Origin of the sequence: Marinitenerispora sediminis (assembly GCF_003336425.1) — a bacterium.
GTDB lineage: Bacteria > Actinomycetota > Actinomycetes > Streptosporangiales > Streptosporangiaceae > Marinitenerispora > Marinitenerispora sediminis.
This window is the reverse complement of the sequence record NZ_QEIO01000009.1, coordinates 1-57,671: the sequence shown is the minus strand read 5'-3', so window position 1 is coordinate 57,671 and position 57,671 is coordinate 1. Positions and strand designations below refer to the sequence as shown.

The following is a 57,671-nucleotide window of genomic DNA, read 5'->3' as shown; positions in this document are numbered from 1 at the left end:
GGTCGATCCACGGCCCGCGGGCGTTGGGCCGCCGCGTCTGGTGGCCGAGGATCCGGTTCTCCCAGAGCGGCGACTCCAGCAGCACCCCGTGCCGGTGCCGGTCCTCCGGGACGTAGCCGATACCGGCCTCCCGGACCGCCCGGGTCCGCCATCCGGTGATCGGCGTGCCGTCGAGCGTGATCCGCCCGGCGGCGACCGGCCGCATCCCCATGATCGCCTCGATCAGCTCCGCCTGGCCGTTGCCCTCGACCCCGGCGATGCCGACGATCTCGCCGCGGTGGATGTCCAGCGAGACGCCGTCCACCACCGCGCGGCCGTCGGCTGCCTCGACCCGCAGGCCCTCCAGGCGCAGCGCCGTGTCGGAGGTGACGGTGGACTCCCGCAGCTCCGGCACCGGCAGCTGCCCGCCCACCATGAGCGTGGCCAGCTCGCGGGCGGTGGTCCCCGCCGGGTCCACCGTCGCCACGGTGGTGCCGCGCCGGATCACGGTGATGGTGTCGGCGACCGACAGCACCTCGTCCAGCTTGTGCGAGATGAAGATGACGGTGAGCCCCTCGCGCTTGAGCTCCCGCAGGTTGCCGAAGAGCTCGTCCACCTCCTGCGGCACGAGCACCGCGGTCGGTTCGTCCAGGATGATGGTGCGCGCGCCCCGGTAGAGCACCTTGAGGATCTCCACGCGCTGGCGGTCGCCGACGCCCAGGTCCTCCATCAGCCGGTCCGGCCGGACGCCGAGGCCGTACTGGTCCGAAAGCTCGGTGACCCGCCGCCGGGCCCGCGCCCCGATCCCGTGCAGCCGCTCGGCACCGAGGACCACGTTCTCCAGCACGGTGAGGTTGTCGGCCAGCATGAAGTGCTGGTGCACCATGCCGATCCCGTGCCGGATGGCGTCGGACGGCGTGTGCAGCTGCACCGGCTGCCCGCCGATCAGGATCTCGCCCTCGTCCGGCCGGTGCATGCCGTACAGCGTCTTCATCAGCGTCGACTTGCCGGCGCCGTTCTCGCCCACGATGGCGTGCACGGTGCCCGGTGCGACGGTGATGTTGATGTCGTGGTTGGCCACGACTCCGGGAAACCGCTTGGTGATCCCGCGCAGCTCGACGGCGGGAGGTGCCGCCCCGCCGTCGGATCGCGTGCTGCTCATTCCACTCCTCGGTCAATAGTGGGCCGCCCCGCGCCTGTCTGGCGCGCGGCGGTCGCGACGTCGGCAGCGGGGGCGCACCCGGGAGCGGGCTCCCGGGTGGTGGGCCTGGGGCGCGAGCCCGGTCGGCCCTCCCCCGTCGGCCCCGGCGCCAACGCGCTGAACCGGGCCGTCCAGGGCACACTCCCTGGACGGCCCGGCTCGTCATGCCGGGGGCCGACCCGCGGCGCGGGCGGTACCGCCCGCGCCGCCCGGATCGGCCCCCAGCCGTGAACCCCTGGGGATCACGGCTCGGTCGGGACCTCGATCTCGCCGTCGATGATCCGCTGCTTCAGCTCGTCGAGGCGCTCCTGGATGTCGCCGATCTGCTCCTCGTTGCTGGTCGTGTAGTCCACGCCGCCGGTGGCGAGGTCGAAGCGCTGCACACCGGACTGCGCCTCACCGTCGGCGACCGACTGCACGAAGTCGAACACCGCGGTGTCCACGCCCTTGACGGCGGAGGTCACCACGTACGGCTTCTGCTCGTCCGACGCGTTCTGGTACTGGTCGCTGTCGACGCCGATGAACATCGCCTCGCGGTCCACGACGGCCTCCAGCACGCCGTTGCCGGAGGCTCCGGCCGCGTGGTAGATCACGTCGGCCCCGGCGTCGAGCTGGCCCTCGGCGGCGCTCTGGCCGCGTGCCGGGTCCTGGAAACCGCCCATGTCCGGCGGCTGGGTCAGGTACTGGACCTCGACCTCGATGTCGGGGTTGATCTCCGCGACGCCCGCCACGTAGCCGGCCTCGAACTTGTGGATCAGCGGGGTCTCCACGCCGCCGATGAAGCCGACGTGGTCCTCCTCGGTCTTCAGCGCCGCGGCCGCGCCCGCCAGGAACGACGCCTGCTCCTCCGAGAACACCAGGCTGGTGATGTTGTCGACGTCGTCGATCTCGTCGTCCACGATCGCGAAGTGGACGTCGGGGAACTCCGGCGCCACGTTGCGCATCGGCTCGGCGTAGGCGTACCCCACGCCGATGATGACGTTGTAGCCCTCCTCCGCCATCAGGGTGAGGCGGTTCTCCTTGTCGCTGTCGGACTCGCCCTCGGAGGGCTCGATGTCCTGGATGTCGGAGATTCCGAGCTCGTCCTCCACGCGCTGGAGGCCGCGGTAGGCGGAGTCGTTGAAGGACCGGTCCCCCCTGCCGCCGATGTCGTAGGCGAGACCGACACGGATGTCCGAGGTACCGGCAGAGCCGCCGTCGTCCTCCCCCGTGTCGCCCCCGCCGCTGCTGTCACAGGCCGTCATGGCCAGGCTCAGTGCGCCGGCCGCCGCGATGGCGGCGAACTTGGCGACGAACTTGCGCTTCACGCTTCCTCCCGTTGGGCCCTCGGCGGTTCGCACACGCGCGTAACCGCCGGGTCATGCAGCGGGACCCTATCCGTTCCGTGAAATGCCACCAATCGCCACCCAAAGGTTGTTATGAAGGCGAGAGCGGAGTGAAACGGACGTTACCAACCGGCGACCGCCTGACGGCATTATCCGCGTCCTCGCTGGTCGCGGGCGGCGGACACAACGGCGATTCCTGCCGAGCGCGAACCGGGGGCCGGTGGCGCGCGGTGACCGGGCGGCCACCGCTCCGGGTCACCGGCCGGCCGGCCGCGCGGCCCGTGTGCGGTCACCGTGCGTGACGTCGCCGGGCGGCGCCAGGAACTCCAGGACGGCGGACCGCAGCTCCCGCGACGTCACCGCCGTGCGGTGGTCGCGGCCCGGCGCCCGCACCACCCGGGCACCGGGGACCCGCGCGGCCAGCGTCTCGACCCCGGCGGCGAGGCTGTCGCGCTCACCGGCCGCGAACAGCAGCGGCACCCCCTCCGGGACCGGGTCGGCGGTGAACGGGTGCGCCGCCTGGCCCCGCGCGCACGCGGCGAGCGCCGCCGGGTCGTTGTGCGGCAGCGCCGCGGCCGTGCGGAAGACCTCGGCGAACGGACCCTCGAAGGGGTCGTCGGCGGGAGCGGTGGGCCCGGCCTGCCGCGCTGGACCGGAACCGGGTCCGCCGAGGACGTCGGCCGGTCCGAAACCCGCGAGCACGGCCCGCCGCACCCGGTCCGGGTGCCCGGCCGCCAGCTCCCACGCCAGCCGAGCGCCCATCGAGTAGCCGAGGACGTCCACCCGAGGCTCGCCGAGTGCGTCCAGCAGCCGCAGCACCTCCTCGACCAGCCGCGCCGGCGTGTACCGGTCCGCCGCGTGCGGCCGCGGACTGCGCCCGTGGCCGGGCAGGTCCGGCGCGATGGTCCGCGCCCCCGCCAGGTGCAGCGCCCGGAGCCAGCCGGTCCGGCCCCAGTTCAGCTCGGCGGTGGACCCGAAGCCGTGCAGGAGCAGGACGGGCGGGCGGTCGCGGCCGGGGCCCTCTGCGGCGGCCGCGCCGGCCGGCTCGTGCCAGAGCACCGGGGCACCGGCGTCCGCCGGGTGCGAGGTTTCGGACATGGAGCGCCTCCCGTGTTCGAGCCGCCTCACTCGGGCGGCGGTCGCAGCCGTACCCGCCGCGCGGGCGGCTCCTCGTCGGGGACCGTCCCCACGATCCCGGGGCCGGCCGCGGCGTCCGGGCCGGCCGCGGCGTCGATCGTCACCAGCGGCGCGCCGACCGCCAGGGTCGCGCCCTCGGCCGCGTGCAGCCGGGCCACGGTCCCGGCGTGCGGGGAGGGGATCTCCACCGCGGACTTGGCGGTCTCCACCTCGACCAGCGGCTGGTTGCGCTCCACCGTATCCCCGGGGGCCACCAGCCACGCGAGCACGGACGCCTCGACGAGCCCCTCGCCGAGGTCGGGCAGCAGGAAGGTGTGTTCGGCCATGGCGCCTCAGAACTCCAGAACGCGCTGCACGGCGAGCAGCACCCGGTCGACGGTGGGCAGGTACTTCGGCTCCAGCGGCCCCGCCGGATAGGGCACGTCGAAGCCGGTGACGCGCTGGACCGGGGCGGCCAGGGAGCGGAACGCACGCTCCTGGACCAGCGCCGCCACCTCCGCACCCAGCCCCGCGGTGAGCGGCGCCTCGTGCACCACGACCGCCCGGCGGGTGCGGGCGACGGAGGCGGCGAGCCCGTCGGCGTCGATCGGCTTGAGCCAGCGCAGGTCCACCACCTCCAGCTCGACGCCGTCCTCGGCGGCCAGCCGGGCGACCTGCAGGCAGCGGTGCACCATGGCCCCCCACGCCACCAGCGTCGCGTGCCGCCCCGGGCGCACCACTCGGCTGGTCCCCACCGGAGGGGCGGGACCGTCGTCCGGGACCGGACCGCGCTCCCAGTAGCGGGCCTTGGGCTCCAGGTAGACGACCGGGTCATCGGCGCGCACGGACTGCAGCAGCAGCTGGTGCGCCTCGGCCGGGCTGGACGGCGCGCACACCTTGAGCCCCGGTACGTGCGCGAACAGCGCCTCCAGGCTCTCCCCGTGGTGTTCGGGGGCGCGGATCCCGCCGAAGCTCGGCACCCGCAGGGTCACGGGCATCGGCGCGGCGCCCCGGGTGCGGTAGTGCATGCGCGCCACCTGGTTCACGATCTGGTCGACCGCCGGATAGGCGAACCCGTCGAACTGGAGCTCGGGGACGGGCCGCCAGCCGTTCATGGCGAGTCCGACGGCCAGCCCGACGATCCCGGACTCCGCCAGCGGGGTGTCGAAGACGCGGTCCTCGCCGAAGCGCCGCTGCAGGCCGTCGGTGACACGGAAGACGCCGCCGAGCCTGCCGACGTCCTCGCCGAACACCAGCGTCCGCGGGTCCTCGGCGAGCGCCTCGGCGAGGGCGCGGTTGATCGCCTGCTGCATGGTCAGCACGGCGGGCCGCGCCGGAGCGGCGCCGTCGGCGCGCCCGTCCCGCTCGCCGCGTGCCGCGGGGGCCGAGGTGGTCATGGCCGCTCCTCCTCGCACCAGGCGGCGCGCTGCCGCAGCAGTTCCGGCGTGGGCTCGCGGAACACGTGGTCGAACATGTCGGTGCCGGGCGGCTCCGGCGCGGAGGCGACGCCCTCGCGGATGCGGGTGACGCGCCCGCGGGCGTCGCGCTCCGCGGCCTCGAAGAAGTCCGGCCCGACCAGCCCGGCACTCCGCAGCGCGTGCGCGAGCCGGGGCAGCGGGTCGCGGCCGCGCCAGTACCGCTCCTCCTCCGCGTCCCGGTAGCGGCCCGCGTCGTCGGAGGTCGAGTGCGGGGCGAGCCGGTAGGTGCGCGCCTCGACCAGCGTCGGGCCGCCGCCCGAGCGGGCGCGGTCCAGCGCCTCCCGGGTGGCGCGGTAGACGGCGGCGACGTCGTTGCCGTCCACGACGACGCCCGGCATGCCGTAGCCCGCGGCGCGGGCGGCGACCGACCCGCCGGCGATCTGCCGGTGGTTGGGCACCGAAAGCGCCCACTGGTTGTTCTGGCAGAAGAACACCACCGGGGTCCGGAACACGCCCGCCATGTTCATCGCCTCGTGCACGTCGCCCTCGGAGCTCGCGCCGTCGCCGAAGTAGGCGATCGCGCAGCCCGGACCGCCGCGCAGCCGCTCGCCCAGGGCCCATCCGACCGCGTGCGGCACCGGGCCGCCCACGACCGCGTTGACGGCGCCGAACCGGGAGCGCACCGGGTCGTAGTACCCGCCGTGCCAGAGTGCCCGGTGGCTCGCCAGGTAGCCCACCATGTCCACGCCGAACGCCAGCGCCACGGCCATCTCGCGGTAGGTGGGGAAGACGAAGTCGGTCCCGCGGTCCAGCGCGGCGGCGCTGCCGACCTGGGCGGCCTCCTGGCCGAGCAGCGAGACGTAGGCCGGGAACACCCCCTGGCGCTGCAGCGCGACGGCCTCGGCGTCCAGCAGCCGGGCGGTCAGCATGTGGCGGTAGCAGTCCACGAGCAGGTCGGTGGGCAGGCCACCGAGGTCGATCGGGTCGGGGACGGCGGGGTCCAGGACCTCCGCGACCGTCCGGTCCGGCACCGGCATGGCGTGCTCCCTCCGACGGATCCGCGCCACTGGCCTTATGTAGACGATTGTCGGCAAATACTCGACAGACATGCCAGTGTCTGAAGGAAATATGAGACGATCGTTCAGTGAAACGGTCCACAGCTCCGCGATCGTCTAATCCGTGGGGTCATGGCGCGGGAGGAATCCGACACGGTGCCGAACCGGCGCCGGAGAGTGGTGGACCGGGGGTGCGCTCAGCGGTGGTTCCGACGTGCGCTCAGCGGTGGACCGGGCGTGCGCCCCCGGCCGCGGTCAGAGGTCGGCGAACGGGTCGCGCGGGAGGCGGCCGCCGCCGAGTTCGGCGTCCGCCGCGTTGATGACCGGGATGTACTCCTCGTCCACCTCGAAGTGGTGGCCGCCCAGCTCGAACGTCGGGATGAGGTGCGTGTCCACGGGGCCGATCCGCACGTCGCGCGGGAAGACCCGCCAGATCCGCTTCGGCCGGGAGCGGCGGAACAGCGCGGTGCTGAGCACCACCACGCTGGAGTCGGTGACCGCGATCAGGAAGTGGCTGGTCTCGTGCCAGGAGGCGGGGAAGAGGTAGCGGATCGTGGCGTCGACGGGCAGGAATCCGCGTACCCGATCGCGGACGACGGAACGGACCGGCACGGTGACCGCCTCCTCACGCACGGCGACCCTGTGATTCCACGATGGTACGCGGCCGATCGCGGAGCGTGGGGTGGCGTGCCGGGAAATCGCCGGCGAACTGTGCGATTCGTCTCGCGATTCGAGAAAAATTCGGACGTGCGGCGGTCTCTTCTGGTAGTCCGTTCTCGGGCGTCCGGTTCTGGCGCCGCACGGACACGGACGACGGGGGCAGATGTGGCGGAGGGCGCGTTATGACGAGTGGCGGACGCCGACCGGGCGGACGGCTGCTGGACTCCACGGACCAGGCGATCATCGACGCCCTCGCCGTGGACGCCCGCACCGGTATCTCCGAGATCGCGGCCATGGCCAGCGTCTCCCGGGCCACCGCCTACAACCGCATCAACCGGCTCACCGACGACGGTGTGATCCGCGGCTACTCGGTCGTCGCCGACCACGCCAAGATGGGCCTCGGTGTCACGGCCCTGGTGCTGATCTCGGGCAGCCAGCCCGACTGGCGCGCCAACCGGGAGGTCATCTCGGCCTACCCCGAGGTGGAGTACGCGTGGTACGTGGTGGGGTCCGCCGACATCGTCCTGCTGGTGCGGGTGGCCGACACCCACCAGTTGCGCGACCTCATCCTCACCCGGCTGCAGGCGCTGCCCGGCGTGACCGCGACCCAGACGCTGACCGTCATCGACGAGGTGGTGCACCGCCCCGTGGTCCGCCCGGGGGAGTGAGGGCGGCCGAGCGATCCGCCCCGGGCGGTCACCGGACCGCGGCCGTGCGCATGCGAGGGGGCGCGCGATCTGAGAGTATCGCTGTACCGGAACCTCAACGCTTTCACGGCTTTCGAGCGTTTTCGACCATGCAGGGCGCATCCGTGCGAAGCGTGCGGCGGTGGCTCCCCAGGCCGGTGCGACCAGGACGGTCGGCAGGTGGCGCGGAGCCTGGGGCCGGACGGGCCGCTCCAGGGCGCGAGCCCCGGGCGGGCCGGGGAAATCCCCGCGCGATGCGCCGTGCTCATGGCCAATCTCATGGGAGAGAGAACGAGAATGTCCCCCAAGGTGCTGATCGTCGGTGCGGGCCAGTCGGGTCTGTATTTCGGCCACCAGCTGCTCAACCAGGGCGTCGATGTCACGCTGATCACCGGCCAGACGTCCACCGAGATCCGCAACGGGCGCACGTCCATCACGCAGTTCTCCATGCCGTTCACGCGGGCGCTGGAGGAGCAGGCCAAGCTCGATCTGTGGCAGGACTCGGCGCCGCGCTTCGACCGGGTGAACATGTCGCTGCGGCCCGACGAGGGACCGGCCGTCCAGTTCTACGGCTCCCTCGGCAGCTCGCAGTTCGCCAGCCGGGTCGGCGGACACGCGGTCAGCGTCGACCGCCGGGTGAAGATGGCGGACTGGCTGGAACACTTCGAGGACAACGGCGGCCGGGTGGTCATCCACGGCATCACCGAGTCCGACCTCGCCTTCTTCGTGGGCCGCGGGATGTACGACCTCGTCGTCATCGCGGTGGGCGCCGGTGAGCTCGGCGCCCTCTTCGACCCCGACCCGACCCGCTTCTCGGGCGCGCACGACCGCGTGGCGACGCAGGTCATGCTGCACGACGTGGCGTGGGAGGACTCCACCTCCGCCGATGTGTACTCCATCAACGGCGGTGAGGTCTTCTTCATCCCGGTGCTGACCGACGAGGGGCCCGCGACCAGCATCACGATGCTGGCCAACCCGGGCGCCCTGCTGGACGCGAGCGGCATCCGCGGGCGCTCCGCCGGCGCCGTGCTGGAGCGGATGCAGGAGGTGCTGCGCCAGCACCTCCCCGACGTCTACGAGCGCTTCAGCGGCGCGACGGTGGACGATCTGGTGGGTGGTGCGAAGAATGGTGTGAATTCGGCCATCCAGACCCAATTCAGGCCTGGTGTCCGAAACCCGGTGGGGTGGATGGCAGGCAAGCCCGTCCTGGGCATGGCCGACGTGGTCGTCACCTCCGACCCCGTGTCGGGGCAGGGGTGGAACAACTCCACCTACTGCGCGCAGGTCTACGCCGACGCCTTCGCCGCGCACCGCGGTGCCTACGACGAGGCCTTCATGGCCGCGGCCTTCGAGCGGTTCTGGATAGAGCGCGGCCAGCACTCCGCGGTCTTCTCGGAGATGGTGGACGGCTTCTGGGGCGGCGCGCTGCCGGAGCACTTCGGTGAGCTGATCGGTGCCGTCATGACCAATCAGACGGTCGCCGACCGCTGGATCGGTGGATTCGACGACCCCGCCGACTACGCCCGCTGGATGTTCGACCCCGCGGCCGCGCGGGCCTACCTGGCCGAGGCGGGCGCGATCCCGCCCCGGTAGCCTCGCCGGCCGGCCCCCGGTCGCAGGTTCCGGACCGTGCTCGCGGTCCGTCGCCAACCGTCACCCCCTTCCTCCAACGGCGAATCCACCGCCGGGAAGGGGGTTTTTCGTATTGCGCCCCTGTCGTTTTCCTGTGAGATCAGTAAAATGATCATCCGTGACATGTGGGACAAGACGGGCAGTTGTGCGGTCTTCTTCGCTATCTCGCTCGTCTTTTTCCATGTCATGCCCACTGCGAAGTGACGTTCTCCCCGTCGACTCCTGGACCTGCCCCCTCTACGACGAAAGAGAACCCTTCCCATGCCGTTGCCGCTGGTCACCGTGCCAGCCCGCGCTGGTGTCCGGAACCGGACACGCTCAAGGGCGGCCCCGCGCCGGCCCGGTGCCCGTCGCGCCGGGACCGCCGCGACGGGTCCGCCCTCGCCCGCCGCCGGGCGCTCTCCGCCCTGCCTGTTGGCTGCCGACCTGAGCGAACATCCCTTCCGTCCGAGTTTTTCCAGCTCAAAAAACGAGGTTCTGCCGTGCCCGAAAATTGGTCTTCCGCCGAATTGACGGTCAACGAGAAGAACGAAGGCATGTACAGCCGCGCCGGTCTCACGCGCGTCTACACCCCGTTCGTCATCCGGTTCTCCCACCGCTTCGCCTGGCGCGTCTCCAACGAGGTGCTGCACCGCAACCACCGCGAGCACATCGGCCAGACGCACGTCACGGTGGGCCCCGGCAACGGCTACTTCCTGAGCAAGCTGCCCGCCGACACCCGGCTGCGGACCCTGCACCTGCTCGACATCAACCGCACCTGCCTCGACGTGGCGGCGGAGCAGCTGCGCAGCCGGTTCGACGTCCACACCCACGAGCAGGACGCGCTCAAGCCGTGGCCGCTCGCGGACGCGAGCGTGGACAGTGTCGATTCCCACATGGTCCTGCACACGTTCCGGGGCGACGGCATCCAGGCGAAGGCCGGCCTGGTGGCGGAGGCCGCCCGGGTGCTCAAGCCCGGCGGCCGGTTCTTCGGCTGCACCATCCTGTCCAAGGGAGAGGGCGTGCGGAAGAACTGGCTGGCACGCCGGCTGCTGGCGCTGTACAACGGCCAGAAGAACACCTTCTCCAACGCGGGCGACTCCGCGGACGACCTCCGCGCCGTCCTGGAGAAGCACTTCGAACCCGGCAACGTCGACTTCCGAGTCGACGGGTGCGTGGGCATCTGGGTGGTGACCCGGTGACGCGTCCCACCAAGGATCCGGACACCCGCGCGGCGATCATCGGGATCGGCTGCCGGCTGCCCGGCGGCGTGCACACGCCCGGCCGGCTGTGGGAGGCGCTGCTCAAGGGCGAGACGCTGACCGGTCCCGTCCCCCAGGACCGGTGGGCGGCGATGAGCGAGCGGCTGCACCCGTCGCAGTCCCCCGACCGGCCGTGGACGGCCGGGCTCATCGACGACATCGAGGCGTTCGACCACCAGGTGTTCGGCATCAACGCGCACGAGGCCGCGGAGATGGACCCGCAGCAGCGCATGATCCTGGAAGTCGTCGTGGAGGCGCTGGCCGACGCCGGGATCGCCCCCTCCTCGCTGGACGGCACCCGTACCGGCGTGTGGGTGGGGTCGGCGAACGTCGACCACGCCGGCACGGTGCTGGAGCCCGCCAAGCGCGTGACCATGGTCACGGCCTCCGGTGTGTCACCCGCCATCCTGGCCAACCGGGTCTCCTACCAGCTGAACCTGCGCGGGCCCTCCATGACGGTCGACACCGCGTGCTCGGCCTCCGCCACCGCGCTGCACCTGGCGCGGCAGTCGCTGGAGCTCGGCGAGGTCGACACCGCCATCGTGGCCGGCGCGCAGATCACCATGATCCCCGGCTTCACGGCGGCCTTCTCCGAGGCCGGCGTGCTGGCCTCGGACGGGGTGTGCCGCCCGTTCGACGCCGACGGCGACGGCTACGTGCGCTCCGAGGCCGTGGCGGTGACCGTGCTGCGCCGCCTCGGCGACGCGCGCGAGAACGCCGACCGGGTCTACTCCGTCGTCCGCGGCTCGGCCGCCAACTCCGACGGCCGCTCGCCGGCCGGGCTCTACGCGCCCAATCCGCCCGCGCACGACGACCTGCTGCGCGACGCCTACGCCGACGCCGGCCTGGACCCGGCCGAGGTCGACTACGTCCAGTGCCACGGCACCGGGACCAAGGCGGGCGACTCCGCTGAGGGCCGCAGCCTCGCCCGGGTGCTGGGCCAGAACCGCGACGCGGCGCTGCCCATCGGCTCGGTCAAGGCCCTCCTCGGTCACGGAGAGGGCGCGGCCGGCCTGGTGGGGGTGGCCTGCACCGCGCTCGGCCTGTACCACTCGGTCCTGCCCCCGACCATGCACCACACCCGGATGCGGCCGGCGCTGGCCCGGCTGCCGCTGCGGGTGGTGACGGAGCCGGAGCCCTGGCCGCGGACCGGCCGGCCGCGCGTGGCCGGGGTCAGCACCTTCGGATTCGGCGGCTCCAACGTGCACGTCGTCCTGGAGCAGGCGCCGGAGGCGGCACCCGCTCCGGAGGGCGGCCGCAGGGAGGCCGAAGAGCACGTCATCCCGGTCAGCGCCGCCTCGGAGAGCCGGCTGGCCGCGACCGCCGGCGCGTGGGCGCCCGCGGTGGCCGCCGAACCCGACCTCGCGAGGGTGGCGGCGACCGCCCAGCACCGCCGCGACCATGACACCGTGCGCGCCGCCGTGGTCGCCGCCACGCCCACCGAGGCCGCGGCCGCCCTGCGCGCGCTCGCGGAGCGGCACCCGCACCCCGCTGTCGTCGCGCCGCGCACGGCGGCCCGCCGTCCGGGACCGCTGGTGTTCATGTTCGCCGGCCACGGCTCGCAGTACGCCGGCATGGCCGAGCGCGCCTACGAGCGGTTCGCGCCGTTCCGCGCGGCGTTGGACGAGGCGCGCGCGGCGCTGGCCGCGGCGCTGGGCCGCGAGCCGTGGCGGCCGGGCGATCCGGTCGGCGACTTCGAGACCGCCCAGCACGCCATCTGGCTGACCCAGGTCGCCCAGAGCGCCCAGTGGCGGTCCTGGGGCCACCGGCCCGCGGCGGTGCTCGGCCACTCGCTCGGCGAGGTCGCGGCGGCGTACGCCGCCGGCGCGCTGAGCCTGGGCGACGCCGCGCGCGTGGTGGCGGCCCGCTCCGCGCTGCTGGCCGAGACCGCGCCCCACGGCGGACTGCTCGTCACCGACCTCTCCCCCGAGGAGGCCGGGGCGGCCATCGCCGAGGAAGGCCTGGCCGGCGCCCTCGTGGTCGCGGCCGTGAACGGCCCGGAGACCGCGGTGGTCAGCGGAGCGGAGGAGCCGCTGGAGGCGCTGCGCGCCGCGCTGGAGGGGCGCGGGCGCTACGTCCGGCGGGTCGCGCACGACGTGCCGGCGCACTCGCCCGCGGTCGAGGAGCTGCTGCCGCGGCTGCGCGCCGCGCTGGAAGGGCTCGCGCCCTCCGACACCCGCGACGGCACGGTGTTCCACTCCACCGTGACCGGCGGGCCGGTGGAGGGCGCCCGTCTGGACGCCGAGTACTGGGTGCGCCAGCTCCGCGCTCCCGTGCGCTTCACCGACGCCCTGGCCGCCGCGGCGCCGGCCGACGCGGTGGTGGTCGAGGTCGGGGCCCGCTCCACCCTCTCCCGCGGAGCCGTGCGGACGCTGTCCGCCGTCGGCCGGTCCGAGGCGGTCGTCATCGGCGCCGCCACGTCGGAGCAGTCCGACCAGGTGGCGCTGCTGCACCAGTTCGCCGCGCTGCACACCACCGGGCACCGGCCCGAGCGCTGGCCCGCGCCGGCGCACGTGCCGCCGGTGGTCCTGCCTGTCGTCTGGCAGCGGACGGAGGAGGGCGCCCTTGAGGAGGAGGCGGACCTTCCCGCCGTTCTCGCCGAGGACCGGCCGGACCCCGACGCGGTGCGGCTGGCCCTGGTCCGCCTCGTGGCCGACACGGTGGGAACCTCCGCCGACACCGTGGACAGCACCGAGCCGCTGCACCTGCTCGGCGTGACCTCGGTCGCGGTCATCGGCCTGCGCGACGCGATCCGCTCCGCGCACCCCTCCCTGGCCTCGTTCCCGGTGCGGCTGCTCATGGACAGCGACACCGACCTGGCCACGGTGACCGACACCGTGACCGGTCTGCGCGTCGGCCACGCCACCTGACACCCCCGTCCGGCCGCCCCAGCGGACACGGACACCGCGGAAGCGGGCGGCGCACCCCGTGCGCCGCCCGCCCCGCGCGGGCGGAACCGCGCCGGCACCCCGTGCCGGGTGCCGCTGGTCGTCCGCGGGACCAGCCGCCCGAGACCGGCCGGCACAGCCCCGGCCACCAGGGACGCCCGCGGCGTCGAGGCCGGGGAACCGCCGGTAGCAGTTCCGCCAGGGGCCGCACCGCTGGGTGCCAGGGCGCGCCGGCCCGCACCCGCCAGCCGATCCCGGCGCGCCGAACACAGCGATCCGGCAGCAACCGGCCGACCAGCGCCTCGCCCCAGCCAGCCGGTGGCCCCCGGCAGCCACTGACCAGCACACCGACCCCCATCAACGGTCTAGCTAGGTCGCGGCCGGGCCGCGATCCCGTTCAGATGCGGCTGGGCTGGTCTGCCGGCAGGCCAACGTCCGAATCCACGATCGTGCGCGCCGACCAGCGGGCGGCCGGCGCGGCGGATCGGGAAAGGGGCGAGACCGCGAAGCGGTCCAGCCAGACGGCCGCGCACGGGGCCGCTCCCGTGGCGGGTGGGCCCCAGACATCCGCTGGGCCGGCGAGGGGGCCGGACATCCCGCGTGGCTCCCTTCGCGGCAGGGAAGCGCGAGGGGGCCCTGGTCCGCAGCGGTCATGGAACGCGTCGACGTGGCGCCGCAGCGGCTGGGGTCAGGCGGGCGTCTGCCCGGTAGGGGCGGCGCGCCGCCACCGCGTACAGCTCCGCAGGATCTGTTCCGACCTGGGCGGGCGCGAGATCGAGGCGGCCGTCCCGGGGCCCGGTGGTTCGGGGCCGCCGACCGCGAGCACGGAGGCCGCCTGAGTGGTCGGCCGCCCCTGTCCGACGGGGTCGGCTACGGCGACCGTCACGTGGTGGAGTGCGGGATCGGCCAGCTCGAACCGCATGCGGCGGCGTTCGCCCGTGCCAGGCCGGGGGACGGCGTCGCGTCGTCCAGACGGCATGGCCGGCCGCGACGGCGTGGTGCCTGGCGGTGGCCGGGCGGCTCCGCTACCGGACTGCCCCCGGCCGCGGGGCGCGGCGGGGCGGCGACGGACCGCGCGCCGGCGGCCGCGCGAGGCGCTCGCAAACCGGGGACAGGCACCCGCGCCGTCCGCCGTGGGACGCCCCGGTCGCGTCCTTCCCGGCCCGGTGCGTGCGGCGGCCGGCATCGGTCCCGGATCCGGCGGTAGAGCGCTTTCGTTTCTCCAGTACTATGCGCGTGCCCGGGGCTATTCGGGGGTTTTCGGGGATCAGGAGGCAACGTGGCCGAGCTTGTGGTGGTCGACGCCGGAACGGCGGCCGTCAAAGCGGCCGTCATCGACGACACGGGCCGGACGCTCGCGCGGACGCTCGTCGACCACCCCACCCGCCGGCCGCGCCCCGGGTGGGTGGAGCAGGACCCGGCGGACTGGTGGGCCGCGCTCGTCCGGGCGGTGCGGCAGGTGGCGCCCGCCGCGCCGCGGCCGACCGCGCTCGTCGTCACCGGCCAGATGCAGGACGTCGTGCTGGTCGACGACGACGGGCCGCTGCGTCCGGCGATCCTGTACAGCGACCACCGCGCCACCGGCGAGTACGACCGGCTGCGCGCCGCCCTCGGCGACACCTGGGAGCGGGTGACCCGCAACCCGCAGGACGCCTCCACCATCGCGGCCAAGCTGCGCTGGGTCCACGACCACGACCGCGCCGCCCTCGACCGGGCGCGGCACCTGCTGCTCGGCGCGCACTCCTACCTCGTCTGGCGCGCCACCGGCCACGCCGGATGCGACCTGACGACGGCGTCGACCACCGGCCTGCTCGCCGCCGGGGACCGCCGCTGGTGGCCGGAGCCGCTGCGCGCGGCCGGCGTGCGCGGCGACCTGCTACCCGAGCTGCCGGCCCCCGACGAGCCCGACGACTGGCCGCTCACCCCGGAGGCCGCGGCCGAACTCGGCCTGCCCGCCGGCCTGCCGGTGCTGCACGCCCCCGGCGACGCCCTCACCACCACCCTGGGCATCACCGGCGGCCGCCGGGACGCCGACTACGCCTACCTCGGCTCCAGCGGATGGCTGGCCGCCGTCGTCGACCGGGCGGCCCCCGACCTCGCCGGCGCCTTCCGGCTGGCCACCGGCGACCCCGGCACCGAACTCCTCGTCGCTCCCACGCTCAACGCCGGCTCCGCCGCCGACTGGGCCCGCCGCCACCTCCTCGACGGGGTGAGCCACGCGTCGTTCGAACGAACCCTGCACGGGGTGCACGCCGCCCCGCGCGGCCTGCTCGCGCTGCCCTACCTCGACGGCGAGCGGGCCCCGCACATGGACCCGTGGGCCCGGGGCGTGTTCGTCGGCGTCTCCGGCCGCACCACCAAGGCCCAGCTCGCCGTGGCCATCCTCGAAGGCGTCGCCTTCGTGCTGCGCTCGCTGCGGGACCGCGTCGTGGGTGCCGGCACCGGCGCCGAGCTCCCGCTGTGCGGGGGCGGCAGCCGGTCCGACGTGTGGTGCGCGCTGCTGGCCAACGCGCTGGGCACGCCGGTCCGGCGGATCAGCGAGACCGATGCCGGGCTGCGCGGTGCGGCCCGGTACGCGCGCGCGGTCCTGGGCCGCCCGGAGCCCGCGGAGGAACCCGGCACGGCCGGCGGCCGGGTCTTCGCCCCGGACCCGGTCCTCACCGAGCGCTACGCGCGCGCCTACGAGCAGCACCGCCACCTCTACCCGGACCTGCGCGGTGTCATGGCCGACCTGGCCGACCTGGCCGCGCTCGGAGCGGACCCCGCGGAGGGCCAGGACGCGCGCCGCTCCTGAACGCCGGACGCCACCGGGTGCCGCAGGACCCGTCCCCGGCCCCCGGCCCGCCCCAGGACTGACCCGCCGGTCCGCGGGTAGCGGAACCTCCCGTTCACCCGAGGACGAGGAGGAGAGCCACGGTGCGCACCACGGCGGCGCGGACGCCCACGACCCCGCTCGACGAGCACGAGCTGCACGGGATCGACCTGTACTGGCGGGCGGCGAACTACCTCTCGGTCGGCCAGATCTACCTGCTCGACAACCCCCTGCTGCGCGAACCACTGCGCCCGGGGCACATCAAGCCCCGGCTGCTCGGCCACTGGGGCACCACCCCGGGCCTGAACTTCGTCTACGCCCACCTCTCGGCGCAGGTCCGGCGGCGCGGCACCGACATGATGTGGGTGATCGGACCCGGCCACGGCGGCCCGGCCGCGCTGGCCACGGCCTGGCTGGACGGCACCTACTCCGAGGTCTACCCCGACGTCGGCCGGGACGCGGAGGGCATGCGCCGGCTGTTCCGCCAGTTCTCCTTCCCCGGCGGCGTGCCCAGCCACGCCGCGCCCGAGACCCCGGGCTCGATCCACGAGGGCGGCGAACTCGGCTACTCCCTCGCCCACGCCTACGGCGCGGCCTTCGACAACCCCGGCCTCGTCGTGGCCGCGGTGGTGGGCGACGGCGAGGCCGAGACCGGCCCGCTCGCCGCCGGCTGGCAGTCCGCCCGCTTCACCGACCCCGCCCGGGACGGCGCGGTGCTGCCCATCCTGCACCTCAACGGCTACAAGATCGCCGGCCCCACCGTGCTCGCGCGCATCCCCGAGTCCGACCTCCTCTCGCTGCTGGAGGGGCACGGCTTCCGGCCCCGCGTCGTCGCGGGGGAGGAGCCCGCCCCGATGCACCGCCAGATGGCCGACGCGCTCGGCGCGGCCCTGGACGAGATCGGGGAGATCCAGCGCGCCGCCCGCGAGGACGGTGCGGCCGGTCCGGTGCGCTGGCCGATGATCGTGCTGCGCTCGCCCAAGGGCTGGACCGGCCCCGGCACGGTGGACGGGCGGCGGGTGGCCGGCACCTGGCGCTCCCACCAGGTTCCGCTGGGCGGTGTCCGCGAGAACCCCGAGCACCTGCGCCAGCTGGAGGAGTGGCTGCGCGGCTACCGGCCCGACGAGCTCTTCGACGCCGGCGGCGCACCGCGCCCGGAGGTGCTGGCGCCGGTGCCGGAAGGCCCGCGCCGGATCAGCGCCAGCCCGCACGCCAACGGCGGAACGCTGCTGCGCGCGCTGGACCTCCCGGACTTCCGCGACTACGCCGTGGACGTGCCGGAGCCCGGAGCCGGAACCGCGGAGGCCACCCGGGTCTGCGGGCGCTACCTGCGCGACGTCATGCGCCGCAACCCGGACCGCTTCCGGCTCATGGGCCCGGACGAGACGGCGTCCAACCGGCTGGACGCCGTGTTCGACGCCTCCGACCGCACCTGGGAGGCCGAGCGGCTGCCCGGCGACGAGCACCTCGCCCCCGACGGCCGGGTGATGGAGGTGCTCAGCGAGCATCTGTGCCAGGGCTGGCTGGAGGGCTACCTGCTCACCGGCCGGCACGGGCTGTTCAACTGCTACGAGGCGTTCATCCACATCGTGGACTCGATGTTCAACCAGCACGCCAAGTGGCTGAAGGTCAGCCGCGGCCTGCCGTGGCGGCGGCCGATCGCGTCGCTGAACTACCTGCTCAGCTCGCACGTGTGGCGCCAGGACCACAACGGCTTCAGCCACCAGGACCCCGGCTTCATCGACCACGTCGTCAACAAGAAGGCCGAGGTGATCCGGGTCTACCTGCCGCCGGACGCCAACACCCTGCTCTCGACCGCCGACCACTGCCTGCGCTCCCGGGACTACGTCAACGTGATCGTGGCCGGCAAGCAGCCGGGGCCCAACCTCCTGCCGATGGACGAGGCCGTCGCACACTGCGCCCGCGGGGTGGGCGTGTGGGACTGGGCCGGCACCGAGGACGGCACCGAGCCTGACGTGGTGCTGGCCTGCGCCGGCGACATCCCCACCCTGGAGACGCTGGCCGCCGCCGACCTGCTGCGCCGGCACCTGCCGGAACTGCGGGTGCGCGTCGTCAACGTCGTCGACCTCATGCGGCTGCAGCCCGTCGACGAGCACCCGCACGGCCTGCCCGCCCGCGAGTACGACTCCGTCTTCACCGCCGACCGGCCGGTGGTCTTCGCCTTCCACGGCTACCCCTGGCTGATCCACCGGCTCACCTACCGCCGCAACGGCCACCAGAACCTGCACGTGCGCGGCTACAAGGAGGAGGGCACCACCACGACGCCCTTCGACATGGTGATGCTCAACGACCTCGACCGGTTCCACCTCGTCATGGACGTGATCGACCGGGTGCCGAGCCTGGGCGTGCGGGCCGCCGGCCTGCGCCAGCGCATGGTGGACGAGCGGCTGCGCTGCCGCGCCCACACCCGGGAGCACGGCGAGGACCCGCCCGACATCCGCGACTGGAGCTGGCCCGGCCGGCGTGCCGGGCGGTGAGGGCGGCGTGCGCGTCCTCGTGGTCAACACCGGCTCGACCAGTGTCAAACTGCGGCTGCTGGACGAGCGCGACGACGTCCTGGAGCGGCGCGACCTCGCGGCCCAGGCCGGCCGGGTGCGCGAGGAGGAGCTGGCGGACGCCCTCGCCGGCCTCCCGCGCGCCGACGCCGTGGGGCACCGCGTGGTGCACGGCGGCGACGACTTCCGCGCGCCGGTGGTGGTCGACGGCCGCGTGCTGGAGCGGCTGCGCGCCCTGACCGAGCTCGCCCCGCTGCACCAGCCCGCGGCCCTGGCCGGGATCACCGCCCTGGAGCGAGCGCTGCCCGGGGTAGCGCAGGTGGCGTGCTTCGACACCGCGTTCCACGCCGACCTGCCGCCCGAGGCCGCCACCTACGCCGTGCCGAGGCGCTGGCGGGAGGAGTTCGGGCTGCGCCGCTACGGCTTCCACGGCCTCTCCCACGCCTACGCGGCACGGCAGGCCGGACGGCTGCTCGGCGCGGACCCCGGACGGCTGGTCACCGCCCACCTCGGGGCCGGCGCCTCCCTGGCGGCGGTGCGCGACGGCCGGAGCGTGGACACCACGATGGGGTTCACCCCGCTGGAGGGGCTGGTGATGGCCACCCGTGCCGGCGACGTCGATCCGGGGCTGCTGATGTGGCTGCTGCGCAACGGCCACCTGGAGCCGTCGGAGGTCGACACCGTCCTGGAACGGCGGAGCGGTCTGGCCGGCCTGGCCGGGACCGCCGACATGCGGGAGGTGACGGCCCGGGCCGACGGCGGCGACCCCGCCGCCGGACTGGCGCTGGCCGTCTACCTGCACCGGCTGCGGGCCAAGATCGCCGCCATGGCGGCGGCGCTCGGCGGACTGGACACCCTCGTGTTCACCGGCGGAGTCGGCGAGGGCTCGCCGCGGGTGCGCGCCGGCGCGGCCGCGGGAATGGGCTTCCTCGGCCTCGCGCTCGACCCCGACGCCAACGCGGCCGCCGCCGGCGACGCTGAGATCACGGCCGGCGGCGCGGCAGTGCGGACACTGGTGCTCACCGCGCGCGAGGACCTCCAGATCGCCGCCGACGTGCGGCACGCGCTCGGTGCCCGGGACCGGGGCGGGTGAGCAGCCCCACACGGCCGCCGGCCGGAGGGGGCGCGGATCCACCCCGGCTCAGGCGGCGACGAGTTCGCCCTCGGGGGCGGCGGAGACGACGGCGCTCGGCAGCGCGGGCAGTGCGAAGCCTTCGCCGTCGAGCGCGTCGAGCGCGTCGAGCTCGGCCTGCGCGAGCCGGCGCTTCCGCGCGACCAGTGTCCCGGGCGGCCGTCCGTCGCTCGCCGGACCGGTGATCACGCCGCCGGCGTAGCCGGACACGGCCCTCATGCCGAAGACCCGGCGCACGAGGTAGATCCCAGCGCTGAGGAACTGGAAGGCGGCGCGCCGCTCCAGCCAGCCGACGTAGCGCTCCGGGACGGTCGTCTCGAAGGTGTCCGACACCGAGTGCGCCGCCTCCCAGTCCAGCCTGAGCGTCGTGGAGGCCGTGGTCTTCAGCACCGGCAGGAAGGACGCCTCCAGCCACGCGGCCGGGGCCACGCCTGTCCGGGGGGTCGTGGTGTCGGCCCAGGTGACGCCCTCCTTCGCCTCCCCCGGACCGGGTTGGCGTAGGCGTCTGCGACCGCGTGGGCCGGACCGGAGCCGAAGACGAGCGCCCGGGGCCGGATGGCGATCTCGCCGTGCGGCCGGTTCGCCAGGAAGCCCTGCGGGGTCCTGGTCCCCTCGTCGGCCGGGAGGTCCACCCGCACGAGGGGGACGTCGCGGTGGGGCTTCCGATCGACGTCCACCCCGTAGTCGCGGAGTCTCCGGCCGATGTGGGCGTTGTCCGGCGTCCGGGTGTCCGGGTCCGGGTAGGCGGTCATCGCTGCTCCTGACGAGGTGCGTCATGACGCGTCGCGCGTCCGCCATCCGCGGGCACCGCGACGGAGAACCCGGGACTGGTCGAAGCGGGCCGAGCACGGATCCCGGTCAGCCGAACACCGCGCGGTACCACGTGTCGACGAGCACGACGGGCACCCCGGCCAGTGCGACGAGCAGCGCGAGGGCTCCCAGGGCGATCGCCCACCGGGAGCCGGCGCGGTCGGTGGAGAACCCGACCGCCAGCGACACCGCGCCGCCGACTCCGAGGAGGACCAGGACCATCGGCAGCATCGGCGCCCCCGTCTCCGGTGCGGACCGCCGGCGGGCGGCGGTCACCGTTGGTGACGGTCATACCTGCGCCGGGATGCGGCCAACCGCGGGGCGTGGCCGCATCCGGCCGCCGCGCCGCCCGGCCCCGGCCCGCGCGCCGGTCGGGGCCGGGCGGAGGTGTCAGGCCGGCCCCGACCGCGCCGCCGCGCGCCGTCGGTCACCCTCCGCGCCGCCGGTCAACCTCCGCGCCGAGCGCGATGGGTGCCGCCAGCCACGCGTCGGGCAGCCCGAACGCGTCGATGAGGGCGGCGGCGTGCGGGCGGAGCCGGCGGCACAGCGAGTTGACCGCGGCGGTCACCGCCTTGGCGCGGGCCGGGGTGAGCCGTCCGTGCTCCAGGAACCAGGCGCGGTCGGCCTCCACCAGCGAGAGCACGTACAGGTCGCACAGCCGGTCCAGGACCCAGCGGGCGTCGGGGTTGACGCACCGGTCGATCGCCGCGATGAACGCCTCCAGCACCACCCGGTCGACGTGCGCCCGCCCGGCCTTGAGCACGTGGTCCTGGGCGTCGTTGAACGCGGCGAAGGCCGTCGCCGGGTCGGATCCGGCGCCGCGCAGCCGGCGGGCCAACCCCTCGACCACGTGCCGCTCCCGGTCCTCCAGCAGCCGGTACTGCCACGCCCGGTCGTAGAGGTCGGCCTCCTCGCCGCGTCCGGGCGCGGCGCCGACCAGCCGGTCGATGAGGGCCCGGGCGGCGGTGCGCTCGATGACGGCGCCCACGAACTGCCCGGCGGCGAACCGCGCCATGCCGAACGCGTCGAGGCTGCCGAACTCCTCCCGGTAGTTGGTGAGCAGGCCCTTGGCGACGAGCTGCAGCAGCACCGTGTTGTCGCCCTCGAACGTGGTGTAGACGTCGGAGTCCGCCTTGAGCTGCGGCAGCCGGTTCTCGGCGAGGTAGCCGGCGCCGCCGCACGCCTCCCGGCACTCCTGGACGGTGCGGGTGGTGTGCCAGGTGGCCACGGCCTTCAGGCCGGCCGCGCGCGCCTCCAGCTCCCGCTGGCGGTGCTCGTCCAGCGGCGTGCCGGTCCAGCCGTCGTGCAGCGTGGACACCAGCTCCTCCTGCGCGAAGTGCAGGGCGTAGCTGGTCGCCAGGGCCGGCAGCAGCCGGCGCTGGTGCGCGAGGTAGTCCAGCAGCGGCACCTCGCTGGCGGGACCCTCGCCCCCCGGCCGCTCGAACTGCCGGCGGGCGTCGGCGTAGCGCACCGCGATCGCCAGCGCGGCCTTGGCGGCGCTGTTCGCGCCGCCGGCGACGCTGATACGGCCGCGCACCAGTGTGCCGAGCATCGTGAAGAACCGCCGGTTGGGGTTGGCGATGGGGCTGCGGTACGTGCCGTCGGCGTCGACGTCGCCGTAGCGGTTCAGCAGCGCGGCGCGGGGGACCCGGACCCGGTCGAACCACAGCCGGCCGTTGTCGACCCCGTTGAGCCCGGCCTTGGGGCCGCAGTCCTCGATGCGGACCCCGGGCAGCGGCCGGCCGGCCTCGTCGCGGATCGGCACCAGCAGCGCGTGGACGCCGTGCCGCTCGCCGCGGGTGACGAGCTGGGCGAACACCACGGCCATCCGCCCATCGCGGGCCGCGTTGCCGATGTAGTCCTTGCGGGCCGCCTCGTCGGGGGTGGTGACGACGAACTCCTCCGCCGCCCGGTCGTACTCGGCCGTGGTGCGCAACCGCTGCACGTCGGAGCCGTGCCCGGTCTCCGTCATGGCGAAGCAGCCGGGCAGCTCCACCGACATGATCTTGGCCAGGTACGCCCGGTGGTGCGGCTCGGTGCCGAGCGACTGGACGGCGCCGCCGAAGAGCCCCCACTGCACGCCGACCTTCACCATGAGCGACAGGTCGCAGACCAGCATCTCGAACGCCACCATGGACGCTCCGACGTCGTCGCGGCCGCCCACCGAGGCGGGGAAGCCGTAGGACGGGATCTCGGTCTCCGCCAGCGCCGCGAGCTGGCGGGCCACGCGTTCGCGGTGCGCCGCCATGTCGAGTCCGTACACCGGGGCGAACAGCTCTCCGCGGAGGGTGTCGCGCGCCAGCCGCCGCACGTGCGCCCAGCGGCCGTCGAGCAGCGTGCGCAGCGCCTCGACGTCGATGCGGTCCGGTTCCGTGGTGATCGCCATGAGCCCCTCCGTCGCAGTGCCTACGCCACTGGTTCTGCTCGCTCCGGGGGCCGCTGACACGGCGGAAGACCAGGTGGACTGACCGGGACTTAGCCGGCCGCTGAACATCACTTAGCCGGATTTGTCCTGCCAAATCGCCGTAGTTCGGTGCGGCTCGGGGAAGAACTTCGAGCACTGCTGACACCGGTCGAGGAGAGGACAGCCATGCGGACCTCGGTGCGGACCACCACCACGCGGACCCCGCTCGGACTGAGCGTGCGGGACGCCTACGACAGCGATCTGGACGCCGTCGCCGACCACGTCCACCGCGAGTGGCGGGAGCGCCACCAGCGGGCCCCCGGGCTCGCCCGGGTGGCCACCGACTCCCGGGAGTTCCACCGCGCCCGGCTCGCGCACGCCCTCGCCACCGGTGGCGCGGTGTGCCTCGTCGCCGAACGCGGCGCCGAGCTCAGCGGCTACCTGTTCGGCTCCCTGGCGCGGACGGTGCCCGACCACCTGCCCGCCCGCGGCACCGCGGTGGTGGCCCGCGTCCGCGACTTCTCGGTCTTCCGGCCCGACGACTGGTGGGGGGCCGGTGCGGCCCTGCTGGCCCAGGCGCGCCGCCGGCTGCGCCTGATGGGAGCGTCGGCCGTCGTCGTGGACTCCGCCGGGGAGGACGCCGGCAAGAAGGCGCTGCTGTGGCGGTCCGGGCTCACCCTCACCGGTGAGACCTACCTGGCCGATCTCGGCCGCAGTTGAGCCGCGGCGCCGCCGTCCTCGCCCGTCACCGCACCGGCCGGCGGGATGTCGGCTTGGTCACCCCCGGCAACCGGGTTCAACCCGAGGTGAACCCGGGCACAGCATTCTGTACGTCCGAATTGGGGGTGCCCCATGGCTCGTCTCTCCGACGCCGACGTCCACGAGTTCGTCCACGGAATCTGCTTCAAGACCGGACCGCCCGGACGCGTCGGCGTCGAGTCCGAATGGCTGGTCCTCGACCCGCGGCGGCCGCGCGAGGCGGTGCCGCTCGACCGGCTGGCCGCGGTCGTCGCCGAGGCGGGCCCGCTGCCCGCCGGCAGCGCGATCACCTACGAACCCGGGGGGCAGCTGGAGCTGAGCTCGCTGCCCCAGGACGGCCCGGCCGCCGCGCACGCGGCCATGACCGCCGACCTCGACCACGTCGAGTCCCGGCTGCGCACCGCCGGACTCCGGCTGCGCGGGGCCGGCCTCGATCCGCACCGCTCGCCGAAGCGGCAGCTCACGCTGCCGCGCTACCTCGCCATGGAGCGCTACTTCGACGGCGGCTGGCCCAGCGGCCGCACCATGATGTGCTGTACGGCCTCCCTCCAGGTCTGCCTGGACATCGGGGCCACTCCGGCGGACGCCGAACGCCGGTGGCGCCTGGTGCACCGGCTCGGCCCGCTGCTCGTCGCCGCGTTCGCCAACTCGCCGACCTGGCGGGACCGGCCCACCGGCTGGCGGTCCACCCGGTGGGCGATCTGGGCCGCCATGGACTCGTCGCGCACCCGGCCCGTCCCCGCCGGCGACCCGGTCGAGGCGTGGACCCGGTACGTGCTGGACGCCCGGCTCATGACGATCCGCCGCGACGACCTGCCGTGGCTCAGCGACCCCGGCCTGCGGTTCGGGGAGTGGCTGCGCGCGGGCGACCCGCGGCGCCCGACGCTCGACGACCTCGAGTACCACCTGACCACGCTGTTCCCGCCGGTGCGCCCGCGGGGCTGGCTGGAGCTGCGGATGATCGACGCCCTGCCGCAGCGCTGGTGGCCCGTCCCGGTCGCGGTGGCCGCGGCACTGGTCGACCACCCCAAGGCGTCGGAGGCCGCGTTCGCCGCCACCGACGAACTCTGGCACGGCGCCGAGCCCGGCCCCGAGGCGTGGCTGGCCGCCGCCCGCGACGCGCTGACCGATCCCGGCATCGCCACCGCGGTGCGCGACTGCTTCGCCGCGGCCGCCGCGGCGCTGCCGGACCAGGGCGCCGCCGAACTCGTGCCGCTGGTGGACGCCTACCGCGAGCGGTACGTCGAGCGGGGCCGCTGTCCCGCCGACGACGGACCAGGGGACCAGCCGAGCGGAGGAGCGACATGACCGGCCGGCCGACCGACGACCAGCTCAGGCGGCGCATCGCCGCCGGACTCGGCGAGGTGCGCGTACGCAGCCACGGGCTGACCGTGGACGCCCTCGACGACGCCGAACTCCTCCGCCAGCACTCCCCGCTGATGTCCCCCCTCGTGTGGGACCTGGCCCATGCCGGCAACTACGAGGAGCAGTGGCTGATCCGCGCCGCGCAGGGCCAGGAGGCGATCCGTCCGGACATCGACGTGCTGTACGACGCGTTCGAGAACCCGCGCGCCCGACGGGTGGAACTGCCGCTGCTGTCGCCCGGCGAGGCACAGGAGTACAACGCGCGGGTGCGGCGGCGGGTCCTCGACCACCTCGACCGGGCCGTCTTCGACTCCGGCGCCGCGCTGCTCGACGGCGGCTTCGTCTACGGCATGGTCATCCAGCACGAGCACCAGCACGACGAGACCATGCTCGCCACCCACCAGCTGCGCCGCGGCGACCCGGTGCTCCGCGAGCCGGCACCCCCGGCACCGCCGCCGACGGGCGGCCAGCCGGCGGGCACCGAGGCGGAGGAGGTCCGCATCCCCGCCGGCCCCTTCACCATGGGGGTCAGCGACGAGCCGTGGGCCTACGACAACGAGCGGCCGGCGCACGTCGTCCGGCTCCCCGCCTACCACATCGACACCGCCGCGGTGACCAACGCCCGCTACCTGGAGTTCATGGCCGACGGCGGCTACGACCAGGCCCGCTGGTGGAGCCCGGCCGGCTGGGAGTGGCGCAACCGCTCCGGGAAGCGGTCCCCCGCCTTCTGGCGCCGCGACGCCGGGCAGTGGCTTCGCCGCCGGCTCGGCCGCGTCGAGCCCGTCCCGCCGGACGAGCCGGTGCAGCACGTGTGCTTCTACGAGGCCGAGGCCTACGCCAGGTGGGCGGGCAAGCGGCTGCCCACCGAGGCCGAGTGGGAGAAGGCCGCCCGGCACGATCCCGCCACCGGCCGGTCCCGGCTGTACCCGTGGGGCGACGCCGAGCCCGGCGAGCACCACGCCAACCTGGGCCAGCGGCTGCTCCGTCCCACCCCCGCGGCCGCGTTCCCCGCCGGCGCGTCACCGTACGGCGTGCGCCAGCTCGTCGGCGACGTCTGGGAGTGGACCGCCACCGACTTCGCCGGCTACCCCGGGTTCCGGGCGTTCCCGTACCGGGAGTACTCCGAGGTGTTCTTCGGCGGCGGCTACAAGGTGCTGCGCGGCGGCTCCTGGGCCAGCCACCCGGTGTCGGCGCGGGCGAGTTTCCGCAACTGGGACCTCCCGATCCGGCGGCAGATCTTCGCCGGCTTCCGGTGCGCCCGCGACGCGGAGGCCGCCTGATGTGCCGCCACATGGCCTACCTCGGGCCCCCCGTCGACCTGCACACGCTGCTCTACGCGCCGAAGCGCTCGCTGCACAGCCAGTCCTACGCGCCGCGGGAGCAGCGGCACGGCACGGTGAACGCCGACGGGTTCGGCGTCGGATGGTACGCCGGGGGCGCGGATCCCGCGGCCGCGGAGCCCCCCGTGCGGTACCGGAGGTCGATGCCCATCTGGGCCGACACCTCCTTCGCCGACGTTGCGCGCGTGGTCCGGGCCGGCTGCGTGGTGGCGGCGGTCCGCGACGCCACCGTGGGGTTCCCGGTGGACGAGTCGTGCGCCCAGCCGTTCCGCGGTGACGGGCGGCTGTTCAGCCACAACGGAGCGGCCAGCGACTACGAGGCCCTGGCCGACCGGCTCGGCACACCCGTCCCCACGGGCGTGCCGGACGTCCGCGCCCCCGTCGACTCCGCACCGCTGTTCGGCCTGGCTGTGCGGCTGTGGCGCAAGGGCGAGCCGCTCGGCGGGGCACTGGCGGGCGTGGCCGAGGCGGCGCGCTCCTGCTCCCCGGGGCGCTACAACCTCCTGGCGGCCGACGGCACCCGGCTGGCCGCCACGGCGTGCGGGGACACCCTGTACGTGCGCCAGGGGCCGGGCACGGTCGTCGTCGCCTCCGAGCCCTGCGACGACGAGCCCGGCTGGCGGCGGGTGCCGGACGAATCCCTGCTCACCGCCACCGCCCACAGCGTCCGGATCACGCCCATCGGGTGAGGCGTGACCGGACGAGCGGCCGGCCCGCCGGCCCGGCACGGCTCCCGCCGTGCCGGGCCGCGCGCCGCCGCGCACATCACGCAGACCGAGGCAGCAGACCAAGGGGGGCACCATGCTGCGCGTCGACCGCCATCTCACCGCCGACGACCTCGCGAAGGCACTGCGCCGGGACGTCTACGACGGGCTGATAGCCAGTCCGAAGTCGCTCCCGCCCAAGTGGTTCTACGACGAGCGCGGCAGCGCGCTGTTCGAGCAGATCACCGAGCTGCCCGAGTACTACCCGACCCGGGCCGAACGCGCCATCCTGCGGGCCCGCGCAGTGGAGATCGCCGCCACCACCCGGGCCGACACCCTGGTGGAGCTCGGCTCCGGCTCCGGGGAGAAGACCCGGCTGCTGCTGGACGCGCTGCGCGCCGCCGGAACGCTGCGCCGGTTCGTCCCGGTCGACGTCAGCGGCGGCTTCCTGGAGGCCGCCGCCGGGCAGATCGCCGCCGACCATCCCGGCCTGGCCGTCCAGGCGGTGGTGGCCGACTTCGAGCGCCACCTGCACCTGCTGCCGACCGGGGGACGGCGCATGGTGGCGATGCTCGGTTCCACCATCGGCAACCAGACGCCGGGGCAGCGCCGGTCGTTCCTGACCGACCTGCGCAGCACCATGGCGCCCGGGGACACCCTGCTGCTCGGCCTGGACCTGGTCAAGGAGACCGACCGCCTGCTGGCCGCCTACGACGACGCCCAGGGGGTCACCGCCGAGTTCGACCGCAACGTGCTGCACGTCATCAACCGCGAGCTGGACGGGGACTTCGTGCCCGAGGCGTACCAGCACGTCGCCCACTGGAACGCCGAGGCGGAGTGGATCGAGATGCGGCTGCGCGCCGAACGCCCGCAGCGGGTGCGGGTGGCGGGCCTGGACCTCGCCGTGGAGTTCGCCGCCGGCGAGGAGATGCGCACGGAGGTGTCGGCGAAGTTCCGGCCGGACGGAGCCCGGGCGGAGCTCGCGGAGGCGGGGTTCGCGGTCCTGCGGTGGTGGACGGATCCGGCCGCCGACTTCGCGCTCGTCGTCGCCGGCCCGGTCTCGGCACCGCCCGGACGGCAGGATCGCCCTGGGTAACCGATATTACGCGCACCGTCGACCACGGCGGTACGGGGTGCGGGCGCGCCGGTAGGCGCAGGTCGCGGTGGCCGGCCGCCGCCGGTCACCGCGGGGGAGGGAACGGCGCCCGTCGCGACCCTGTCCGGGGTGATCACCACCTGGGCTACTGTGGGGTCTCCGGAGGGCACATATGGATTCTCACGACGATTTCGCCGTTCTCACCGATCCGGTATGCCAAAAAATCCTCGCGGTCCTGGACAGGAACGGCGAGACGTCGTTCGACGGAATCGCCGCGGAAATCGGCGCTCATGGCACCGGTGCCCTCTACACCCGTCTCCACCTGCTGCGGGAGCACGGGCTGGTGTCCTGCCGCGATGACGACGGGACAGCGCGGTTCGCGATTTCCTACGAGGGACCCGCACGGCAGGTCGTATCCTTCCTGACGGAGCTTCTGCACACCTCGCTTGGTGATCTTGATCACGTCACGCGGCGTGTCGCGGACGGCGAGGTCCGCCAGCTCGGCCGCGGTGGCAGGGAGGGCCGCACGGCCTAGGGCGCCCGGCCGCGACGGCCGCGGCGGGCGGTGTCCGCGGGGCCGCCCGCCCGGGTGGCGGCGCTTCCCGTGACGGCCGCCGGCCGGCCGCGGCGGTCGCCGCCGGGGCGGTGCCGGGGCCGGCGGTACCCGCGCGCCGAGCCGGGAGCGAGTACCGAGGAGAGCGACCCCAGGGAGCGACATGGGACAGTTGACCCTCACCGCGGAACGCGTCGTCGAGCTTCCCCCCCACCAGGTGTACGGCATGTTCGGCAGCGGCTCGGGGGCCGGCTGGCTCTTCGACGCGCACTGCGCCGAGGTCGCGGTGGGGGCCATGGTCACGCTGCGGGTGCCGCTGGAGTCCGGCGGCGGCCGGCCCGCCGACATCGTCGGCCGCATCAGCGGGCTCGCCGCGGGGCGGCGCATCGACATCACCCACCACCTGCCCTGGCGCGGACGGCTGCGGATGCGGTTCGACCCCCGGGAGTCGGGCGGCACGCGGGTGCGGGTGACCGCGGAGATCGGCTCCGAGGCGCTGCCGTGGCTCATGCGGCGGCGCGGTATACCGGCCACCGGGTCGGTGCCCGAGGGGGCGCACCCTGTCGGGCTGCTGTGCAGCAAGTCCGGGCCCGCGAGCGTGTTCGCCGCCGCCACCGAGAACCTGGCGCTGCTCGGCGCGGAGCAGGTCAACGCCGACGGCGGCGTCAACGGCCGCGAGATGCGCGTTCTGGTGGGCGACGACGCCACCGACCCCCGCACGGCCGCCGCCGAGACCCGCCGGCTGATCCGGGCCGGCTGCCGGGCCATCATCACCAACGTCACCTCGCAGAGCTTCAACGCCATCAGCGCCGTGGCGCGGCGGGCCGGCGTGCTGGTCATCTACACGCCGGTCAACGAGGGCGGCCCCGCCCACGACCTGGTGTTCCGCCTGGGGGAGCGCCCGGAGGGCCAGCTCGACGCCGCGGTCCGCAGACTGATGGGCGCGACCGGCGGGCGGCACTGGTACCTGGCCGGCAACGACTACTCCTGGCCGCGGGACAGCAACGTCTGGGCCCGCCGGGTGATCGCCCGGCACGGCGGCGCCGTGGTGGGGGAGACCTACCGCGCGCTGGGCACCGACGACTTCTCGTCGCTGATCGACGACATCGCGGCCTCGGGCGCGGACCTGGTGCTGTCCACCTTCGTCGGCGCCGACGAGGTGGCGTTCGAGCAGCAGTGCCACGCCATGGGGCTGCGCGCGCAGTGCCGCACCCTGGCCCTCGCGCTGGACGAGTTCACCCGGTCGGCGATCGGCGACGCCGCGAGCAGCGGGCTGTGGAGCGTCTTCGGCTACTTCGAGAACCTGGACAACGCCGCCAACCGCGCGCTGGTCGACTCCTACTACCGGGAGTTCGGCCGCTGGGCGCCGCCGCCGTCCAGCATCACGGAGTCGGTCTACGAGGCCCTGCACCTCTACACCGGCGCGGCGCGCGCGGCCGGCGACGACGAGCCCCTGACCATCGCCCGGGAGCTGCGCGGGCGGTCCTTCGACGGTCCGCGGGGGACGGTGGCGATCAGCGGCCCCAACGCCTACCGCCAGCCGCTCATGGTCGCCGAGGCGGGGAACGGCGGCTTCTCCCTGGTGGCGGAGGTCGAGCCCTCGCGGGAGCGCGACTCGGCGCGGCTCCGGTGGTCGTGACGCAGCACTGTGGGAGCGCTCCACCGGGCCCGATGGGGTGGTTCCGGGCTGCGTGCCGACACGTTCCGAATGCGGCTTCGATTTTCCTTTGCGCCGAAATTCGGTGGAAAAGCGGCAAAACGCGCAATTGTCGGTCGAGGGAGGGGGAGTGTGATGCGCCCCGAATCACCGCTTTCCCGATGATTCACTAAAGTCGCTGCGAACGGCAAAGGGAGCAACGAATTCCCGCCTCTCCCCCCACGACGCGCTAGGAGTCATCAGTGACGGTCGTCCCTCCGACCTCCGAACAGCTCTCCGCAATCGCCCGCCGCTACGGACTGGACCTCTCCGAGGCCGACCTCGACTCGTTCGCCGAGATCTGCGGTGCCGCCATCGGCTCCTACGACCGAGTGGCCGAACTGTACGCGCGCTCCCGGCCCACCGCCCCCGTGCGCGACTTCGCCCACGTCAAACCGGACGACAACCCCCTCGGCGCCTGGTACGTCACCACCGACATCACCGAGGCCGACTCCGGACCGCTCGCCGGGCGGCGGGTCGTGGTCAAGGACAACGTCTCGGTCGCCGGCGTCCCCATGATGAACGGCTCCGTGACCGTCGAGGGCCACGTGCCGCTCCGCGACGCCACCGTGGTCTCCCGGCTGCTCGCGGCCGGCGCGACCATCGCCGGCAAGACCGTCTGCGAGGACCTGTGCTTCTCCGGCGGGAGCCACACCGCCGCCACCGGGCCGGTCCGCAACCCGTGGGACACCACCCGCACCACCGGGGGGTCCTCCAGCGGCAACGCCGCGCTGCTGGCCGCCGGGGAGGTCGACCTGGCCATCGGCGGGGACCAGGGCGGATCGGTCCGGATGCCGGCCTCCTTCTCCGGGGTGGTGGGCCACAAGCCGACCCACGGGCTGGTGCCCTACACCGGCGCGTTCCCGATCGAGGCCACGGTCGACCACCTCGGCCCCATGACGCGCACCGTGCGCGACGCCGCGCTGCTGCTCGGCATCATCGCGGGCCCCGACGGCCAGGACCCCCGGCAGAGCGGGCACACCGCGCAGGACTACCTCGCCGCCGTCGACGAGGGGGTCGACGGGCTGCGGATCGGCCTGCTCACGGAGGGGTTCGGCATCCCCGGCCTCAGCGACCCCGAGGTGGACGCCTCCGTCCGGCGGACCGCCGCCCGGCTCACCGGCATGGGGGCCGAGGTCGTGGAGGCCAGCGTCCCGTGGCACGCCGACGCCCTGCACCTGTGGAACGTGATCGCCACCGAGGGCGCCACCGCCCAGATGATCGACGGCAACGGCTACGGCCTCAACTGGTCCGGCCTCTACGACCCGGAGCTGATCGCCCACTACGGCGCCCGCCGGACCGTCCACGGCGGCGACCTCTCCGAAACGGTCAAGTACGTCGCGCTGACCGGCCGCTACACGCTCGACACCTACCACGGCGGGCACTACGCGATGGCTCGCAACCTCGTCGGCGAGCTCACCGCCGCCTACGACGCGGCCCTGGCCGACGTGGACGTCCTGGTGCTGCCGACCACGCCGATCCGCGCCACCGAGATCCCCGGCCCCGACGTCTCGCGCGCGGACTACATCGCCCGCGCCCTGGAGATGGTGCCCAACACCGCGCCGTTCAACGTCACCGGGCACCCGGCCACGAGCGTGCCCGCCGACCAGGCCGGCGGGCTGCCGGTCGGCCTGCAGATCGTCGGGCCGCGGTGGGACGACGCGCTCTGCCTGCGGGTCGCCGCGGCCGTCGAACGCCAGGCCGGAGGCTTCCCGGCCGCGCCCCGGGACTGACCCCCTTGTGGCCGGGCCGGTCACCGCGCCCGGCCACGCGCGCTCAGCCGCGCGCGCCCACGGCCACCCGGCGCCCGCCGTCGTGGCGCCGCCGGCGGAGCCACGACCGGTCGCGCAGCAGCCGCAGGCTCCGGCGCATCGGGAACTCCCGCAGCGCCGCCGGGAGCAGCGGCCACGCCAGGCGCAGCGCCGCGAACAGCGCCCGCAGCGCCAGTTCCCGCACCGGTCCCCACGCCAGCCCGTACTGCGCGCGGACCTTCGGCGGCAGCAGACCGGCGGTCAGGAACCGCTGCAGCGCGGTGGCCGGCCGGAGCGCGACCTGCCGGGGCCGGAACAGCTGCTCGGCGATGCCGCGCGCCTCGTCGCCGACCCGCAGCGCGGCCACCTCCGCCTCCCAGTAGGCCGCGAAGTCCGCCCGCGTGGCCGGCCACAGCTCCTGGGGCAGGCCCAGGGAGGTGCCGAGTACGGCGTACTGCCGGTACGCCTCGTCGAGGTCCGCGGGCTCCAGGGGGCCGACCGCGCGCTGGTAGACGGTGACGGCCGCGTGGTAGAGGGTGGCGGCGACCCACAGCTGGAGCTCGGGATCGCCGGCGTCGTAGCCGTCCCCGACCACATGGCGGTGCGCGGCGCGGACCCGCCGGCTGACCCGCCCGGCCTCCTCCCGGGTGCCGAAGATGACCGCGTAGACGTAGCCGAGCGTCCCCCGCAGCCGGCCGAGCGGCCGCCGGGCGAAGTCGCTGTGCCGGTGGACGCCGCGGGCGACCGCGGGATGGGCCACCTGCATCAGCACGGCGTATCCGGCACCTCCGAGGACGGCCCCCTCCCGAGCTATCCGGCGGATCGCCCCGGAATCGTGGAACAGTCCGGAGTCCATACCGCGATACTAGGTGTTGTTGACCAACCCTTTGACCACGGCGAACACCGCCCCGCGCACCGCGGCCGGACCAGCGGGGGCGGCCGTCCGGCAGGCGGGCGGCCGACGCCGCTCCCCGCTGGCGGGAGGCTCTCCTCCACCGCCCCGCCCTCTCCGGCGCGGCCGACCCGGCGCCGGACGAGCTCGCCCCCGGCATCCGCGGCGGGCGCGCGCGGACGGCGGCAGCCGCGGGCGCGGCCCTGGCGGGACGGCAGGCCGCCCGCCGGACGGAGCCGGCCGGCGGGCGGAGACGGCCGCCGGACCCCGCGTCCCGTGACCGCGGCCCCGCCGGACCGCACCGGTCAGCGTGCCGGGTCCGCCCGCCGGGGCAGTCCCAGGTGCAGCACCTTCGTCACCGTCATCTCGTCCAGCAGCTCCGGCCCGTACCCGTACCCCTGGCCGCTGCCGCGCCGGGGGTGCGCCGCGCCGCCGGGAGCACCGCCGAAGACCGCGTTGACCTTGACCGTCCCCACCGGCAGCTCCCGGAACGCGCGCTGGGCGTGCTCCATCGAGGCGGTCAGCACGGTGGCGGCCAGGCCGTAGCGGTCGTCCGCCGCCTCCAGGAGGGCCTGGTCGAAGCCGTCCACGATCCGGACCGGGGCCACCGGCCCGAAGGTCTCCTCCCGCAGCAGCGCCATGTCGGGGGTGCAGCCGGTGAGCACCGTGGCCGGGTAGTACGCTCCGGGGCCCTCGGGCAGTTCGCCGCCGACCAGGCAGCGGGCACCGGCCTCGACCGCCGCGCGGACGTGCGCGTGCACGTGGTCGCGGTGCGCGCGGTCCACGAGCGGGCCCATCTCGACCTCCTCCTCGGCCGCCGACTCCGGAACGCGCCGCGCCGCCTGCTCGGTGAGCAGGTCGAGGAACGGTTCCGCGAGCGAGCGGTGCACGTAGATCCGCTCCACCGACGTGCAGATCTGGCCGCTGTTGGCGAAGCTGCCCAGCGCGGCCTGCTCCGCCGCCCAGGCCGGGTCGACGCCGGCGTCCACGATGAGTGGGTCGTTGCCGCCGTTCTCCAGCAGCGCCTTCGCGCCGGTCCGGCCGGCGACCTCCCGGATGGCGCGGCCGGTCCGCGTGCTGCCGACGTGCGCCACGACGTCCACGCGCGGGTCGGCCACCAGGGCCGCCCCCATGGGCGCGCCGCCGTGCACGGCGGCGAGCACGCCTTCCGGTAGGTCCGCCGCCGCGAGTTCGGCGAACAGCCGACCGGTGAACGGCGACCGCTCGCTCGCCTTGTACACCACCGTGTTCCCGGTGGCCAGGGCCGCGCCGACCAGGCCGCAGCTCACCGCCACGGGGTCGTTCCACGGGGTGAGCACGACCACCACCCCGCGCGGTTCGGCGACCATGACATCGGTGGCCGCGGGGTCGCCCATGAGGCTGCGCCCGCGGTGCAGCGGGCCGAGCTCGGCGTACTGCTCCAGCGTGGCCACCCCGGCGGCCACCCCCTCCCGCGCCTCGGTGAGCGGACGCCCGGTCTCACGGGCGTTCAGCGCGGCCAGGTCCTCGGCGTTGCGGCGCAGCCGCGCGGCCACCTCGCGCAGGGCCGCGGCCCGCCGGGCCGCCGGGGTGCGCCGCCACCCGGGCTGGTTCGCCCGGGCGCGCTCGATCGCCCGGACCGCCTCCTCAGCGGTGGAGGGCGCCAGGTGCCCGACGAGGGTGCCGTCCCGCGGGTCGCGGATGACGATCTCGGCGCCGGCCGCCTGCCGGGGTACGGCGGCCAGCGGGTCCGCCGCCGGGCGGACGGCCTCGGCCGTCGCACCTCCCGGCCGGCGTCGCGGTCCCCGGTGCGGGTCGGCGGGTGGGACCTGGTCTGACACGGCGACTCTCCTCCTGCGGTTCGCGGTCATGGGGCGACGGGGACGGGCGTACCGGATTGGCGGGCGCCCGCCGGCCCGGCGCGGCCCGGACGGCGGTGCGGCCGGGGACGGCGGCCCGGCGGGCGCCGGCGCTTCCCGCACGCCGGCCGGGGCCGGGGTCAGGCGTCCTTGCCCGCCGCGGTGTCGACGGGGACGGTCTCGCCGCGCTGCCGCGGCACCGTGGCCACCGGGCGGGGACGGCGCACGCTCACCACGCCGTCGCGGATCCGCACCTCGAGTACCGGCTGCGGCGCCGTGGCCGGTCCGCGCATCACCGCGCCGTCGGTGAGGCGGAAGGTGCTGCCGTGCCACGGGCAGGTGACGCAGCCGTCCCGTACCGTGCCGCGCGACAGCGGGCCGCCCATGTGGCCGCAGGTCTCCACGAGCACCCGCACGTCCTCGCCGGTCCGCACCGCCATGATGGGGGTGTCGCCGAGCATGCCGTGCACCGGCTCGCCCTCCGTGAACTCGTGGACCGCGCCGATGTCGTGCCACTCGCTCGGCAGCCGGTCGAGCAGGTAGTCGGCGTGGCTGGCGCCGCCCGCGAGGGAGTACGCGATGTGCCCGCCGAGCAGCCCGCCAACGCCGACCGTGGTCAGCCCGGCCAGCCCGAGCGCCCGGCCGAGGCCGTGCCGCCCGCGGGTGCGCGCCGCCGACGACAGGGCGTACAGCCCCACCGCGGCGGTGTTGGCGGCCGCGTGCACCAGGCCGACCCTGCGGTGGCGCTGCTGCTGCCGGGACCAGTCCACCGCGCCGGCCAGCGCCGCGGGTGCCGCCGCCAGCATGCCGGCCGTGACGAGCCGGTGGGCCGCCCGCTCGTACCCGGGCATGGAGTCCAGGACGGCGGCCGACACCCAGGCGCCGATCGGCAGCTGGACGAGGACCGGGTGCAGCGGGTGCCCCAGCGGGATCCCGTGCAGCGTGTCGCGGAAGCGCCCGAGCGGGAGGGCCTCGACGGCGCGCCGCAGGAGGGCGGTGGTTCGGTCGAGGCTGGTCATGCGCTCGATCCGCCGGATCTGTTCTGCCACTCTCATGGGCAGCCTCGCTACCCCGATGCCGCGGCTTGAATCCGGCGGGTCGGGAGCGGTTCGCCGCCGCGGCCGCCGCGTCACTCGCACAGCGGTCCCCGCCGGGCCCGCCGCGCCAGCGCGACGAAGTCGAGGAGGCCGAGGAGCGCGAGGACCCCGAGTACCACGGCGAAGGCGGCGTATCCGGTGACGAGCGCGATCGTTCCCAGCCCGGCGACCGTGATGATCCCCGGGGTCGCGATGGCGAGCCGCAGGCTCGCCATGCCGCCCGGCCGGTGCCGGTCCGGGTTCGGTCGAGGTCCCATGCGTCCTCCAGTCCTGTCGGGATGGCGGTGAGGGCGGCGGACCGCCCCGGCCCCTGCTATCCCGGAGGCAACCTGGCCAAACACCGCGGACTCCCCGAATCCGGATCGGCGCCGAGACGCTCGGCCAGGGGCGCGGCCCCCTTCGGACCAGCGGTTCCGCCGCGGCAGGCGGGCCGCGCCGGGCGGCACCGCGGAGGGCGGCGACCGGAGCCGCGCGAGCGGCGCGGCGAAGCCCGCCGGCCGTCCGGATAGGAGCACGGCCGGATCCGCCCCGGGGACAGGTCGCAGGGGGACCGGTGTCCGCCAGCACGGCCCCCGGCCGCGCGCCGGGCGTCCTGCCCACTGGCGGGCTCCCCGCGCACCTCCCGGTGAGTGCCGGGACGCTGCGCGGGCCGTGGCCCGCCTCGGCCGCGCCCTTCGCCAGGGCCCTGCCGGGGACCACGGCGTGCTGATGCACACCTCCCCTGTCCTCCCGGACGGGGCGGGGCCTCTCTTCCCCACCAGCGAGTTCGAGCGGAGCTCCGGGAGAGGGCGGGATGGTTCGAGCGGCGGCGCCCCGCCGCGTCGCCGCTCCGGCCCACAGGTTCGGCGGCGTGGCCTACGGAGCCTGCGGTGCGACGCGCGAGTTCGGCCAGCAGCTGGGTGCAGCCCCCTCTGCCGCACGGGCTCTGGGCCAGACGGGGCAGCCGCGACAGGGGCCAGCCGCGGTGTCGCGGTCGGTTCGGACGTCGGAGCCGCGAACATGCCCACGGGCACCGGAGGGCCTCGTCGCCGGCAAGGAGCTCCACGAGGGAGCCGCGTCCGAACTCCGGGCGGGAAGTCAAGGGCCGGCGTCCATGCCCCGGATGGCTGGACAGGGGGTCCGGGCGAACGGCGGGACCGTGCCGCCGGACGACGTCGACGCAGTGGTCGGGCAGCCCGTCGCGCGGGCGAGGGGCCGCCCCCGCGCGACGAAGCCCGGGCCGAGTTCGCAACCGCGGAGAACAGCCGGAATCCGCTGTCAAGGAGGCCAGGCCGGTCGTCGCGGCCGCCGACGAAACAGCCTCGCGCAGCGGGTGGCTGCGGCGCGGCAGGCGCGGTTTCGAGCAGCGGTGGGGTGACGTCCCCTCGGCAGAGGTACTCCTGCGGCGCGGACGGGACAAGGAGTAGGCCAAGGGCGAGCCCGCGTCCCCGCGCAGGAGTGAACGCGGCTGCGACGGGGCGGCGAGGGCGCGTGCGCGGCGTCGGAGAGCGTCGGAACGACCACCCGGGTGGCTGAGCAGGAGATCCGGGCGAACGGTAGAACCGCACCGGTGGCCCGCGTGGGCGTCTCCGCCGGGCAGTCCGCCGCGCCGGAGCAGGTTCGCGGCGGCGCTCCGGGCTGGAACGGCGTCAACACGGCGCTGACCGTCGCTGCCACGCTGACAGGCGCACGGGAATCCGCCTCGAACGCGGCCCGGCGCACCCCCGCGTCCCCTGAGCGTCCCGGGCAGGGGCCCGGCGGGCCCTGGGCCAGTCCCTCGCGCCCCGCGAGCGCGAGCGCATCCCGCGTCATCACCCGCACAGCACCGAACGCCTAGCCGGGTAGTTCCGATGTCTGGTGGGTGTCCGGGCATGAAGAGAGGGCGTCCAAGATCATGCTGTGACGCGAGACCTGAACACACCCTCCTGACCGCACCCAACGGGGTGCGGCAGTTGATCGCATCAGTCAACGACACCCGCACAGGCCAGCTCGACCCGGAGCGCCACGGCGGGCGGACCTTCGAATGGCGTCACGGGCGGAGTCGGCCAGCGGATCCCGGCCATGGCCGCGGCGATCCGGCACCACCACACCGGCGCACCCGTGGCCACGTCCCCGATCGCCTACAACCACCCACCACAAAGGAACCACTCGCCTGGGACGCCCTGGCGGTCAACCCGTCTGGCGGCGTTCGCGCCGTCGCCGCCGGGGCTACGGCGACGGCGCGAACGCCGCCATGGGAGCTCCGGTGCGTTCGGCTGCCCGGCTCCTCATCGCGGGCGGCTCCGGCGGGCAGACCGCCGGGGACGGCGGGCAGACCGCCGGGGACGGCGGGCAGACCGCCGGGGACGGCGGGGTGTGCCGCCCCGCGCTGCCCGGGTACGCTCCGGCGGGAGACCGGCCCCCCGGCCTCGATGACGCGGTCACGGCCTTCGACCCAGCAGGGGAGCGACCACGGATGACTACGACGCCGATCGTGCTACGCGCCGCCGGGACCGCTCTCGTCCTCGGCCGCGCGGCGGACGGCCTGCCCTACGTCGCGCACTGGGGCGCCGACCTCGGCCCGCTCACGGCGGAGGCGGCGCGCGGGCTCGTCGAGGCGGGCGGGCCGCCAGTGCCGCACAACGCGCCGGACGACCCGGGGAGGCTCACGCTGCTGCCCGGCGAGGCCGAGGGGTGGCGCGGCCATCCCGGGCTGTCCGGGCACCGCGACGGCGCGGTGGCCTACCCCCGGTGGCGGGTCGGCGCGGTCACGGTCACCGCCCTCGACGGCGGCGGTGCCCCGCCCGGTCCCGCGCACGGGGCGGCGGCGGACGGCGGTCGCGTGCTCGTCGCCGCGGCCGACCCCGACCTCGGCCTCGCCGTGGAGCTGGAGGTGCGGCTGGAGCGCTCCGGGCTGCTGCGCCTGAGGCACGCCGTCACCAACACCGGGGACGGCCCCTGGACGCTGGACGGGCTGTACGCGTGCATGCCGCTGCCGCCCGAGGCCACCGAACTGCTGGACCTGAGCGGGCGCTGGTGCCGGGAGCGGGTGCCGCAGCGCCAGCCGTTCGGCTACGGGACGCGGCTGCGCGCGTCGCGGCGCGGGCGCACCGGGCACGACGCCCCGCTGCTGCTCGTGGCGGGCGGCGCCGGGTTCGGGTTCCGCGCGGGCGAGGTCTGGGGCGTGCACGTCGCGTGGAGCGGCGACCACGTGCACCTCGCCGAGCGGCTGCCGGAGGAGGCCGCCCAGGCGGCGTCGGTCCTGGTCGGCGGCGAACTGGTGCGCCCGGGCGAGATCCGGCTGCCGACCGGCGCGACCTACCGCACGCCGTGGGTCTGCTTCGCGTGGTCCGGCTCGGGGCTGGACGGCCTGTCCGCACGCGTGCACGCCTGGCTGCGCGCCCGCCCCGGGCATCCGCGCACGCCGCGCCCGGTCGTGCTCAACACCTGGGAGGCCGTGTACTTCGACCACGACCTCGACCGGCTGTGCGGCCTCGCCGACGTCGCGGCGCGGGTGGGCGTCGAGCGGTTCGTGCTGGACGACGGCTGGTTCGCCCACCGCCGGCACGACCGCGCCGGGCTGGGGGACTGGACGGTCGACCCGGAGGTGTGGCCCGACGGTCTGCGCCCGCTGTTCCGGCATGTGCGCGGCCTCGGCATGCAGGTCGGGCTGTGGGTGGAGCCGGAGATGGTCAACCCCGACTCCGACCTCGCCCGCGCGCACCCCGACTGGCTGCTCGCCGCCCCCGGCCGCGCCCCGCGCGAGTGGCGGCACCAGCTCGTCCTGGACCTGGCGCGGCCCGAGGTCGCCGAGCACCTGCTGGGCCGGCTCGACGCCCTGGTCGGCGAGTACCGGCTGGACTATCTCAAATGGGACCACAACCGGGACCTGCTGGAGGCCGTGCACGGGCCCACCGGCGGCGCCGGCGTGCACCGGCAGACGGCCGCGCTCTACCGGCTGCTGGCCGAACTGCGGCGGCGCCACCCCGCGCTGGAGATCGAGTCCTGCGCCTCCGGTGGCGGGCGGGTCGACCTCGGGATCCTGGCGCACACCGACCGGGTGTGGGCCTCCGACACCAACGACGCCCTGGAGCGGCAGGCCATCCAGCGGTGGACCGGGCTGCTGCTGCCGCCCGAACTCGTGGGCAGCCACGTCGGCGGGCCGGTCGCGCACACCACCGGCCGCGCCGCGCCGCTGGCGTTCCGGTGCGCCACGAGCCTGTTCGGGCACGCCGGGATCGAGTGGGACATCACCGCCTGCACCGAGGAGGAGCTGCGCACACTGACGGCGTGGACCGCGCTGTACCGGGAGCTGCGCCCGCTGCTGCACACCGGAACGACGGTGCGTGCCGACCTTCCGGACCCGGGGGCCTGGCTGCACGGGGTGGTCGCGCCGGACGGCTCCGCCGCCGTCTACTGCTACGCGCGGTCGGCGACCTCGACGGCGGCCTACCCCGGGCGGGTGCGGCTGCCGGGGCTGGACCCGGCGCGCGACTACCGCGTGCGGCCCCGGCTGGAGGCGGGGGAGCCGAGGTACGGCCACGTCCGGCCGCCCGCCTGGCTGCGCGCCGGCGCGGCGGTGCTGAGCGGCGCGGCCCTGGAGCGGGCCGGCCTGCAGATGCCGGTGCTGTACCCGGATAACGCGCTGCTGCTGCACGCCACGGAGGTGTAGCGGCCTCCCGGCGGGCGGCGCCGCCGTGGCTCCGGCTCACCTGCCCCGGCGCGGCAGGTACCGGTGCCCGGCGGTGTCGCGCGCCACGACCGCCGGGCGCACGGCGGCAGCGGAGCGGTTGGTCTCGGACGCGGTGATGGGGGAGGCCTTGGTCGGCTTGTGCGCGGTGTGCAGCACCGCGTCGATGACGGTGACGGTCTCGGCGGAGCGGCCGGGGCCCGCCGGCGCGTGGGCCGGCCGCCGCGCGGGGGCGCGCACGGCCAGGGGGCGCGCGGGGTAGGGCGCGACCTGCGAACCGTGGCTCTTGGGCCAGTCGGCGTAGGCGGCACGCCGCCCGCTCAGCTCGGCCGCCATCCGCTCGGTCTCCCGCTGCCGGGCGTGCGGCCGGAGGTCCCAGCGGTCGAGCCCGAACGCGACCCGGAAGAGCTCCGTCGTCGCCGTCACCGCGGAGGCCGGCAGCCGCCGCTTCCCGTCCACCGTCTCGTGCCCGCGCAGCACGTCGTTGTAGGCGCTCTGGGCGATCTCCCGCCGCAGCGCGTTGGCATGCTCGGGCGACGCCGCGAGCAGCCGCTCCAGCTCCACCGGCGACCGGAAGTGCCGGTCCATGACCGCGAGCTCGTGCAGCAGTCCGCTGCGCGGCGTCATGAAGCCGGCGAGCTCCCAGTCGATGAGGCCCACCAGGCGCTCGGGCGGGTCGGTCGGATCGAGGGTCCGGGCGGAGCGCAGGGTGAGGTTGTCGAGGCGGGCGTCGCGGTGGACGAGCCGGCTCGGTTCGGCGCCCCTGTCCGGCGGCGTGTAGAACCGGTCCCACTCCTGCGCGATCCGGTCGGCCGGCAGCAGGCCGAAGGAGCGCAGGCCGTCGACGCCGTAGCGGCGCTCCGCGTACCGCGCGGAGCGGATGACCTGCGCCGCCGCCGCGGCCTCCATCGTGGGCGGGTGGCCGTTCAGCTCCAGGGGGATCACGCTGCTGCCCGGAACCTGCTCGCACATCGCCTCGATGTTCGCCCGCTGGTGCTCCAGAGCGGCCCGGTACGCCGAGCGCAGCCCGGGCGCGGACCAGTCGGTCCCGGCGACGGCGGAGAGGTTGCGCAGCGCGAAGTCGCGGACCGTCTCCCTCGTCAGGTGCCGCGGCGGGGGCTCGTCGCTGAGCCGGCCCAGGTAGGTGACGATGAGGGTGCGGCTCAGCGGGCTGTGCGGCGTGACGGCGAGGACGTCGGGGGTGAAGTCCACGCCGCGGAGCAGGTCGAGCACCTCGACCTCGTCCAGCACGCGCAGGTCGTACGGATCCTGGAACGCCGTCATCCGGCTGACGACGTAGCTGTCCGGGTGGTCCTCCCGCCGGTACGTGCGCACCCGGTTGCTCATGCCCTGGCCCGAGGCCGGGCGGATCACCGGGTACTTCCACCAGCTGAACCCGTCGGCCATGCGCGTCCCCATCGTCCAGGGCCGGGAGTGTTCGCCGGCCGCGCGGCTCTCGCCGCTGACACCCTACGGGGCCGGACGGCGCGCCCGCTCCGCGGCCCGGGGCGGCTCACCGCCGGCCCGGCGCCGCCGTGCTCTGCCGGACCACCAGGCTGGTGGCCAGGTCCAGCCGGAGGTTGGCGGGCCGCTCGCCCCGGCTCAGGCTGAGGGCGAGCCGGGTCGCCTCCTCGGCCATCTCGGTGAGCGGCTGGCGGACGGTGGTCAGCGGCGGCCCGACCCAGCGGGCCAGCGGGAGGTCGTCGTAGCCGACGACGCTGAGGTCGTCCGGAATCCGCACACCGGCCTCGCGGGCGGCCTCGTAGACCCCGAGCGCCTGGAGGTCGTTGCCGGCGAACACGGCGGTGGGCGGATCGGCCAGCGCGAGCAGCCGCCGGCCGGCCTCGACGCCGGCCTCCACGTGGAAGTCGCCGGTGCGGAGCAGAGCCGGGTCGACGCGCAGCCCGGCCGTCTCCAGCGCGGCGCGGTAGCCGTCGATCCGCGCCCGGCTGCACAGGACGTCGGGCGGGCCGCTGATCATGGCGACGCGGGTGTGGCCGAGCTCGGCGAGGTGCCGGGTCGCGGCCAGGCCGCCGCTCCAGTTGGCCGAGCCGATGGACGGCGTGTCGTCGGGCGGGGTGCCGGTCGGGTCCACGATGACGAGCGGGATGCCGCGGGCGGCCAGGCGGGCGCGCTGGGCGGCCGCCAGGTCGGAGAAGACGAGCACCACGGCGACGGACTGGCGTGCCAGGACGGAGTCCACCCAGCCGTCCCGCGCGCCGGGGTCCGTGCCGGACTCCGACAGCACCACGCTGATGCCCTCGGCCCGGGCGACCCGCTCCACGCCCCGGATCACTTCGATGGCCCACGCGCTGTCCAGTTCGTGGAAGACGAGGTCGACCGTGGCGGCCCGTCCGCCGCCCGGCCCGCGGCGCCGCCGGTAGCCGTGCCGGCGGATGAGCTCCTCGACACGGGTCCGGGTGGCGGGCGCGACGTCGGACCGGCCGTTCAGCACCTTGGACACGGTGGGGACCGAGACCCCTGCGGCCTCCGCAAGTTTCGCGATCGTCATGGGCGAGTTTTCGGTGGCGGCGGAGTCGTTGGCCGGCTGCGGTGGTGGTTCGGTCGTCACGAGAAGCGAGCTTACCCGCGTCCGGCCAGCTCGGCGCGGGGAGCGTGATCCACGTCTCAGACGGTATTGACGGCCGGTATCCGGCGACGTACGTTCGGGCTCCAGAAGTTTCGAGACGTCAACCGATAGTTTCGAAAGGACCTGCGGTGGTCAACTTCAAACGGCGAGCCGTGTTCGCCGCGGCGACGGCGCTGGCGGTGCTGGCCCTCACCGGCTGCGGAGCCGGGAGCGGCGACGACGCCATGGACGTCTGGATGTACCAGGACAGCCTCAACGTGGTGCAGCAGGCGGCGGTCGACCGGTTCAACGCCGAGCACGGCCCGGACGTCACGGCCACCATGGTCGAGGTCCCCGGCGACGGCTACGAGGACCGGCTGCGCACCGTGATGGGCTCGGACGACCAGCCCGACGTCTTCTTCAACTGGGGCGGCGGCGGGATCCGGCCCTACGTGGAGGCGGGCACCCTGCTGCCGCTCGACGACCTGCTCGCCGACGACCCCGAGCTCCGCGACGCCTTCCTCCCCGCCGTCCTGCAGGCCGGGCAGGTCGACGGCGTCCAGTACGGCATCCCCCTGCGCGGCACCCAGCCGGTGCTGCTCTTCTACAACCGCGAGGTGTTCGCCGAGGCGGGCGCCGAGCCCCCGCGGACCTGGGAGGACGTCCTCGACCTGGTCGAGGTGTTCCAGGAGGCGGGCGTCACCCCGTTCGCACTCGCCGGCGCCACCCCCTGGACCGAGCAGATGTGGCTGCAGTACCTCGTCGACCGCTACGGCGGCCCCGAGGTCTTCGCGCGCATCCAGTCCGGCGACCACGAGGGGTGGCGCGACCCCGCCGTGCTGCGCGCCGCCGAGACCGTGCGCGACCTGGTCGAGCGCGGCGCCTTCGGCGACAACTTCGGGTCCGTCAGCTACACCGAGGGCGCCGCGTCCGCCCTGCTCGCGCAGGGCCGCGCCGCCATGCACCTGATGGGCGCCTGGGAGTACTCCACCCAGCTCGCCGACGCGCCCGCGTTCGCCGAGAGCGGCCTCGGCTACGTCCCGTTCCCCGCCATGCCCGGCGGGGCGGGCGACCCGGCCAACCTCGTCGGCAACCCCACCAACTTCTTCTCGGTCACCGCCGACAGCCCGCACACCGAGCACGCCCTGGCCTTTCTCAGGACCACCGCCGACGAGGAGTACGTCCGCGACATGGTCGCCAACGGCGAGGTGCCCACAACGGCCGACGCCGCCGAGCACTTCGCCGACGCCCCGGACCCCGAGTACGCCGAGTTCCAGTACGAGCTGGTCCAGCGGGCCCCCAGCTTCACCCTGTCCTGGGACCAGGCGCTGCCGCCGTCGGTCGCCGCGCCGATGCACACCGAGATCCAGCGGCTCTTCAACGGCCAGAGCACGCCCGAGCGGTTCACCGACGCCCTGGCGGCTCTGCGATGAGCGCCGCGGCGGGCGGTCCCGCCCGCCCGGGCGCCGCCTGGGCGCTGCCCGGAGCGCTGTTCTTCCTGGTGTTCGCGGTCGTCCCGCTGCTGCTCGTCGGCTACCTCTCCCTGACCTCGTGGGAGGGGCTCGGCGCCCCGCGCTTCACCGGGGCGCAGAACTGGGTGCGGCTGGCCGGGGACCCGGTCATGCGCCAGGCCGTGGTCCTCAGCGCCGCCCTCACCGCCGCCACCTGGCTGGTGCAGACACCGATCAGCCTGCTGCTCGGCGTCTGGGCGGCCGGGCCGCAGCGCAACCGGGCGGTCCTCTCCGCGGTGTTCTTCACCCCGCTGCTGTTCTCCTCGGCGGCGGTCGCGATCGTGTGGAAGACGCTGCTCGACCCCAACTTCGGGCCGATCACGCGGGTGGGGCCGTGGCTGGGCCTCCCCGACGCCAACGTCCTCGGCAGCTCCGCCGGGGCGTTCCTGGCCGTCGTGTTCGTCAGCGCCTGGCAGTTCATCCCGCTGCACACGCTCATCTACCAGGGCGGCGCCCGCCAGATCCCGGCGGTCCTGTACGGCGCGGCCGAGATCGACGGCGCGGGGCGGTTCCGCCGGTTCTGGCACGTCACACTGCCGCAGCTGCGGCACACCATCACCACGTCCTCGGTCCTCATGGTCGTCGGCGCGCTCACCTACTTCGAGACCGTCCTCATCCTCACCCAGGGCGGCCCCGGCACCGACACCTCGATCGTGCCGTACCTGATGTACCGCGTCGGGTTCGCCGGCTACGAGATGGGCTACGCCAGCGCCATCGCGGCCACCCTGGTCGTCGCCGCCACCGGGGTGTCCCTGCTGCTGGTCCGGTTCACCGGGTTCGCCGCCATGCGCAGCACCCGGGAGGGCATGTGAGGCGCCCGGCTCCGGCCCGGGCCGGCACCGCCCGCCCGGCGCGGCGGCGGCCGCGCGCCCCGCGCCGGCCCAACTGGCTGGCCGGGACCGGCGCCCTGCTGTGGCTCCTGGTGGTCGGGCTCCCCGTCTACGTCTTGCTGGTCGCCTCGGTCCGCCCCCGCGAGGGGTACCTGAGCGAGGGGCCCCTCACCCCGCCGGCCGACCCCACCCTCGACAACTACGTCGGAGCGGTGCGCAACGGCTTCCTCACCTTCGTGGCCAACACCGCCGTGGTGACGGTCGCGGTGGCCGCCCTGGTGGTCGTCCTCGCCGTCCCCGTCGGCTACGCCGTCGTGCGCGCCCGCGGCCGGTGGGCCGGCGGTGTCCTCCGGTTCTTCCTGCTCGGCCTGGCTATCCCCGCCCAGGCGGTGGTCATCCCCGTCTACCTCATCATCCGGGAGCTCGGGCTGTACGACACGCTGGCGGCGATCATCCTGCCCACGGCGGCGTTCGCGCTGCCGGTCTGCGTGCTCATCCTCACCGGGTCCATGCGCGACATCTCCGAGGACCTGTACGAGGCCATGGCACTGGACGGCGCCGGCTCCGTCCGCACCTTCCTCCGCCTGGTGGTGCCGCTGTCGCGGCCCGGGATCGCCACCGTCGCGACGTACGCCTCGCTGCAGGCGTGGAACGGCCTCCTGTTCCCGCTCATCCTCACCCAGTCCCGGGACCAGCGGGTCATCACCCTCGGCCTGTTCGAGTTCCAGGGCCAGTACCGCGTCGACATCCCGGGGATGCTGGCCGCCGTGGCGCTGTCCGCGGTGCCGATCCTCATCCTCTACCTCGTCGCCCGGCGCTCCCTCGTCAACGGGCTGATGGGAGTGGGCGGAAAGTGACCGGGGCCGGCCCGCCGCCGCCCGCCCCGCCGACCGACACCGCGCGGCACCGACCCCGAGGAGGGCACCGCATGACGCTTCCCAGCGACCACGACCACCGGACGGGCGCCTGGCGGGACCCGGCGACGCCCGTCGCCGAACGGGTGGCCGCGCTGCTCGACGCGATGACCCTGGAGGAGAAGGTCGCCCAGCTGAACAGCGTCTGGATCGGCGGGGACGCGTCCGGGGGGCCGGAGCCGGGAGCGGCGGAGTCCGCGGAGGACGCGAACGTCGCGCCGCACCAGCACGAGCAGGGCGGCCCGTCGGAGCCCTGGGAGCGGCTGATCGCGTCCGGGCTCGGGCAGCTCACCCGCCCCTTCGGCACCGCCCCGGTGGACCCGGCGGACGGCGCGCGCCGGCTCGCCGGACTGCAGCGCCGGATCGCGGCGGCGGGCAGGTTCGGCATCCCCGCCCTGGCCCACGAGGAGTGCCTGTCCGGGTTCACGACGTGGACCGCCACGGTGTACCCGACCCCGCTCGCCTGGGGTGCGACCTTCGATCCCGGGCTGGTCGAGGAGATGGCCGCCCGGATCGGCGCGAGCATGCGCGCCGTCGGCGTACACCAGGGGCTCGCCCCGGTGCTCGACGTCACCCGCGACGCGCGGTGGGGGCGGACCGAGGAGACCATCGGCGAGGACCCCTACCTGGTGGGCACGGTCGGCACAGCCTACGTGCGGGGCCTGCAGTCGGCCGGCGTGGTGGCGACCCTCAAGCACTTCGCCGGCTACTCCGCCTCCCGCGCCGCCCGCAACCTCGCGCCGGTGTCGGTCGGCCCCCGCGAGCTCGCCGACGTGCTGCTGCCCCCCTTCGAGATGGCGGTGCGCGAGGGCGGTGCCCGCTCCGTGATGCACGCCTACACCGAGAACGACGGCCTGCCCGCCGCCGCCGACGCCGGCCTGCTCACCGGGCTGCTCCGGGACCGCTGGGGGTTCGCCGGCACCGTGGTCGCCGACTACTTCGGCATCGGGTTCCTGCAGACCCTGCACGGGGTCGCCGGCAGCCCGGGGGAGAGCGCGGCGCTCGCGCTGTCGGCCGGCGTCGACGTCGAACTCCCGGCCGTGCACTGCTACGGCGAGCCGCTGCTGGCGGCCGTCCGCGCCGGCGAGGTGGCCGAGGAGCTCGTCGACCGCGCCGCCCGGCGGGTCCTGACGCAGAAGTGCGAGCTCGGCCTGCTGGACGCGGGATGGTCGCCGGAGCCGCCCGGACTCGCGCCGGCCGGCGGCGGGCGGGTGGACCTCGACCCGCCCGAGCAGCGCGACCTCGCCCGGCGGATCGCCGAGGAGTCGGTCGTCCTGCTCGCCGACGACGCCGGTGTGCTGCCGCTGCGCCCCGACCTGCGCCTGGCCGTGGTGGGCCCCTGCGCCGACGACCCCATGGCGATGCTCGGCTGCTACTCGTTCCCCAGCCACGTGGGCGTCCGGCACCCCGACGTGCCGCTCGGCGTGCGGGTGCCCACTGTGCTGGAGGGCCTGCGCGGGGAGCTCCCCGGCGCCCGGATCCACCACGAGGCGGGCTGCGCGGTCGACGGAGCCGGCACCTCCGGGATCGCCGCGGCGGTCGACGCGGCCCGCGCGGCCGACGTGTGCGTCGCCGTGCTGGGCGACCGCGCCGGCCTGTTCGGGCGCGGCACCTCGGGGGAGGGCTGCGACGTGCCCGAGCTCCGGCTGCCCGGCGTGCAGGAGCGGCTGCTCGACGCGCTGCTGGACTCGGGGACACCGGTCGTCCTCGTCCTGCTCACCGGCCGCCCCTACGCCCTCGGGGAGTTCGCCGGCCGGCTCGCCGCCCAGCTGCAGGCGTTCTTCCCCGGAGAGGAGGGCGGGCCGGCCGTCGCCGGGGTGCTGTCCGGCCGGGTCAACCCCTCCGGGCGGCTGCCCGTGAGCGTGCCCCGCCTGCCGGGCGGCCAGCCGGCCGGTTACCTGGCCCCGCGGCTCGGGCACCGGGGGCAGGAGAGCTCGGTGGACCCGACCCCGCTCTTCCCGTTCGGCCACGGCCGCGGGTACACGCGGTTCACCTGGGAGGACCCGCGGCTGGCGGGCGAACCGCTGCCCGCGGACCGGGTCGCGCCGGCGGGTACCGACGCGACGGTGCGCGTGGGCTGCGCGGTCCGCAACGTGGGCGACCGGGACGGGACCGAGGTCGTCCAGCTGTACCTGAGCGACCCGGTGGCGCGGACCACCCGTCCCGTGCGCCGGCTGGTGGGCTACGCGCGGGTCGCGGTGCCCGCCGGAGGGAGCCGCCGGGTGGAGTTCGCCGTGCCCGCGGACCTCGCCGCCTATACCGGCCCGGACGGCAGGCGCGTCGTGGAGCCCGGCGAACTGCACCTCGCGCTGGCCGCCTCCAGCGCCGACATCCGCTTCACCGCCCGGATCCGGCTGACCGGCGAGACGCGGGTGGTCGACCACACGCGGCGGCTGACCAGCACCGCGACCGTGCGGTGACGGGCCCCGGACACGGAAGAGGGCCGGGGAACCCGTCCCCAGCCCGTCTCGCGTGCGACCTCCCTACGGCTGGCGGTGCTCCGGCCGCGGCTCGGGCCGCTGCGGAGCCGCGGGCTCCTCGACGCCCCGGCGCGGCGGTGCGACGCGGGCGGCGTCGGCACGGCCGGCGCGGTAGGTCGCCGCCTCGCCCCACCCGCGGGTGCAGGCGTAGATGGCCAGGATGTTCAGTGCGATGGCGGCCGCCGACCACAGCGGGAAGGCGAAGAAGAAGCACAGCTGACCGACGACGTTGACCGCGGCGAGCACCACGGCCGCCGTCCGCGCCCACGCCTGGCCGCTGTACAGGGCCAGGCCGGCGAGCACCAGGAGCACGCCCATGATGATCATCAGGGTGCCCCACGCCCCGAAGCCCCACAGGAGCATGTCCGTCCCGAGCACCATGAAGTGGTGCGGCGTGACGAGGGCCGTCAGCCCCTGGATGAAGTTGAAGACTCCGACGATGAGCAGCATGGTGAGGGCGAAGACGCCCCCTCCGCTGATTCGGGACCCGTTCATCTTGCGACCTCCCAGAAACGTTGGTGCAAGCTGTCGGCCCGGCGGTTCCGGGCACCGGTCATTCTCGAATGTCGACGAACCGGTCCGGGGAGCGATGGCCCTGGCGCCGATCCGCTTCTTCGCTACGCGGCAGCGCGCCCTCGAACGGGCGGATCCATTCACGGCCGCGCAATGAACGTCCCGATTCCTGACCCTAAGCCGGGTGCCCGCATCGGGCGGGCAAATCGCGGTGCATGTTTCGGTAACTGGAGCCCGCCCGCACGGCCCGCGGCGCCGGGCCGCCGGGACGCCGGCGGCGGACCCCGCGCGCCCGGACCCGCGCCCGGCCCGCCCGGTCGCGGGTGAACCGCCTCACCCCCGGTTGAGCTCGCCCCCGGTCGGCCGCCATCCTGGGGAGGGGCGGCGGCCGGCGGCGGCCGCCCCGTACGGGACGGCTGACAGAGGAGAGGACCGGATGGGGTTGCTGGAGCCGACGCGGCCGGCGGCGGTGCTGTGGGATCTGGACGGGACGCTGGTCGACTCCGAACCCCTGTGGGGTGTCGCGCTCGACGAGGTGGCGGAGGCGATGGGCCGGCCGCTCACCGCCGAGGTGCGGCGCGAGATGGTCGGCACCGACTCCCCGACGACGATGGCCATCCTGGCCCGGCACACCGGCACGCCGGTGACGCCGGCCGAGTGCGACGCGATCCACGAGAAGGTGCTGCGCCGTGTGGAGGGGCTGCTCCGCGACGACCTCGTCGTGCTCCCGGGCGCCGCCGAGACGTTGCGCCGGGTGCGCGCCGCCGGGGTGCCGATGGCGCTGGTCACCTCGTCGCCGCGCCGCCTGGCCGAGCTGTCGCTGGACCGGATCGGCCCGGAGCTCTTCGACGCGGTCGTCACCGCCGACGACGTCACCGAGCGCAAGCCCGCCCCCGAGCCCTACGAGCGCGCGGCCCGGCTGCTCGGCGTCGCCGCGGCCGAGGCGTGGGCGGTCGAGGACTCCGACTCCGGCGCGGCCGCCGCCGCGGCGGCCGGCTGCCGGGTCTTCCTCGTCCCCGACGCGACCGCTGACGGCGCGTCGGGCGACGCGACGGCCCTCACCTCCCTGGCCCAGATCGCGGAGTGGGTGGCAGCGCCGCGGCACTGACGGCGGCGGGCCCCCCTCAGCCGGCGTCCACGTCGACCAGCACCCGGGGGAAGTCGCCGGCGCGCAGGGCCTCCTCCGGGATCACGAAGTGCAGGTGCCCGTCGCCCCTGACCCACTGCCACATCTCGTTGCTGGACAGCGTGAGCAGGTGCCGGTAGCCCCTGCCCTCGTCGGCGTGCAGCCAGAGCGCGTTGAGGAAGGGCGTCCAGCCGAACGCCTGGTCGAAGCACAGGTGGGGCCGTTCGTCCACGTACGGGGCCCCGTCCGTGTCCAGGCAGTCGTTCCAGAGGGGCCCGAAGGTGGCCCTGACGTAGCCGGCGGGGTCGTCCTCCCACCCCGACTCCGGGCCGATGAGGTCACCGAAGTCGAGGTCCTCCTACGCCGGGTCGCAGTCGTAGCCGAGTACCTGCGGCCCGGACACGACCGGCCGGGTGTGCAGCGGGACCGGGGCGAAGGCGGTGGCCTCCGCGGGGGCCGGCACCACTTCGGCGCGGCGGGGACGCGCGGGGATGACCCGGCACGCCTCGGGGGCGATGCTGTGCCCTTGGGCGCCGTCGGCCTCGTACTGGTGGAAGAAGTTGAGCAGCCCCGGCCGGACCGGCAGGTCGTCGGCGGTGAGCCACGGGGCGAGCGCGTCGGTGTCGAGTACGGCCAGCAGGTTGAGCGGAACGCCCTCGTGGTCGGGCCACGGGGTGCCGGGCTCCAGCAGGGCCGGCCCGCCCAGGCGGCTGGCGCCGATCGGCGGCCGGGTGTCCCGGGCCGGGGTGAGGGGGAAGCCGGGCCGGCGAGTGCGGCGACCTGCGGGCCCAGCCGGTCCCCGAAATGGTCGACGCACACCTGCCGGATCCGGGCGGCCGCTTCCTGGAGGTCCATGGCCGTGCATCACACCGCACGCCGGTGACGGTTCGGCCGTCCGCGTGCGCGGCCGCCGGGCGCACCCGGCGGCCGCGCGGTCAGTCCCGGGGATCGCGGGCGATCGCCACCGGTCCGTGCGCGAGACTGAGCAGCCCCTGGCCCACCGAGCCGACCAGCAGCCCGCTCAGCCGGTTGCGGCCGCGCGAGCCGACCACGGTGAGGTCCGCGTCGCGGGACGCCTCGGCGAGCGCGGCGGGGACGTCGCCGCTGGTGACGGAGGTGTGCACCCGGACGCCGGGACGCGCCGCCCCGGCGGCCTCGATCCGCGCCGACAGCGACTCCGGCAGGCCGCCGCCCGCCCCGGCGTGCAGCACCCGCAGTTCCGCGCCGTGCAGCGCGGCCTCCAGGTAGCCGAACTCCAGCGCGGCCACCGAGTGCTCGGCGTCGTCGACCCCCACCACGATCCGGCCGAGGGGTTCGAGAGGCGCCTGGCGCACCACCACGACCGGGCCGGGCGCCTGGGTGGCGACCTGCCGGCTCACCGAGCCGGCGACCAGACCGGACCAGCCGCCCAGTCCGCGAGCGCCGACGACGACCAGATGGCGTGCCGTCTCCTCGGCGAGCACCGCCGCCGGGGGGCCCACGCGGACCTCGATGCGCGCGTCCACGCCGGGGGCCTGCTCGCGGGCGTGCGCCCGGGCGGTCTCCAGCTGATCCTCCAACTGGCGCCGGACCAGGAAGTCATGCCGGGACATCTGCCGCCCGGTCGGGTTGGTGACGCCGTCCGGCCCCACAGCGAGGATCCGCAGCGGGACGCCCCGCTGCCGGGCCTCGCGCGCGGCCCAGCCGACGGCCGCCAGGCTGGACTCCGAACCGTCGGTGCCGACCATGACAGGCAGCATCGCTGTCCCTTCTCGTCGTCCGTCCACGTCGCGGCGGCCGCGCCCGGTCCCGCGGCGGCGCCCCGCCCCGGGGCCCTGCCGGGCGCTGCGGGGAGTGGGCGAACGCGGCACAACCGCACAAGGCCGTATTCAACCGGAAAAGCGGCGCGATGAACATGCCGCCGAAGCCGCGGGAGGCCGGCCGGCGCGCGCTGCCGGCGGCGGGAGTGCCGGTCAGCCGCAGCTCGGGCCGACCGGGACGGGCGGACCGGCGGCCGGCGGCCGCCCGGCCACGGCCCGGGCCAGGTCCCCGGCCGCCCGGAGGCCGCCGACCACAGCGCCGCCGCCCAGCACCGGCGCCTCGGCGAAGGGCGACAGCGCGGCCGGGTCGACACCGCAGACGGCCAGCGCGGCGGCGGCCACCGGCATACGTGCCCGGTCGGCGCCGTCGGCGATCTTGACACCGACGGCCCGCCCGTCGGGCAGGGCGGCCACCTGCACGCCCTCGAAGCCGTCCTTGGCGATCAGGCCGGGGACCGCGCGCATCAGCCGGGTGACGTCGCGGCCCTCTCCCGCGACCATGTCGGGGTGCCGGCGGAGCGCCCGGGCCAGGGCGGCCTCGGGGGAGCCCTCCGGCGCGGCGGCGATGCGGGACACCGCCCGGGTCAGCCCGAGCAGCGAGACGGAGAACAGCGGGGCCCCGCAGCCGTCCACCGCGACATGGGCGACCGCCTCACCGGCCAGGTCGGCCACGGTCGCGGCCAGTTCCAGCTGGAGCGGGTGGCGGGGGTCGGTGTAGTCGTGGAGGGACCAGCCGCGCCGCCGGGCGGTGAGCAGCATCGCGGCGTGCTTGCCGGAGCAGTTCTGCACCAGCCGGTCGGCGCAGCGCCCCCGCGCCAGCCACGTGTCGCGGACCGCCGGATCGTAGGGGAGGTCGGGGGTGTTGCGCAGGGCGGCGGGGGTCAGCTCCGCCGCGTCCAGGATCCGGCGCACGCCCGCGACGTGCCGCTCCTCACCGGAGTGGCTGGCCGCGCTCAGCGCCAGCAGCTCGCCGTCCAGCGCCAGCCCCGCGCGCAGCATCCCGACGGCCTGCACCGGCTTCAGCGCCGAACGCGGGTAGCAGGCCGCGGCGACGTCGCCGACGGCGAGCTGGACGGTGCCGTCGGGGTCGAGCACCACGACCGAGCCGTGGTGCACCCCCTCGACGACTCCGGCACGGACGAGGTGGGCGACGGGGACGTGCGACGGCTCGCGGACGGCGGCTGCGGTGTTCATGGTCTCCGGATGTGTGGCGGTCGGGGCCGGTCGGACGGCCGGCGTGGCAGGGGCGGTGCGGGTCAGCGGGCGGGCGGCGGTCCCCCGCCTTCCGCGGCGGTGGCCTCGGCGGTCCGCCGCGCGCTCACCTCGCGGACCCGGCGGCGGACCAGGAACCAGCCGCCCCACAGCCCCACCGCGATGAGCGGCAGTGACAGGAGGGTGATCCGGCCCGCGTCGCCCTCGAACCACATGAGCACGGCGACGGAGAGCAGGAAGGCGAGGGTGGCGAGCTGGGTCCACGGGGCCCCGGGCAGCCGGTAGGCGGGCCGGCTCAGCGCACCGGAGCGGGTCCGGCGCCAGAACAGCAGGTGGCAGAGGATGATCATCCCCCACGTGCTGAGGATCGCGATGGCCGCGAAGTTCAGCACGATCTCGAAGGCGCGCTGCGGAACCACGTAGTTGAGCCCGACGCCGAGCACGCACATGCCCGCCGTCAGCATGATGCCGCCGTAGGGGACCTGGCTGCGGCTCATGACCCCGGTGAAGCGGGGCGCCGACCCCGACATCGCCATGGAGCGCAGGATGCGGCCGGTGGAGTACAGGCCGGAGTTGAGGCTGGACATGGCGGCGGTCAGCACCACGAGGTTCATGGCGCCGCCGGCGGCGGGCACGCCGATGTTGGACAGCACCGTGACGAACGGGCTCTGCGACCCCGAGTAGGCGTGCCACGGCAGCAGCATCGACAGCAGCAGCACCGACCCGACGTAGAAGACCGCGATCCGCCACATGATGGAGTTGATCGCGCGGGGCACGACCCTGGCCGGCTCAGCGGTCTCCCCGGCCGTCACGCCGACGAGCTCCACCGAGGCGTAGGCGAACACGATGCCCTGGACGACGACCACCGCGGGCAGCAGGCCGTTGGGGAACAGCCCGCCGCTCTCCACGATCAGCTGCGGGCCGGTGGTGTGCCCGGTGACCTCGGCGCGCGTCGCCAGGAGCACCAGGCCGACGATCATGAAGGCGACGAGCGCGCCGACCTTCACGATGGCGAACCAGAACTCCAGCTCGCCGAAGATCCGCACCGAGATGAGGTTCACCGCGAGGACCACGGCCAGCGCGACCAGCGCGAGCAGCCACTGGGGGATGTCGGTGAACGGGCTCCAGAAGTGGGCGTAGAGCGCGACGGCAGTGATGTCGGCGATGCCGGTGGTGGCCCAGTTCAGGAAGTACATCCACCCCGCGACGTAGGCGCCCTTCTCGCCCATGAACTCCCGGGCGTAGGAGACGAACGCGCCCGAGGACGGCCGGTGCAGGACCAGTTCGCCCAGCGCGCGCACCACGAAGAACGCGAACAGGCCGCACACCGCGTACACGATCGCCAGTGCGGGCCCGGCCTGCGCCAGCCGGCCGCCCGCACCGAGGAAGAGGCCGGTGCCGATGGCGCCGCCGATCGCGATCATGTTGATGTGGCGGGCCTTCAGCGACTTGCGGTAACCCGCGTCGCCGGCGTCGACGTGCCCCCGGCGGGGCCGCCGGTGGTCCGGGCTGAGGGTCTCCTCGCTCACGCTGCCCCCTCGTCCTCGGTGCCGCCGCCGCGACCGGGGCGCACGATGGTGGTCAGGGTCGACTCGACCCGCTGGAGGTGCGTGGTCATCGCCTCGACCGCCGACTCCCTGGAGCCGTCGGCGATCGCGCGCAGGATGGCGCGGTGCTCCTGGTCGGACTGCTCCCGGCGGTTGCCGAGCCGGTTGAGGAAGATCGACTGCCGGGACAGGGCGTCGCGGATCTCCTCGATGACCTTGCGGAAGACCGGATTGCCGGACGCCTCGGCGATGGTGATGTGGAACTGCGTGTCGAGCGCCACCCACGCGGTGTCGTCCTGCTCCACCTCCATCCGCGCGATCAGCCGGGCGAGCACCTCCAGGTCGTCCTCACTGCGCCGGACCGCCGCGTAGCCGGCGACCGGGATCTCGACGTGCCGCCGGACCTCCACGAGGTCGCGGGCGGAGTAGGAGCCGAACCGCGGGTTCTCGACCGGCCGGTTCGAGGCGACGTAGGTGCCCTTGCCGGTCCGCGGCACGGTGAGGCCGAGCGCCTGGGCCGCGCGCAGCGCCTCGCGGATCACCGAGCGGCTCACGCCGTAGTGCCGGGCGAGTTCGGCCTCGGGAGGGAGTTTGTCGCCGACAGCGTGGTCGCCGCGCTCGATCGCACCGCGCAGGTCGGTCAGCACCGCCTCCATGGCGCTGACCCGGCCCGGGAGGGGCGCTCGCCCGGCTGTCCGGCTGTCTGACAGGTCCATGCGAGCATCCTGAGTCGGACATGTCTGGAGTGTCAAGACATGATGGTGAAGCTTGGGACTCCGCCGGGCCATTCCGGCCCCGCGCGGCCGATGGCCGGTCCGACCTGGGGCGATGGGGGTGCGCCTCCTGGCGCGGTGGCGCCCGCGGCGGCCGGCAGGCACCACTCCGAGGCGGCCCGGCGGGGATCCGCCGTCCAGCGCCGCGGGGGTAGGCGGCGGGGTGCGGACCGCGCTCGGCGGCGCGGCCGGGTCCCCCTCAGCGGCGGTCCGGCCGCACTGTTGACGTCCGGTGAACCGCGGCGATACCGTCCCTCCGGCGTTGGACCCGGAACCGGAGGCGGTGCGGTGCGAAGCGGTGTGCAGCTGTGGCGGATGCGAGGCGCCGGTCCGGGACCGCTCGCCGGTCCCGCCGCCCGCCAGCGGCCGGCGGCGGCCGGGAGGGCGCGGTGACGGCCGGCGCCCTCGTGGTCGGCGAGGCGCTGATCGACGTGGTGCGGCGGCCCGGCGCGCCGACCCGGCGCCATCCCGGCGGCAGCGGAGCCAACGCCGCCCTCGGGCTGGCCCGCCTCGGCCGCCCGACCCGGTTCCTCACGCGGTGGGGGCAGGACTCCGACGGTGAGCTGCTCCACCGGCACCTGAGCGCGTCCGGCGTGCTGCTGCCCGACCGGGTGGCCGACGACCTCCCCACCCCGCGCGCCGAGGCCGTGCTGGACGAGAACGGCTCGGCGACCTACGAGTTCACGCTGGACTGGCGGCTGCCCGCCGTGACCGTGGACCCCGCGGTGCGGGTGCTGCACACCGGCTCCATCGCCGCCGTGTACCAGCCGGGCGGCGAGCAGGTGCTCGACCTCATGCGCCGCGCCGCCGCGCACGCCACCATCACCTACGACCCCAATGTCCGGCCGACCGTGATGGGGGACCGCGAGGACGTCCGCCGGCGGGTGGCCGAACGGGTCGCCGCCAGCGACGTGGTCAAGGTCAGCGAGGAGGACCTCGGCTGGCTGGAGCCGGACACCGCCCCCGAGGCGGCGGCGCGCTCCTGGCTGGCCGCCGGCCCCTCCCTGGTCGTCCTGACCCGCGGTGAGCACGGCGCCGTCGCGTTCGCGCCGGGCGCGACGCTCGCGCTCGCGGCGGTGCCCGCTGACGTGGCGGACACCGTGGGAGCGGGGGACGCCTTCATGGCCGCGCTGATCGACGGCCTGTGGACCCTCGGACTGCTCGGCGCCGGCCGGCGCGCCCGGCTGCGCTCGCTGTCGGCCGACGGGCTCTCCGCGCTGCTCGCGCACGCCGGCCGGGCCGCCGCGATCGCCGTCGCCCGCCCGGGCGCCGACCCGCCGACCCGCGCGGAACTCCCCGAGATGGCGGAACCCGGCGCGGCCGCCTGACCGGCAGAACCGCCGGAGCCGACCGCGCCCGCACCGGTGGCGGCCGCGTGACCAGGGGGGATAAACGGGCGTGTGCCACCCTTGGGACGGTCTGTGTAGTCTTCCACTCGTGTTCCGAGCGACGGCGGCGATCCTGCGACGGCCCTGGGCCAGGGCCGTCCTGCTGATGTCGCTGCTCGCCGTGCAGTTCCTCTGCCAGTGGTGCCACGCCCAGGCGGTCGGCGCCCACGACGGTGCGGCCAAGTCCGCCGTGGCGGTCGCCGCGGCTCCGGCCGCCGAGGCGCCCGTGTGCGCCCCGGAGGCCGCCCACGGCCACGGCGCCGGCGAGGCCCATCCCTGCGACACGGTCGAGGCGGTGGGCGCCGACTCCCGGATGGCGGCCGGAAAACTCCTCCTGCTGGCCCTGGCCGGCACCGCCGCCATGGCCGCCGCGTGGCTCGCGCGGCCGAGCGAGC

46 protein-coding genes and 1 pseudogene (1 of these 47 running past the window's edge) are annotated in these 57,671 nt (G+C 75.2%); 24 read left to right on the top strand and 23 right to left on the bottom strand.

The window, feature by feature from the left end; genetic code table 11:
• The 7 genes from DEF28_RS02930 to DEF28_RS02900 form a co-directional block, all read right to left on the bottom strand.
• Window positions 1-1,141, bottom strand: partial view of an ABC transporter ATP-binding protein gene (locus tag DEF28_RS02930; protein ID WP_114397458.1) — the 5' portion only. It extends 473 nt beyond the left edge of the window; only the first 1,141 of its 1,614 coding nucleotides appear in the window; its start codon is at window positions 1,139-1,141; the stop codon falls past the left edge of the window.
• Window positions 1,142-1,422: 281 nt separating this feature from the next.
• Window positions 1,423-2,487, bottom strand: a complete 1,065-nt coding sequence (locus DEF28_RS02925; protein WP_233515057.1) for a BMP family lipoprotein — start codon at window positions 2,485-2,487, stop codon at window positions 1,423-1,425.
• 273 nt (window positions 2,488-2,760) lie between these two features.
• Window positions 2,761-3,603: an alpha/beta fold hydrolase gene (locus tag DEF28_RS02920; protein ID WP_114397457.1), complete on the bottom strand. Its 843-nt coding sequence runs from the start codon at window positions 3,601-3,603 to the stop codon at window positions 2,761-2,763.
• Between the two features lie 26 nt (window positions 3,604-3,629).
• Window positions 3,630-3,968, bottom strand: coding sequence for a biotin/lipoyl-containing protein (locus DEF28_RS02915; protein ID WP_114397456.1), 339 nt, complete (start codon window positions 3,966-3,968; stop codon window positions 3,630-3,632).
• Between the two features lie 6 nt (window positions 3,969-3,974).
• A complete protein-coding gene (locus DEF28_RS02910; protein WP_233515059.1) occupies window positions 3,975-4,934 on the bottom strand; it encodes an alpha-ketoacid dehydrogenase subunit beta in 960 nt (319 codons plus the stop codon).
• A gap of 80 nt (window positions 4,935-5,014) precedes the next feature.
• Entirely contained in the window at window positions 5,015-6,076 is a 1,062-nt protein-coding gene (locus DEF28_RS02905) for a thiamine pyrophosphate-dependent dehydrogenase E1 component subunit alpha (RefSeq protein ID WP_114397454.1), read from the bottom strand.
• 273 nt (window positions 6,077-6,349) lie between these two features.
• Window positions 6,350-6,706: a hypothetical protein gene (locus tag DEF28_RS02900; RefSeq protein WP_114397464.1), complete on the bottom strand. Its 357-nt coding sequence runs from the start codon at window positions 6,704-6,706 to the stop codon at window positions 6,350-6,352.
• A 230-nt stretch (window positions 6,707-6,936) separates the two neighbouring features.
• Here DEF28_RS02900 and DEF28_RS02895 point away from each other — a divergent pair, with 230 nt between their 5' ends.
• The 7 genes from DEF28_RS02895 (at window position 6,937) to DEF28_RS02865 (ending at window position 19,622) form a co-directional block, all read left to right on the top strand.
• Window positions 6,937-7,422, top strand: coding sequence for an Lrp/AsnC family transcriptional regulator (locus DEF28_RS02895; protein WP_114397453.1), 486 nt, complete (start codon window positions 6,937-6,939; stop codon window positions 7,420-7,422).
• A 315-nt stretch (window positions 7,423-7,737) separates the two neighbouring features.
• Window positions 7,738-9,033, top strand: coding sequence for a styrene monooxygenase/indole monooxygenase family protein (locus DEF28_RS02890; RefSeq protein WP_158562750.1), 1,296 nt, complete (start codon window positions 7,738-7,740; stop codon window positions 9,031-9,033).
• Between the two features lie 521 nt (window positions 9,034-9,554).
• A complete protein-coding gene (locus DEF28_RS02885; protein ID WP_147280095.1) occupies window positions 9,555-10,253 on the top strand; it encodes a class I SAM-dependent methyltransferase in 699 nt (232 codons plus the stop codon).
• Entirely contained in the window at window positions 10,250-13,183 is a 2,934-nt protein-coding gene (locus DEF28_RS02880; protein ID WP_158562749.1) for a type I polyketide synthase, read from the top strand. The genes DEF28_RS02885 and DEF28_RS02880 overlap by 4 nt, the downstream gene beginning before the upstream one ends.
• Before the next feature lie 1,297 nt (window positions 13,184-14,480).
• A complete protein-coding gene (locus DEF28_RS02875) occupies window positions 14,481-15,995 on the top strand; it encodes a xylulokinase (RefSeq protein WP_114397449.1) in 1,515 nt (504 codons plus the stop codon).
• A gap of 122 nt (window positions 15,996-16,117) precedes the next feature.
• Window positions 16,118-18,511: a phosphoketolase family protein gene (locus DEF28_RS02870; RefSeq protein ID WP_114397448.1), complete on the top strand. Its 2,394-nt coding sequence runs from the start codon at window positions 16,118-16,120 to the stop codon at window positions 18,509-18,511.
• Window positions 18,512-18,518: 7 nt separating this feature from the next.
• A complete protein-coding gene (locus DEF28_RS02865; RefSeq protein ID WP_114397463.1) occupies window positions 18,519-19,622 on the top strand; it encodes an acetate/propionate family kinase in 1,104 nt (367 codons plus the stop codon).
• A 48-nt stretch (window positions 19,623-19,670) separates the two neighbouring features.
• Here DEF28_RS02865 and DEF28_RS02860 read toward each other — a convergent pair whose 3' ends face one another.
• The 3 genes from DEF28_RS02860 to DEF28_RS02850 all read right to left on the bottom strand — a co-directional run bounded on the left by DEF28_RS02860 (window position 19,671) and on the right by DEF28_RS02850 (window position 22,857).
• Window positions 19,671-20,090 carry a hypothetical protein gene (locus DEF28_RS02860; protein ID WP_114397447.1) on the bottom strand — a complete coding sequence of 140 codons (420 nt, stop codon included), beginning with the start codon at window positions 20,088-20,090 and terminating at the stop codon, window positions 19,671-19,673.
• A 429-nt stretch (window positions 20,091-20,519) separates the two neighbouring features.
• The gene (locus tag DEF28_RS02855) at window positions 20,520-20,747 is read right to left on the bottom strand and encodes a hypothetical protein (RefSeq protein WP_147280467.1); all 228 of its coding nucleotides are present in this window, start codon (window positions 20,745-20,747) and stop codon (window positions 20,520-20,522) included.
• Between the two features lie 151 nt (window positions 20,748-20,898).
• Complete coding sequence (locus DEF28_RS02850) at window positions 20,899-22,857, bottom strand: acyl-CoA dehydrogenase family protein (protein ID WP_114397445.1); 1,959 nt, start codon at window positions 22,855-22,857, stop codon at window positions 20,899-20,901.
• Between the two features lie 204 nt (window positions 22,858-23,061).
• Here DEF28_RS02850 and DEF28_RS02845 point away from each other — a divergent pair, with 204 nt between their 5' ends.
• The 8 genes from DEF28_RS02845 to DEF28_RS02810 all read left to right on the top strand — a co-directional run bounded on the left by DEF28_RS02845 (window position 23,062) and on the right by DEF28_RS02810 (window position 32,121).
• Entirely contained in the window at window positions 23,062-23,595 is a 534-nt protein-coding gene (locus DEF28_RS02845) for a GNAT family N-acetyltransferase (RefSeq protein WP_114397444.1), read from the top strand.
• 132 nt (window positions 23,596-23,727) lie between these two features.
• On the top strand, window positions 23,728-24,942 hold the full coding sequence (egtA, locus tag DEF28_RS02840) for an ergothioneine biosynthesis glutamate--cysteine ligase EgtA (RefSeq protein ID WP_114397443.1): 1,215 nt from the start codon (window positions 23,728-23,730) through the stop codon (window positions 24,940-24,942).
• A complete protein-coding gene (egtB, locus tag DEF28_RS02835; RefSeq protein WP_114397442.1) occupies window positions 24,939-26,279 on the top strand; it encodes an ergothioneine biosynthesis protein EgtB in 1,341 nt (446 codons plus the stop codon). The genes egtA and egtB overlap by 4 nt, the downstream gene beginning before the upstream one ends.
• On the top strand, window positions 26,279-27,028 hold the full coding sequence (egtC, locus tag DEF28_RS02830) for an ergothioneine biosynthesis protein EgtC (RefSeq protein WP_114397441.1): 750 nt from the start codon (window positions 26,279-26,281) through the stop codon (window positions 27,026-27,028). The genes egtB and egtC overlap by 1 nt, the downstream gene beginning before the upstream one ends.
• A gap of 112 nt (window positions 27,029-27,140) precedes the next feature.
• Window positions 27,141-28,139, top strand: a complete 999-nt coding sequence (gene egtD / locus DEF28_RS02825; protein WP_114446102.1) for an L-histidine N(alpha)-methyltransferase — start codon at window positions 27,141-27,143, stop codon at window positions 28,137-28,139.
• Window positions 28,140-28,311: 172 nt separating this feature from the next.
• Entirely contained in the window at window positions 28,312-28,674 is a 363-nt protein-coding gene (locus tag DEF28_RS02820) for a helix-turn-helix domain-containing protein (RefSeq protein ID WP_114399067.1), read from the top strand.
• A gap of 181 nt (window positions 28,675-28,855) precedes the next feature.
• Window positions 28,856-30,331, top strand: coding sequence for an ABC transporter substrate-binding protein (locus tag DEF28_RS02815; protein ID WP_147280173.1), 1,476 nt, complete (start codon window positions 28,856-28,858; stop codon window positions 30,329-30,331).
• Between the two features lie 260 nt (window positions 30,332-30,591).
• Entirely contained in the window at window positions 30,592-32,121 is a 1,530-nt protein-coding gene (locus tag DEF28_RS02810; protein ID WP_114399065.1) for an amidase, read from the top strand.
• A 43-nt stretch (window positions 32,122-32,164) separates the two neighbouring features.
• Here DEF28_RS02810 and DEF28_RS02805 read toward each other — a convergent pair whose 3' ends face one another.
• The 4 genes from DEF28_RS02805 to DEF28_RS02790 all read right to left on the bottom strand — a co-directional run bounded on the left by DEF28_RS02805 (window position 32,165) and on the right by DEF28_RS02790 (window position 36,223).
• Window positions 32,165-32,995, bottom strand: a complete 831-nt coding sequence (locus DEF28_RS02805) for an oxygenase MpaB family protein (RefSeq protein WP_114399064.1) — start codon at window positions 32,993-32,995, stop codon at window positions 32,165-32,167.
• 341 nt (window positions 32,996-33,336) lie between these two features.
• Window positions 33,337-34,851 carry an aldehyde dehydrogenase family protein gene (locus tag DEF28_RS02800; RefSeq protein ID WP_220270241.1) on the bottom strand — a complete coding sequence of 505 codons (1,515 nt, stop codon included), beginning with the start codon at window positions 34,849-34,851 and terminating at the stop codon, window positions 33,337-33,339.
• Window positions 34,852-35,009: 158 nt separating this feature from the next.
• Window positions 35,010-35,924, bottom strand: a complete 915-nt coding sequence (locus tag DEF28_RS02795) for a Rieske 2Fe-2S domain-containing protein (protein WP_114399062.1) — start codon at window positions 35,922-35,924, stop codon at window positions 35,010-35,012.
• Between the two features lie 74 nt (window positions 35,925-35,998).
• Window positions 35,999-36,223 (bottom strand): hypothetical protein, encoded by a 225-nt coding sequence (locus DEF28_RS02790; protein WP_147280172.1) that lies wholly within the window; start codon window positions 36,221-36,223, stop codon window positions 35,999-36,001.
• A 1,587-nt stretch (window positions 36,224-37,810) separates the two neighbouring features.
• Between DEF28_RS02790 and DEF28_RS29160 the strand changes: the two are divergent.
• A pseudogene (locus tag DEF28_RS29160) lies at window positions 37,811-38,075 on the top strand (hypothetical protein); the annotation flags it as partial.
• A 325-nt stretch (window positions 38,076-38,400) separates the two neighbouring features.
• Complete coding sequence (locus DEF28_RS02785) at window positions 38,401-40,596, top strand: alpha-galactosidase (protein WP_114399070.1); 2,196 nt, start codon at window positions 38,401-38,403, stop codon at window positions 40,594-40,596.
• Window positions 40,597-40,632: 36 nt separating this feature from the next.
• On the opposite strand, the gene DEF28_RS02780 is transcribed toward DEF28_RS02785, so the two are convergent.
• Both DEF28_RS02780 and DEF28_RS02775 read right to left on the bottom strand, forming a co-directional pair.
• Window positions 40,633-42,021: an aminoglycoside phosphotransferase family protein gene (locus tag DEF28_RS02780; RefSeq protein ID WP_158562748.1), complete on the bottom strand. Its 1,389-nt coding sequence runs from the start codon at window positions 42,019-42,021 to the stop codon at window positions 40,633-40,635.
• A 106-nt stretch (window positions 42,022-42,127) separates the two neighbouring features.
• On the bottom strand, window positions 42,128-43,126 hold the full coding sequence (locus DEF28_RS02775) for a LacI family DNA-binding transcriptional regulator (RefSeq protein WP_114399058.1): 999 nt from the start codon (window positions 43,124-43,126) through the stop codon (window positions 42,128-42,130).
• A gap of 206 nt (window positions 43,127-43,332) precedes the next feature.
• On the opposite strand from DEF28_RS02775, the gene DEF28_RS02770 reads away from it, so the two are divergent.
• The 4 genes from DEF28_RS02770 to DEF28_RS02755 all read left to right on the top strand — a co-directional run bounded on the left by DEF28_RS02770 (window position 43,333) and on the right by DEF28_RS02755 (window position 48,858).
• The gene (locus DEF28_RS02770) at window positions 43,333-44,616 is read left to right on the top strand and encodes an ABC transporter substrate-binding protein (protein ID WP_233515056.1); all 1,284 of its coding nucleotides are present in this window, start codon (window positions 43,333-43,335) and stop codon (window positions 44,614-44,616) included.
• Complete coding sequence (locus tag DEF28_RS02765) at window positions 44,613-45,506, top strand: carbohydrate ABC transporter permease (RefSeq protein WP_114399057.1); 894 nt, start codon at window positions 44,613-44,615, stop codon at window positions 45,504-45,506. Before DEF28_RS02770 ends, DEF28_RS02765 begins: the two co-directional genes overlap by 4 nt.
• Window positions 45,503-46,381 carry a carbohydrate ABC transporter permease gene (locus DEF28_RS02760; RefSeq protein ID WP_114399055.1) on the top strand — a complete coding sequence of 293 codons (879 nt, stop codon included), beginning with the start codon at window positions 45,503-45,505 and terminating at the stop codon, window positions 46,379-46,381. Before DEF28_RS02765 ends, DEF28_RS02760 begins: the two co-directional genes overlap by 4 nt.
• A gap of 71 nt (window positions 46,382-46,452) precedes the next feature.
• A complete protein-coding gene (locus DEF28_RS02755) occupies window positions 46,453-48,858 on the top strand; it encodes a beta-xylosidase/alpha-l-arabinosidase (RefSeq protein ID WP_114399054.1) in 2,406 nt (801 codons plus the stop codon).
• 63 nt (window positions 48,859-48,921) lie between these two features.
• Here DEF28_RS02755 and DEF28_RS02750 read toward each other — a convergent pair whose 3' ends face one another.
• Window positions 48,922-49,413, bottom strand: a complete 492-nt coding sequence (locus tag DEF28_RS02750) for a DUF7144 family membrane protein (protein ID WP_114399053.1) — start codon at window positions 49,411-49,413, stop codon at window positions 48,922-48,924.
• Window positions 49,414-49,867: 454 nt separating this feature from the next.
• On the opposite strand from DEF28_RS02750, the gene DEF28_RS02745 reads away from it, so the two are divergent.
• Window positions 49,868-50,539 (top strand): HAD family hydrolase, encoded by a 672-nt coding sequence (locus DEF28_RS02745; protein WP_114399052.1) that lies wholly within the window; start codon window positions 49,868-49,870, stop codon window positions 50,537-50,539.
• A 16-nt stretch (window positions 50,540-50,555) separates the two neighbouring features.
• Here DEF28_RS02745 and DEF28_RS02740 read toward each other — a convergent pair whose 3' ends face one another.
• The 6 genes from DEF28_RS02740 to DEF28_RS02715 form a co-directional block, all read right to left on the bottom strand.
• Window positions 50,556-50,789: a DUF1963 domain-containing protein gene (locus DEF28_RS02740; protein WP_158562747.1), complete on the bottom strand. Its 234-nt coding sequence runs from the start codon at window positions 50,787-50,789 to the stop codon at window positions 50,556-50,558.
• Window positions 50,790-50,915: 126 nt separating this feature from the next.
• A complete protein-coding gene (locus tag DEF28_RS02735) occupies window positions 50,916-51,374 on the bottom strand; it encodes a DUF1963 domain-containing protein (RefSeq protein ID WP_158562746.1) in 459 nt (152 codons plus the stop codon).
• A gap of 118 nt (window positions 51,375-51,492) precedes the next feature.
• Entirely contained in the window at window positions 51,493-52,296 is an 804-nt protein-coding gene (locus DEF28_RS02730; protein ID WP_114399049.1) for a universal stress protein, read from the bottom strand.
• Window positions 52,297-52,509: 213 nt separating this feature from the next.
• Window positions 52,510-53,550 (bottom strand): asparaginase, encoded by a 1,041-nt coding sequence (locus DEF28_RS02725; RefSeq protein ID WP_114433307.1) that lies wholly within the window; start codon window positions 53,548-53,550, stop codon window positions 52,510-52,512.
• Window positions 53,551-53,612: 62 nt separating this feature from the next.
• The gene (locus DEF28_RS02720; RefSeq protein ID WP_114399046.1) at window positions 53,613-55,097 is read right to left on the bottom strand and encodes an amino acid permease; all 1,485 of its coding nucleotides are present in this window, start codon (window positions 55,095-55,097) and stop codon (window positions 53,613-53,615) included.
• Window positions 55,094-55,831, bottom strand: a complete 738-nt coding sequence (locus DEF28_RS02715) for a FadR/GntR family transcriptional regulator (protein ID WP_114399045.1) — start codon at window positions 55,829-55,831, stop codon at window positions 55,094-55,096. The genes DEF28_RS02720 and DEF28_RS02715 overlap by 4 nt, the downstream gene beginning before the upstream one ends.
• A gap of 446 nt (window positions 55,832-56,277) precedes the next feature.
• Between DEF28_RS02715 and DEF28_RS02710 the strand changes: the two genes are divergently transcribed.
• Together DEF28_RS02710 and DEF28_RS02705 are read left to right on the top strand one after the other, a co-directional pair.
• Window positions 56,278-57,216 (top strand): carbohydrate kinase family protein, encoded by a 939-nt coding sequence (locus DEF28_RS02710; RefSeq protein ID WP_114399044.1) that lies wholly within the window; start codon window positions 56,278-56,280, stop codon window positions 57,214-57,216.
• Window positions 57,217-57,325: 109 nt separating this feature from the next.
• Window positions 57,326-57,671, top strand: a 346-nt coding sequence (locus DEF28_RS02705) for a hypothetical protein (RefSeq protein WP_114433305.1), incomplete at its 3' end; no start/stop codon positions are given.

Excerpts from the sequence above, each read along its gene's own strand:
- DEF28_RS02905 (WP_114397454.1), bottom strand. The coding sequence starts at position 6,076 with ATGCCGGTGCCGGACCGGACGGTCGCGGAGGTCCTGGACCCCGCCGTC.
- egtD (WP_114446102.1), top strand. The coding sequence starts at position 27,141 with ATGCTGCGCGTCGACCGCCATCTCACCGCCGACGACCTCGCGAAGGCA.
- DEF28_RS02850 (WP_114397445.1), bottom strand. The coding sequence starts at position 22,857 with ATGGCGATCACCACGGAACCGGACCGCATCGACGTCGAGGCGCTGCGC.
- DEF28_RS02730 (WP_114399049.1), bottom strand. The coding sequence starts at position 52,296 with ATGCTGCCTGTCATGGTCGGCACCGACGGTTCGGAGTCCAGCCTGGCG.
- DEF28_RS02915 (WP_114397456.1), bottom strand. The coding sequence starts at position 3,968 with ATGGCCGAACACACCTTCCTGCTGCCCGACCTCGGCGAGGGGCTCGTC.
- DEF28_RS02790 (WP_147280172.1), bottom strand. The coding sequence starts at position 36,223 with ATGGGACCTCGACCGAACCCGGACCGGCACCGGCCGGGCGGCATGGCG.
- DEF28_RS02890 (WP_158562750.1), top strand. The coding sequence starts at position 7,738 with ATGTCCCCCAAGGTGCTGATCGTCGGTGCGGGCCAGTCGGGTCTGTAT.
- DEF28_RS02750 (WP_114399053.1), bottom strand. The coding sequence starts at position 49,413 with ATGAACGGGTCCCGAATCAGCGGAGGGGGCGTCTTCGCCCTCACCATG.
- DEF28_RS02920 (WP_114397457.1), bottom strand. The coding sequence starts at position 3,603 with ATGTCCGAAACCTCGCACCCGGCGGACGCCGGTGCCCCGGTGCTCTGG.
- DEF28_RS02765 (WP_114399057.1), top strand. The coding sequence starts at position 44,613 with ATGAGCGCCGCGGCGGGCGGTCCCGCCCGCCCGGGCGCCGCCTGGGCG.
- DEF28_RS02805 (WP_114399064.1), bottom strand. The coding sequence starts at position 32,995 with ATGGACTCCGGACTGTTCCACGATTCCGGGGCGATCCGCCGGATAGCT.
- DEF28_RS02845 (WP_114397444.1), top strand. The coding sequence starts at position 23,062 with ATGCGGACCTCGGTGCGGACCACCACCACGCGGACCCCGCTCGGACTG.
- egtB (WP_114397442.1), top strand. The coding sequence starts at position 24,939 with ATGACCGGCCGGCCGACCGACGACCAGCTCAGGCGGCGCATCGCCGCC.
- egtC (WP_114397441.1), top strand. The coding sequence starts at position 26,279 with ATGTGCCGCCACATGGCCTACCTCGGGCCCCCCGTCGACCTGCACACG.
- DEF28_RS02745 (WP_114399052.1), top strand. The coding sequence starts at position 49,868 with ATGGGGTTGCTGGAGCCGACGCGGCCGGCGGCGGTGCTGTGGGATCTG.
- DEF28_RS02780 (WP_158562748.1), bottom strand. The coding sequence starts at position 42,021 with ATGGCCGACGGGTTCAGCTGGTGGAAGTACCCGGTGATCCGCCCGGCC.
- egtA (WP_114397443.1), top strand. The coding sequence starts at position 23,728 with ATGGCTCGTCTCTCCGACGCCGACGTCCACGAGTTCGTCCACGGAATC.
- DEF28_RS02815 (WP_147280173.1), top strand. The coding sequence starts at position 28,856 with ATGGGACAGTTGACCCTCACCGCGGAACGCGTCGTCGAGCTTCCCCCC.
- DEF28_RS02725 (WP_114433307.1), bottom strand. The coding sequence starts at position 53,550 with ATGAACACCGCAGCCGCCGTCCGCGAGCCGTCGCACGTCCCCGTCGCC.
- DEF28_RS02795 (WP_114399062.1), bottom strand. The coding sequence starts at position 35,924 with ATGAGAGTGGCAGAACAGATCCGGCGGATCGAGCGCATGACCAGCCTC.
- DEF28_RS02785 (WP_114399070.1), top strand. The coding sequence starts at position 38,401 with ATGACTACGACGCCGATCGTGCTACGCGCCGCCGGGACCGCTCTCGTC.
- DEF28_RS02755 (WP_114399054.1), top strand. The coding sequence starts at position 46,453 with ATGACGCTTCCCAGCGACCACGACCACCGGACGGGCGCCTGGCGGGAC.
- DEF28_RS02895 (WP_114397453.1), top strand. The coding sequence starts at position 6,937 with ATGACGAGTGGCGGACGCCGACCGGGCGGACGGCTGCTGGACTCCACG.
- DEF28_RS02775 (WP_114399058.1), bottom strand. The coding sequence starts at position 43,126 with ATGACGATCGCGAAACTTGCGGAGGCCGCAGGGGTCTCGGTCCCCACC.
- DEF28_RS02820 (WP_114399067.1), top strand. The coding sequence starts at position 28,312 with ATGGATTCTCACGACGATTTCGCCGTTCTCACCGATCCGGTATGCCAA.
- DEF28_RS02910 (WP_233515059.1), bottom strand. The coding sequence starts at position 4,934 with ATGCAGCAGGCGATCAACCGCGCCCTCGCCGAGGCGCTCGCCGAGGAC.
- DEF28_RS02715 (WP_114399045.1), bottom strand. The coding sequence starts at position 55,831 with ATGGACCTGTCAGACAGCCGGACAGCCGGGCGAGCGCCCCTCCCGGGC.